Annotated in this window: 32 protein-coding genes and 1 tRNA gene; 21 read left to right on the plus strand and 12 right to left on the minus strand. The window is 67.9% G+C overall.

The window, feature by feature from the left end:
• Positions 1–218 precede the first annotated feature (218 nt).
• Positions 219–8,363, plus strand: coding sequence for a hypothetical protein (locus M3B11_RS07970; RefSeq protein WP_259876801.1), 8,145 nt, complete (start codon positions 219–221; stop codon positions 8,361–8,363).
• Positions 8,364–8,602: 239 nt separating this feature from the next.
• Here M3B11_RS07970 and M3B11_RS07975 read toward each other — a convergent pair whose 3' ends face one another.
• Positions 8,603–9,556, minus strand: a complete 954-nt coding sequence (locus M3B11_RS07975; protein ID WP_259876803.1) for a hypothetical protein — start codon at positions 9,554–9,556, stop codon at positions 8,603–8,605.
• A 354-nt stretch (positions 9,557–9,910) separates the two neighbouring features.
• Positions 9,911–11,572, minus strand: a complete 1,662-nt coding sequence (locus tag M3B11_RS07980) for a hypothetical protein (protein WP_259876806.1) — start codon at positions 11,570–11,572, stop codon at positions 9,911–9,913.
• Between the two features lie 202 nt (positions 11,573–11,774).
• On the opposite strand from M3B11_RS07980, the gene M3B11_RS07985 reads away from it, so the two are divergent.
• Positions 11,775–11,850: transfer RNA gene (locus M3B11_RS07985), tRNA-His, on the plus strand.
• 86 nt (positions 11,851–11,936) lie between these two features.
• On the opposite strand, the gene M3B11_RS07990 is transcribed toward M3B11_RS07985, so the two are convergent.
• Positions 11,937–12,974 (minus strand): dihydrodipicolinate synthase family protein, encoded by a 1,038-nt coding sequence (locus M3B11_RS07990; protein ID WP_259876808.1) that lies wholly within the window; start codon positions 12,972–12,974, stop codon positions 11,937–11,939.
• A 265-nt stretch (positions 12,975–13,239) separates the two neighbouring features.
• Between M3B11_RS07990 and M3B11_RS07995 the strand changes: the two genes are divergently transcribed.
• Entirely contained in the window at positions 13,240–14,148 is a 909-nt protein-coding gene (locus M3B11_RS07995; protein ID WP_259876814.1) for a CPBP family intramembrane glutamic endopeptidase, read from the plus strand.
• Here the strand turns inward: M3B11_RS07995 and M3B11_RS08000 are convergent.
• The 3 genes from M3B11_RS08000 to M3B11_RS08010 are packed head-to-tail and all read right to left on the minus strand — an operon-like array spanning position 14,133 to position 17,367.
• The gene (locus M3B11_RS08000) at positions 14,133–15,701 is read right to left on the minus strand and encodes a tripartite tricarboxylate transporter permease (RefSeq protein WP_259876818.1); all 1,569 of its coding nucleotides are present in this window, start codon (positions 15,699–15,701) and stop codon (positions 14,133–14,135) included. The genes M3B11_RS07995 and M3B11_RS08000 overlap by 16 nt on opposite strands.
• Positions 15,701–16,336, minus strand: coding sequence for a tripartite tricarboxylate transporter TctB family protein (locus M3B11_RS08005; protein ID WP_243743480.1), 636 nt, complete (start codon positions 16,334–16,336; stop codon positions 15,701–15,703). Before M3B11_RS08005 ends, M3B11_RS08000 begins: the two co-directional genes overlap by 1 nt.
• On the minus strand, positions 16,333–17,367 hold the full coding sequence (locus M3B11_RS08010) for a tripartite tricarboxylate transporter substrate binding protein (RefSeq protein ID WP_259876837.1): 1,035 nt from the start codon (positions 17,365–17,367) through the stop codon (positions 16,333–16,335). The genes M3B11_RS08005 and M3B11_RS08010 overlap by 4 nt, the downstream gene beginning before the upstream one ends.
• Positions 17,368–17,595: 228 nt before the next feature.
• Here M3B11_RS08010 and M3B11_RS08015 point away from each other — a divergent pair, with 228 nt between their 5' ends.
• Positions 17,596–18,912: an MFS transporter gene (locus M3B11_RS08015; protein WP_254221210.1), complete on the plus strand. Its 1,317-nt coding sequence runs from the start codon at positions 17,596–17,598 to the stop codon at positions 18,910–18,912.
• A gap of 57 nt (positions 18,913–18,969) precedes the next feature.
• Here the strand turns inward: M3B11_RS08015 and mgtE are convergent, their stop codons facing one another.
• On the minus strand, positions 18,970–20,322 hold the full coding sequence (gene mgtE, locus M3B11_RS08020; RefSeq protein WP_259876840.1) for a magnesium transporter: 1,353 nt from the start codon (positions 20,320–20,322) through the stop codon (positions 18,970–18,972).
• Between the two features lie 77 nt (positions 20,323–20,399).
• Between mgtE and M3B11_RS08025 the strand changes: the two genes are divergently transcribed.
• A complete protein-coding gene (locus M3B11_RS08025; RefSeq protein ID WP_259876842.1) occupies positions 20,400–21,377 on the plus strand; it encodes an SCO6745 family protein in 978 nt (325 codons plus the stop codon).
• 28 nt (positions 21,378–21,405) lie between these two features.
• Here M3B11_RS08025 and orn read toward each other — a convergent pair whose 3' ends face one another.
• Complete coding sequence (orn, locus tag M3B11_RS08030; RefSeq protein ID WP_259876854.1) at positions 21,406–22,038, minus strand: oligoribonuclease; 633 nt, start codon at positions 22,036–22,038, stop codon at positions 21,406–21,408.
• Positions 22,039–22,298: 260 nt separating this feature from the next.
• Between orn and M3B11_RS08035 the strand changes: the two genes are divergently transcribed.
• The 3 genes from M3B11_RS08035 to M3B11_RS08045 all read left to right on the plus strand — a co-directional run bounded on the left by M3B11_RS08035 (position 22,299) and on the right by M3B11_RS08045 (position 26,769).
• On the plus strand, positions 22,299–23,933 hold the full coding sequence (locus M3B11_RS08035; RefSeq protein ID WP_259876860.1) for a hypothetical protein: 1,635 nt from the start codon (positions 22,299–22,301) through the stop codon (positions 23,931–23,933).
• Positions 23,934–23,970: 37 nt separating this feature from the next.
• On the plus strand, positions 23,971–24,927 hold the full coding sequence (locus tag M3B11_RS08040; protein WP_259876862.1) for a tetratricopeptide repeat protein: 957 nt from the start codon (positions 23,971–23,973) through the stop codon (positions 24,925–24,927).
• A gap of 84 nt (positions 24,928–25,011) precedes the next feature.
• The gene (locus M3B11_RS08045; RefSeq protein ID WP_259876863.1) at positions 25,012–26,769 is read left to right on the plus strand and encodes a hypothetical protein; all 1,758 of its coding nucleotides are present in this window, start codon (positions 25,012–25,014) and stop codon (positions 26,767–26,769) included.
• Positions 26,770–26,857: 88 nt separating this feature from the next.
• On the opposite strand, the gene M3B11_RS08050 is transcribed toward M3B11_RS08045, so the two are convergent.
• Together M3B11_RS08050 and M3B11_RS08055 are read right to left on the minus strand one after the other, a co-directional pair.
• Positions 26,858–27,271 (minus strand): hypothetical protein, encoded by a 414-nt coding sequence (locus tag M3B11_RS08050; RefSeq protein ID WP_311197745.1) that lies wholly within the window; start codon positions 27,269–27,271, stop codon positions 26,858–26,860.
• Positions 27,268–27,618, minus strand: a complete 351-nt coding sequence (locus M3B11_RS08055; protein WP_396121552.1) for a hypothetical protein — start codon at positions 27,616–27,618, stop codon at positions 27,268–27,270. Before M3B11_RS08055 ends, M3B11_RS08050 begins: the two co-directional genes overlap by 4 nt.
• A gap of 47 nt (positions 27,619–27,665) precedes the next feature.
• Between M3B11_RS08055 and M3B11_RS08060 the strand changes: the two genes are divergently transcribed.
• From M3B11_RS08060 to M3B11_RS08085, 6 genes are all read left to right on the plus strand, one after another.
• On the plus strand, positions 27,666–28,925 hold the full coding sequence (locus M3B11_RS08060) for a cysteine desulfurase family protein (protein ID WP_259876867.1): 1,260 nt from the start codon (positions 27,666–27,668) through the stop codon (positions 28,923–28,925).
• A complete protein-coding gene (gene mnmA, locus M3B11_RS08065; RefSeq protein WP_259876870.1) occupies positions 28,922–30,100 on the plus strand; it encodes a tRNA 2-thiouridine(34) synthase MnmA in 1,179 nt (392 codons plus the stop codon). Before M3B11_RS08060 ends, mnmA begins: the two co-directional genes overlap by 4 nt.
• Positions 30,101–30,177: 77 nt before the next feature.
• Positions 30,178–32,232: a S9 family peptidase gene (locus M3B11_RS08070; RefSeq protein WP_259876877.1), complete on the plus strand. Its 2,055-nt coding sequence runs from the start codon at positions 30,178–30,180 to the stop codon at positions 32,230–32,232.
• Positions 32,229–33,389: a hypothetical protein gene (locus M3B11_RS08075; protein ID WP_259876879.1), complete on the plus strand. Its 1,161-nt coding sequence runs from the start codon at positions 32,229–32,231 to the stop codon at positions 33,387–33,389. The genes M3B11_RS08070 and M3B11_RS08075 overlap by 4 nt, the downstream gene beginning before the upstream one ends.
• A 53-nt stretch (positions 33,390–33,442) precedes the next feature.
• On the plus strand, positions 33,443–35,692 hold the full coding sequence (gene ligA / locus M3B11_RS08080) for an NAD-dependent DNA ligase LigA (RefSeq protein ID WP_259876885.1): 2,250 nt from the start codon (positions 33,443–33,445) through the stop codon (positions 35,690–35,692).
• A 68-nt stretch (positions 35,693–35,760) separates the two neighbouring features.
• Positions 35,761–36,177, plus strand: a complete 417-nt coding sequence (locus M3B11_RS08085; RefSeq protein ID WP_259876886.1) for a hypothetical protein — start codon at positions 35,761–35,763, stop codon at positions 36,175–36,177.
• Here M3B11_RS08085 and M3B11_RS08090 read toward each other — a convergent pair.
• Positions 36,174–36,410 carry a hypothetical protein gene (locus M3B11_RS08090; RefSeq protein WP_259876888.1) on the minus strand — a complete coding sequence of 79 codons (237 nt, stop codon included), beginning with the start codon at positions 36,408–36,410 and terminating at the stop codon, positions 36,174–36,176. The genes M3B11_RS08085 and M3B11_RS08090 overlap by 4 nt on opposite strands.
• Positions 36,411–36,572: 162 nt before the next feature.
• Between M3B11_RS08090 and M3B11_RS08095 the strand changes: the two genes are divergently transcribed.
• The 6 genes from M3B11_RS08095 (at position 36,573) to M3B11_RS08120 (ending at position 42,354) form a co-directional block, all read left to right on the plus strand.
• Positions 36,573–37,031 carry a hypothetical protein gene (locus M3B11_RS08095; protein WP_259876890.1) on the plus strand — a complete coding sequence of 153 codons (459 nt, stop codon included), beginning with the start codon at positions 36,573–36,575 and terminating at the stop codon, positions 37,029–37,031.
• Between the two features lie 85 nt (positions 37,032–37,116).
• A complete protein-coding gene (gene gatC, locus M3B11_RS08100; RefSeq protein ID WP_259876897.1) occupies positions 37,117–37,422 on the plus strand; it encodes an Asp-tRNA(Asn)/Glu-tRNA(Gln) amidotransferase subunit GatC in 306 nt (101 codons plus the stop codon).
• Complete coding sequence (gene gatA / locus M3B11_RS08105; RefSeq protein WP_259876901.1) at positions 37,422–38,927, plus strand: Asp-tRNA(Asn)/Glu-tRNA(Gln) amidotransferase subunit GatA; 1,506 nt, start codon at positions 37,422–37,424, stop codon at positions 38,925–38,927. The genes gatC and gatA overlap by 1 nt, the downstream gene beginning before the upstream one ends.
• Positions 38,928–38,936: 9 nt before the next feature.
• The gene (gene gatB, locus M3B11_RS08110) at positions 38,937–40,415 is read left to right on the plus strand and encodes an Asp-tRNA(Asn)/Glu-tRNA(Gln) amidotransferase subunit GatB (protein ID WP_259876904.1); all 1,479 of its coding nucleotides are present in this window, start codon (positions 38,937–38,939) and stop codon (positions 40,413–40,415) included.
• A 358-nt stretch (positions 40,416–40,773) separates the two neighbouring features.
• Positions 40,774–41,157 (plus strand): hypothetical protein, encoded by a 384-nt coding sequence (locus tag M3B11_RS08115; RefSeq protein WP_259876906.1) that lies wholly within the window; start codon positions 40,774–40,776, stop codon positions 41,155–41,157.
• Positions 41,158–41,220: 63 nt separating this feature from the next.
• Positions 41,221–42,354, plus strand: coding sequence for a hypothetical protein (locus M3B11_RS08120; RefSeq protein WP_259876908.1), 1,134 nt, complete (start codon positions 41,221–41,223; stop codon positions 42,352–42,354).
• Between the two features lie 149 nt (positions 42,355–42,503).
• Here the strand turns inward: M3B11_RS08120 and def are convergent, their stop codons facing one another.
• Positions 42,504–43,079 (minus strand): peptide deformylase, encoded by a 576-nt coding sequence (gene def, locus M3B11_RS08125; protein WP_259876915.1) that lies wholly within the window; start codon positions 43,077–43,079, stop codon positions 42,504–42,506.
• Positions 43,080–43,371: 292 nt separating this feature from the next.
• Here def and cysK point away from each other — a divergent pair, with 292 nt between their 5' ends.
• On the plus strand, positions 43,372–44,301 hold the full coding sequence (gene cysK / locus M3B11_RS08130; protein ID WP_259876917.1) for a cysteine synthase A: 930 nt from the start codon (positions 43,372–43,374) through the stop codon (positions 44,299–44,301).
• Positions 44,302–44,337 lie beyond the last annotated feature (36 nt).

Below are 44,337 nucleotides of genomic sequence, written 5' to 3' on the forward strand. Positions count from 1 at the left end.
CAGGGGTCGGGGCGACATCTTGTCAGCTGCCGGGCGGCGCTGATTGCTCCGGTCCGGGCGAGTTTGATAACGATCAGGTAACGCACATGGGGAACTCAGGAGATTGACATTATAATGAAGTCAACTTCATCCGTATATATGTCGATATCAGCTCCACCCCGATGCGCTCGCGTGACGTTCGGCCGAGGCATCCCTGACTGATCAGAATCAGGTGACTCATGCCCTCTCTGCACACCTCCCGGCGACCCTACTGGCGCGTCAGTCTCCGCGAGATGTGGCGGCAGGCTGCTCATACTCCCATCTTCAAGACCGTGGCCGGGGCGCTGGCTCTGGCGCTCGCGGTCGGGCTCGGCGTCGTTGCCGGCGTCATCGTGCCGGCAGGTGAGGCTGAGGCCAAGCCCATCACGCCGATGTCGCAGCGCTACAACGCCACTGTCAACGGCGACTTCCTCATGGTGGGCAATGGTGCCCTCGAGTGCGATAAGACGAAACCGACATGGCGCACCGATGCCAACTGCACCGGCCTGCACGGCGGCTCCGCGAGCGACTCTCCGAATGACTTCCTGTGGATGAAGAACAGCGTCAACGGTGCTGCCGGCATGGGTGCGAACTCCTCCTCAGCGAGCGTCACCGTGCCGGCCGGAGCGAAAGTCGTCAAAGCGCAGCTGTACTGGTCGGGCAACACCGGCTACGTCAACGGGGTCGCCGGTGTGCGCTGCACGGCAAACGCGCGCGGCACCCTGCCGAACTGGGTGGCCAGTGAGGGCAGCCCGCAGTCGACGCGGCCGCGCATCTCCGTCGCCGGCAGCGCACCGGTGTCGGTCGATGTCGGGCGCTACACGCAGGAGAGCAACGCTGACCTGGGCAGCAACGGCATTCAGTACTACTCCGCCTCAGCCGACGTCACCGCACAGTTCGCCAATGTGCCCACCGGTTCAGCACAGACCGTGACGGTCGGTAACCTGTGGTCGGTCCAGGGATACGGCTGCTACACCGGCTGGTCGCTGGCGGTCGTGTACGACTTCGGCACATTCGTGCCCGGCAACGCCGCCGCCGCGGCCCGCACTGTCATTCTCTACGACGGTCACGTCCGCAAACAGCCGGGCGAGCAGTCGGAGAACGTCACGTTCGACGGCTTCACCGCCCAAGGCCCGGGAGCGCGCGCCGGGTTCAGCCTGTATGAAGGTGACCGCTCGATCAGCGGCGATACCGCCCGCTACCGGACATCGAGCAGCCCGACGCTGCGCGAGATCCCCAACCCCTACGGGGAGACCGGCAACATCGGTGTGTCCCGGGCTGAAGGCTCTCAGAACTACCGGTCGTACCCGAACTCGAATCCCTTCGTCAACGCCAGCGTCGACGTGCTCACCGCATCGCCGCCCAACGTCAGGGAGGGCGACACGAGCGCCACGCTCAGCCTGTCGACGACCGGTGACTCGTACCTGCTGCAGAACTCGATCTTCTCCGTGCCCACTGGTGCGGTGCGCATCAAAAAGAGCTTCAATGGCACCGACGATACGCAAACCGTCAAGCAGGGGGAGCGGCCGAGCTACACGATCACCGTCACCAACAGCGGATCCACGGAACTGAGAAACGTCCGGGTCGAAGACCCTGCAGCCCCGGAGTGCGCCCGCACGATCGGAAGTATGCCGGCACCGCCTGCTGACGGATATGAGCAGACCTACACCTGTGAGGGCCCGGAGACAACGCAACCGCTGACGAACACCGCCTCAGTGAAGGCGACCACGCCGAACGGCGCTGACCTGGCATCCAGTGATACGAGCCAGGTCGAGACAGCTGGCATCGACGTCTCGAAGAACGCCGATCCCACCGTGGTCCCGGCAGGCGAGGACGTCACCTGGACGATCTCGGTGACCAACAGCGGATCCGTGCCGCTGGAGAACGTCACCATCGAAGACAGCGTGCTGGACTCCTGTGACCAGTCAGGCCTGTCGCTGGCACCGTACGAGTCTCGCGAGTTCACCTGCAGCGGCCCGGTCACCGGTGTCACGACCAACAAGGTCACCGCCACCGGTGAGGCCGGATCGCTCACCGTCTCCGACGAAGCGACCGCCAGCGCCTCGGCGATCGCCCTGCAGCTGCAGAAGCAGGCCGGTGCGTTCACCGACGTCGACAACTCCGGCACCCAGAACGCCGGCGACACCATCGAATACACCTTCAAGCTGACGAACTCGGGCTCGGCACCGCTGACGAACCTGTCAGTCTCCGACCCGAAGATCGGTGACATCACCTGCCCATCGGACACCACCCTCGGCGTGGGTGAGAGCGTCGACTGCACGGCAGCGACCTACACCCTCACGCAGGCGGACGTCGATGCCGGCAAGGTCGACAACACCGCCACAGCCGAAGCGACCGACCCGAACGGAATCGCCACAGCGAAAGCCGAGAGCTCAGCGACCGCAGAGATCTCCTCGATCTCCTCGATCAACCTGCAGAAGTCCGCTTCGCAGATCACCTCTCCCGACGGCACTCCGCGCGAACCCGAAGACGTGGTTCCCGGCGACACGATCACCTACTCCTTCAGCGTGACGAACACCGGCACCTCGACCCTGCGCGACGTCCGGCTCACCGATGAGCTGCTCGGCATCGACAATGTCGCCTGCCCGATTCCCGGCGGAGCGCTGGCCCCGGGTGAGACCGTCGAATGCCCGTCGGAAACCCACACGATCACGCAGGCTGACCTCGACGATGAAAAGCTGGAGAACACCGCCACCGCAACGGCCCAGCCGCCGCTGGGCGACCGGATCTCCAACGACTCCAGCATCACCGTGCCGGTCGGCAGCGACGCCGGTGCACTGCAGCTGATCAAATCGATCACCGGCGGCAGCGATGCCGACGGCAACGGCCGCGTCAGCGCCGGTGACACCGCTGAATACAGCTTCACTGTCACCAACACCGGCAACGTCACACTGCGAGATCTGGCCATCAGCGACCCGCAGGCACAAGGCGACATCACCTGTGAGGCGACGTCACTCGCCCCGCGCGAATCGACCACCTGCACCGGCGCGTTCCACGTCCTCACCCAGGGCGACCTCGACTCCGGATCGTTCACCAACACCGCCACAGCCACCGGCATGACTCCGCTGAACCAGGAGGTCAGCGCCGAGGACAGCGTCACCGGCATGGTGACCCCGGCCTCGGGCAACAAGCTGACGAAGACCGTCGCCGACATCCCCGAGGGAGCAGGCGCAGGAACCGACGTGGAGTACACCTTCACCATCGAGAACACCGGCGAGACCACGCTGCGCAACGTCACACTCGAGGACAACCGCCTCGACGCCCCGGCCACCTGCGACCCGGACACGACGACACTCGCCCCGGGAGAGACGCTGACGTGCACCGGCACGCACGCGCTGACCCAGGACGAAGTCGACGCCGGAGTGGTGAGCAACGACGCGCTCGCCACCGGCACCCCGGACAAGGGCGACTCGGTCACCTCCGATGACCACACCGCAGCAGTCATCCCGACGGAACCGAGCATGTCGGCGATGAAGTCCTCCGGTGAGATCGTCGACGCCAACAACAACGGCCACGTCGATGCCGGGGACACCGTCGACTTCAGCATCACGGTGAAGAACACCTCGACCGTGACGCTGACCGACCTGCGCGTCGAAGACCCGCTCATCTCCGATGAGCCGCTGGAATGCGGCACGACGACGATCGCTCCGCTCGATGAAGTCGTCTGCGGGCCGTTCACCTACACGCTCACGCAGGCTGACATCGACGCCGGCATCGTCCTCAACACTGCCGATGTCGAGGTCACGGCGCCCGGCGGCGATAACCTCACCGAGGACCCGGCTAAGGCCGTGCCAGTCGAACGGAAGCCGGACCTGACGGTGGACAAGACCGCCTCAGATCTGCGCGATCTCGACGGCAACGGACCAGACCCCGGCGACGCGCTCGACTACAGCTTCACGGTCACCAACACCGGCAACACGACTATCACCGACATCGAACTCACTGACCATATGCTCGGTGGAAAGCTGAGCTGTGGAACGGAGTTCCCGGCCTCCCTGACGCCAGGGGCGTCGGCGACATGCGGGCCATTCGAGTACTTCCTCAGCCAGGACGACGTCGACGGCGAAGGCGTGCGCAACACGGTGACCGTCACCGGTGACGGACAGGGGACTCCGGTCGAGGATGACGACGAGGTGCTCACGCCGATCACCGGCGCGAAGACGGCCTTGTCACTGGAGAAGACCGGCGAGCACACCGATGTCAACGGCAACGGCCTCATCGACGCCGGTGACACGGTTGCCTACACGTTTGAGGTGCGCAACACCGGCGCTATCACGATCACTGACCTCGCGCTCAACGACCCCCGCCTCGGCGGCGCGATCGACTGTCCCGAGGAGGTGCTCGCCTCCGGTTCCCGGATGGCCTGCACAGGCACGAGTCTGACGATCACGCAGGAGGACATCGACTCCGGTTCGGTCGACAATACCGCGACGGTCACCGGTAACCCGAGCAACGGCGCCGACGAGGTCAGCGCCGAGGACAGCTTCACGCTGCCGGTCTCAGGCCAGCCGTCGTTCACCCTGGAGAAGACCGCAGCCGATGGTGAGGATCGGGACGGCTCCGGCACTGCGAGTGCCGGCGACACCATCGACTACTCGTTCACCGTGACTAACACCGGCACCGTCACGATCTCGGATCTCACCATCGACGATCCGCTTCTCGACGTGGTCACCTGCGACCCGTCTGCTGTGGCTCCCGGGGAGTCCGTCACCTGCACGGCAGCGCCGTATGTGCTGACCCAGGCCGACGTCGACGCCGGAGAGGTGACGAACACCGCGACCCTGACCGGGAACGGGCCGCAGGATTCCGATCCGGAGCCGGTCACGGATTCGGTCACAGTCCCGCTGCTGGGCGCACCGGACATCAGCCTGGTCAAGTCCGGCGGCCGGCCGATCGACGAGAACGGCAGCGAAGTTGGCCAGGACACGAGCAACCCGGCACAGGAGGGCGACCGGATTCCGTACACCTTCGAGGTGACGAACACCGGCAATGTCACTCTGACCGATCTCGTGCTCACCGATGACACCATCAGTTCTGACCCGATCAGCTGTGAGGCCGACAGCCTCGCACCCGGTGCGTCGACGACCTGCGGGCCAGTGCACTACACGCTGACGCAGGACGATGTGAATGCCCGGCACGTCGTCAACTCCGCGACCGTGGTCGGATCCGCCCCCGATGGAGAGAAGCCCGGGGCCACCGACTCGGTGGACACCTCGTTCTCCGGACGTGCAGCCCTGACTCTGGTCAAGGGCAACAACGGGGTCAACGACCTCGACGGCAACAACTTCGATGCCGGCGACACGATCGACTGGACGTTCACCGTCCAAAACACCGGCACTCAGACCGTCAGCGACATCCGGATCGACGACGAGCTGCTGGCCGGCAGCACGATCACGTGTGCGTCGACCGAGCTGGATCCCGGCGAGCAGACGGAGTGCGCCGTCGATCCGGCCTATGAGCTCACGCAGGCCGACATCGACGCGGGCATCGTCGTGAACACGGCTGTCGCCCGTGGCACTTTCGACGGGTCCGACATCGTCTCCCCGGAGACCGAATCGACGGTCCGGTTCACCGGATACGGCGGCTTCGACTTCGCCAAGACCGCCGGCGAGGTCGTCGACGCCAACGGCAGCGGCCGCACCGATGCCGGCGACACCATCACCTATGGCTTCCGCCTGACGAACACCGGCAACACGACCCTGACCTCAGCGGTGCTGACCGATGCGCTCATCGGGCCTGAGTCATGGGCCTGCCCGCTGCCGGACGGCGGGCTGGCACCCGGTGCCGGCGTGGACTGCCCGGAGCAGACGTATACGCTCACGCAGGCCGACATCGACGCCGGTGAGGTGACGAACCGGGCAACACTTTCCGTCGACGGGCCTGGCAGGGTGCCTGCCGATGAGACTGACGAGATCACCACGGAGCTTGAGACCGCAACGGAGATCTCGCTTGAGAAGTCGGTGACCGAACCGGTGGACACCAACGGCGACGGCCGGGTGAGTGCCGGCGACCAGGTCGAGTACTCGTTCGAACTGACCAACACCGGTGTCACGACGCTCACGCGGGCAACCCTGACCGACGAGAAGCTCGGCCTCGACGGGGTTGAGTGCGCGCTGCCCGACGCGGGGCTGGCGCCAGGGGCGAAGGCCTCCTGTGACAGCGTGACCTACACGCTCACCCAGGCAGACATCGACGCCGGAAAGGTGACCAACACGGCCACCGTCACCGGCACCGACACCTCGGGCACCACCACCTCGGGCGAGGACGACGCCGAGCGCACGTTCACCGCCGAGACCGCCCTGAACCTGGAGAAGCGGGCCGGCGCCGTCACCGACGCCAACGACAACGGCCGCATCGACGCCGGTGACACGATCGACTACACGTTCACCATCACCAACACCGGTGCGACGACGCTCGATGCGATCAGCCTCGACGACCCGCTGCTCGGCGGCGACGTCAGCTGCCCGGCCCTGCCCGATGAGGGATTGGCGCCAGGCGAGTCGCTCGAGTGCGGACCGCACACGTACACGATCACGCAGGACGACGTCGATGCCGGTGAGGTGACGAACACCGCGACCGCCGGCGGTGAGCGCGAGGCCGGGGACAACCCGCCGGACGCCACCGACGAGACGCGCACGCCGATCGACGGCAGCGCGAGCCTGGCGGTGACCAAGACCGCCGGCGACATCGTCGACGCCAACGGCAGCGGCAAGGTCGATGCCGGCGACACGATCGAGTACACGGTCGCCGTCGAGAACACCGGCATCCTCACCGTCCGCGACGTCACCGTCACCGACCCGCTGCTCGGCGGGGAGATGACCGACTGCAGCCCAGCCGCCCCGGCCACGCTGCAGCCCGGTGACGACCCACTGACCTGCACCGGCACCTACACGCTCACGGCTGCCGACCTCGACCGCGGATCGGTGGAGAACACCGCCAAGGCGACCGGCACCTCAGGACCGGACGACGCACCGGTCGAGGACGAGAACACGATCACGACCCCGGTCGACGGCAGCGCTGCAGTCGCGCTGTCGAAGACCGCAGGCGCGGTCGAGGACACCAACGGCAGCGGCCGCATCGACGCCGGCGACCAGGTGAGCTACACGTTCACCATCACCAACACCGGTGACGTCGGCCTGCGCAGCGCCACCCTGACCGACCCGAAGCTCGGCCTCGACGGGCACGACTGCCAGCTGGCAGACACCCTCGAGCCAGGCGAATCGGCAGAGTGCCAGGCGCCGGCCTACACGCTCACGCAGGAGGACATCGACGCCGGAACGGTGGAGAACACCGCGACGGTCGATGCCGTCGACACCCGCGACCGCACGGTCAGCGCCGACGATTCGGCAGACTTGACCTTCGATCGGGAAGGCGGCGTCGAGCTGAAGAAGGAAGCCGGCGAGGTCACCGACGTCGACGGCGACGGCATCGGAGCCGGGGACACGATCTCCTACACCTTCACCGTCACCAACACCGGCACGACGACTCTGACCGACATCGCGGTCACCGACCCGCTGCTCGAGGGCACTGAGGTCACCTGCGCGCAGACGACCCTGGCACCAGGGGAGTCGACGCAGTGCGGCCCGGTCGACTACGAGCTCACGCAGGCTGACGCTGATGTCGGCGAGGTGACCAACTCCGCGAACGTCACCGGCAAGCGGCCGGACGGTGAGACCGAGACCGACGAGGACTCGATCACGACACCGGTTCCGGCGGAGAAGTCGGTCAAGCTGGAGAAGCACGCCGAGGGTCCGAAGGACACCAACGGCAGCGGCAAGGCCGACGCCGGCGACACAATCGAGTACAGCTTCACCGTCACCAACGACGGCCATGTCACGCTGACCGAGATCGTCATCGACGATCCGCTGCTCGGCGGCGAGATGGCCTGCGACATCGGCACGCTGGCACCTGGCGAATCAGCCGAGTGCGGACCGTACCCGTACACCATCACCGCCGAGGACGTCGAGCGCGGCGAGGTCACCAACGACGCCACGGTCATCGGCATCCCGGACGACGGCGACGATGACGACGGCGGCCGCGATGATGATGACGATGACGGTGGCCGTGACGACGACGATGACGGTGGTCGTGACGATGATGACGACGATGGCAAGGGCGACGACGATGGCCGCGATGACGACAAGCGCGACGATCACGACAAGCCCGAGCCGCCGCCGACCGAGGACGACGACTCGAAGAAGATCGAGACGGACAAGCTGCCGCGCACCGGCACGGAGATCGCCGCGATGGCGCTCCTGGCCGCCCTGCTCATCGGAGCCGGCGTGAGCGCCGTGCTCGTGATCCGCAGGCGCGGGCGCAGCTGACCGGCCGCAGGGAGGGGCAACCGCGCCCGAGGCGGTGGTTGCCTCTCCAGCACCGGTCAGGTCGGCGAAGTGGGCTGGTGCCGTAGGGGCGGGGCGCAGTCTGACAGCACACACGGGCGGTGAGTCGTGAAGACTCACCGCCCGTGGCGTGTGTGCGCAGAGATGTCAGGGGCTGTCAGTGTCAGAGATCAACCGGGCCCTGCCGACAACTTCAGTCCACAGCGATCAGATGCTGCTGGTCAGTGTGCGCGGCGTCGGCGGCTGCGGCCGAGGATGAAGACGACGAGGCCGATGGCCACGGCGGCGATGCCAACGAGTCCGCCGATCGCCCAGGCTGAACCGGTCGCGCTGGCCATATCGGTGGCATCGTCATCGGCGCTGTCAGCGCTCGTCTCGGCCGGCCCACCGGTTTCCCCGCCGCCGGGGTCCTTGGCACTGATGGCATCGTCAGCGGCGGACTCATCACCACCGGGAGCTCGCGGGACCGGGTCGGCGTAATTGTAGTGCGGGTTCTGGCCGCTGCCGTCACCTGTGGGAGCCCAGTCGTCACCCGCCTGTCCGGGCACGCGCACGGACCGGCGGCCGTTGCCGCTGTTCGGGTCCTCCGGACTGCTCGGTGGTGCCGTCGATTCTGGGCTGTCGTCCTCGCGCGGCTCAGAGTCCCGTCGCGGGTCGTCATCACCCGGGGAATCGTCCTCTGGTGGACCGTTGGTCGGCTCCGGCGAGGGCTCAGTCGTCGGCTCATCTGTGGGCTCGTCCGATGGGCCCTGCGTCGGGTCGTCAGTCGGTGACGGCGAGGGATCCTCGAACGGCGAGGTGGACACCTTGGCAGTCTGGTCGATCTTCGTGATCTCCGGCTTGCCATCGGCGATCGTCATCTCGATGTCGGGGTCTTTGCTGAAGTAATACCGCTCAGCTTTTCCGGTTGCTGGCAGCGGGATATTCGAACCGAATGCCGGAGCGAGGGCCCCACCCTCAACGATCTTGCACGAGTGTTCTTCTCCGCCGAGGGTGCAGTCAAACGGCTCGGACTTGTCCACAGCTTTCGAACCCGGGCGGTCCGCGTGGACAATGCGAACCCAGCCGCCTTCTTCCCCGCGGTAGTGGGACTTCGCCTTAACGACCTTGTCCTCGTCCGGATCCGCTTCCTTCGTCTTCTCATCCGGAGCCGGATCCTCCGTCCGCGTCGACACCCCACTGGGAGAAACTCCGTCAGAAACGGTCGGGGCACCGGTCGCAGTTTCAGCAGGCTCGGACGCGCCGGGCACGGCGCCGGTGAGCGGGACGATCAGGGCGGCACCGACGGCAGCCGCAGCGGCAGCGCGTGCTGGGGCGGTGTGGTGTCCTGAACGTCGGATATGCATCTGTCCTATTGAGCTCGTCTGCAGAATTCTTCGCCGGTCACGTCTCTGAGCGCGAGAACGCATCGTCGGCTAACAGTATGGTAACGGTCGGCCAGGGGCCGAACCAAAGTGAAACATGCGAGGCGGGGCCTCATTCCCGTGGCCCGGAGGCATCCGGAGAGGCCCCGGTACGCTACTGACCGGTCACTGCTCACTGCGGTATCCCACCACTCGATCGGCGCCCTCCCGGGTGATGGCGTAGCCGTCGGCGGCGGTGACGGCCAGCAGATTCGTGCGCACCTTCCAGGCAGTGTCGGCACTGACGAGAACCGGGGTATTGTCGATGACGGCCGGTACCACATGGCCGCGCGGTTCAGAGAAGCGGGCGTTGGACTCCGAACCGTCGCGCACGAGCAGTCCGTCCTCCATCGAGAACAGGTACGGGCCGATGACGGCAAATTGGTAGCCCTGCCCGCGCACCCAGTCGGCCTCGCCGACGGTGTCCGTCGTCGTCGACACGGTCGAGGCGATCGTGCCATCGGACAGCGAATGGACGACGAGCTGGATCCGGTGCCCGGAGTTCGTGCTTGCCCCCGGCTGACCCCACAGTGTCACAACCTTGCCGTGTCCGGCGGTGACCCAGCGGATGATCTGCAGATCATCGCGCGGGGCCTCCAGGTCGAGCGTGCGCTCCTCACCGGACTCGACATCGGTGACTGTGAGCGGGCCGCCGAATGTCGCACTGACGAGATCTCCGCCGTCAAGGGCCATCGGCGTGGAGCCGGCAGCCGGCGTCGGCAGACGGGTGAGCCCGCCCCGGGCGAAGGTCGAGAGCTCATCACCGTTCTTGATGAGCACATTCGTCCCCGCCGACGAGATCCTTGCACCACTCGGCAGCTCGTACTCATACGGCTCATGGCTGCCGTCGACCAGCGCGTAGGCGCGATCGCCGATCCGCCACACAAGCGAAGGCCGGCCGTCGATGACGGTGTCGACAGCAAAGCTCGGCGGCTCGTCGATGTCGGTCTCAAATCGCTGCTGGCCGGTGCGTGCGTCGAGCACCTGCAGCTGGGAGTTCGTGACGACGACGACCCCGCGCGAAGTGGCCGTGACCGAGGCGTGGAGCGGGATCGTCTCCTCCCACGCCGGGACGGCCTCGAAGCCGGGCACCGCACTGCTGCCGGTGGCCATCGAGAGGCTCCGCTGCGTCGCCGCTCTATGCGCGGCGGGAATGCTCTCGGGTGCCTGGCTCTCCGGGGTGCCGATGATGCGCGGCATGATGTAGGCGGCCAAGGCGATGATGAGGAGGATCGCGAGCACCAGCGTGGGAACGGTGAACCCGCTCATCTGCAGCCTGCTGCGTGCCCGCTTGGCCCGGCGCCGAGGTGCGCCGGCCCGAGCCTGGCGCCTGCCCGCCTGCTGTCGGCTGGGGCCGCGACGGGACTTCTGCTCGGGGATCGAGCCGGTCGGCGGGCCGGTCGGGTCGGCCGGACCGGAGAACCGGTCGCGCACCGGATAGTCGGCCTGTGCCTCGGGGCCGGTGAGCGGTGGCTGCGGAGCGTGAGCACCGCTGCCGCTGCCCTCAGGATCCTCGCCGTCGTCACCCTGCCCTGTCTCTGCGGTGCCATCAGCCGCGGAGGCGACCTCCGCCTCGGGCACGGTGCGCAGCCGGCCGGAGGCGTCGATGTTCAGAGTCCGCTCGGCCCCGTGGTCGTCGAGCTTCACGGTGAGCTCGCTGCCCTGCTCGCGCGCCAGCGCCGTCAGGTGCGCGATCGCAGCCCCGACATCGGGGTGCTGCGACGTCGTGCCGGCGGCCGTGACCTGCACGGTCCGGTCGGCGGCGACGCGCACGTGCGCAATGGGCATGGACAGTTACCTCGGAGGATGCGTGGGGAAGGGGTCGATCCCAGTGTAGGGACACGATTCGCTGAAAGCCCTGGCCGAGTCCGAATAGTTATCTGGCAGCGATCCGATCGTGTCCTGCGCACCGGAGAGCGGACCGGCAGCCCGGTTTGCTCTTCGCCGGGTGAGGACCTAAGATGGTCGATGCTGTCTGAAGGCAGTGATGGTGGCTATAGCTCAGTTGGTAGAGCACCGCGTTGTGGTCGCGGGGGTCGCGGGTTCAAGCCCCGTTAGCCACCCCAGTTGCGAAGCCCTGCAGATCCGGACGCCCTCCGGGACTGCAGGGCTTTGCCTGTGCCCGGGTCGGTCGGAAGCCCGCTGGCTGTGCTCAGCTGATGCCGATCTCGTCGAGGACTCCGCAGAGGGCGCGGCGCTGAGCTGCTGAAAGACCGCGGATCGGCAGCGGCAGGCAACCAGGCTGCACAAGACCGAGATGTTCGGCGATCGCGGCTGTGACCCGCAGGCTGCCGTGCTCGGCGAAGAGGTGCCACAGCGGCGTGAGCCGCGCGGACTCGGCATCTGCGCCGCTGTCATCGCCGGCCTGGATTGCGCGGATGATTGGCCAGGCGAGCTGCGGCAGAGTGCCGGCGATGACCGAATACCAGGCGTCACAGCCGGCAGACAGGGCTGTGGCGGCGGACGCATCGCCGGAGATGCCGATGGTGACGTCAGCCGGCACCGCCGCACGGATCGCTGCAAGTTGCGCGGAGGCGGCTGTCGACTCAGCCGGCAGCGGAGGGATCTTAATCGAGACGACCTGCGGCATCGCGGCGATGCGCGCATACAGCCTGAGGCTGAAGTCGGCACGGGTGGTTCCGGGATTGTCGTACACGATGACCGGCAGTCCACTGCGCTCGCACACCTCGGCGAAGAGACCCGCGACCTCGTCTTCGGTCAGCGGCTGATACGTCATCGGCGCCAGCAGTACGGCCGCGGCGCCGGCCGCCTCGGCAGCGGCGAGGTTCTCCAGCACCTGCGAGGTCCGCAACGCGCCGATGCCGATGATCACCGGAGTCGAACCGGCGTGCCGGCAGGCCAGCTGAGCGACACGGGCCCGCTCGCCGGCGGTGAGGTAGGCGTAGGATCCGGTCGACCCGAGCACCGCGATCGAGTCGACGTCCGCGTCGGCCAGCCGTTCGACAAGAGCGCTGAACGCGGTCTCATCGAGCCGATCGTCATGCAGCGGCGTGAGCGGGAACGCGCTCAGTCCGCACACGGGTGGGGCGGCCGCCTCAGGCCGGGTGCCGGACACCAGTGCTGAACTCAGCGCCCGCTCAGCACCTGACGCCGGTGCTGAGCCGTGCGGTGGCGGGCCGGCCGGCTTCGGCGACGTCTGCGGAGTGTATGAATCGAGGCCGTTGTCCATGACCTCACTCTACGGCCGGGCAGCGACGCGTACGTGGCATATCTCACGACTCTTCTCATTCTCTGCACACGAGAGACTCAGCACTGCCCAGGCCAGCAACGGCATCCCACGTGCTCTACCGCCGACACCGGACAACACTCAGCTGCCGGACAACGGCTGAGGATCGGGGGGATTTCCCCACCTGAAGCGGCGGTCAGCTTCATTCTGGACCGGCGCGGCAGCGGCGAGAGTGGAAGCACAGCTTCGACTACGAGGAGTCGCCGCCATGAGCATTCCGGCCGCCGCCACCGCACCGACCCCCAGCCCGAACGAGCCTGCCGGCGACCGCCTGGAGGCTGCTGCGAGCATCCCCGCTGACGTCACCGCCATCGGCGCGGTCCTGCTGGCGATCAGCACCGCGGCGGTAGTGCCGTTCTGGTTCGGCGCCGATCCGCGGCTCCTGCCGCTCGTCATCCTCGCTGTCGCCTGGACTCCGGCGCTCGTATGCTTCATCGCACATCGCATCACTCGTCGCCGCGCCGCGCCCGAGGCGGTGGTGGGCTTCCGTCAGCAGGCTGCGCTGACGACCGGGCATCCGTGGCGCGGCAGCCTCGCAGCGGTCTTAGTGCTGCTGTCAGTTGCGGCGGTGTCGACTGGCATCGGGGCGCTGGCCGGCTGGCAGCCGCTGGACATCGGCGCAGACGCGCTCGCGGTGCTGACGCTGCTGCCGCTGGCAGCAGGGCTGATGGTCGCCCAGGTCACAGGCGAGGAGATCGCCTGGCGCGGCTACCTGCACACCCGGCTGGCTGGCCTCGGCGCCGCCACGGCGGCCGGGGCGATCGCGGTGTTCTGGGTGATCTGGCACGCCCCGCTCCTGTTGACGTACCTGCACCTGGGGGAGATGAGCGAACGGGCTGTCATCGTCACGCTCATGAATCTCGGGGTCGCGTCGCTGACACTGTCCGCGACGCGAGGGCTGAGCGGTTCGGTGATCCCGGCGATCATCGCCCACACGGTGCTCAACACCGTCTTCGTCTTCATCGCCTCGAACGTCGCGGTTGCGCAGACGAGCCTGTCAGCAACCGCGTTCTGGCTCACCGCCGCCACCGGCTGGGCGTGCTGGGCGACCGCAGCACTCGGTCTGGCGATCGCCCAGCAGCGCTGCTCGCGCCGGCAGGCTCAGCTCAGCTTCTGATCCTCCGTGTGCTCGGCCTCAGCATCGGCCGAGGCCGAGGCTTCGCCAACGTCGCCGACCCGTCGACCGCGCAGCCGGCCGATCATCGTGTAGACGAGAGCGGCGGCGAGCACGACGTAGAGGATGATCGACAGCGGCGAGGAGAAGAAGGTGGTGTAGCTGCCGCCCGAGCTCAGCAGTGCATCGCGGAAGTTCGTCTCCGCCAGCGGGCCGAGCACCATCCCGATCATGAGCGGGGCCAGCGGTACGCCGTAGCGGCGAAGCACGAGACCGAGGACGGCGATGATGAGCAGCAGCGCCAGGTCGAACACCGACGAGGAGGTGGCATAGACGCCCAGGCCGCAGAACACGGCGATGCCGGCGTACAGGTGCGGGGCCGGGATCTTCATGAGGCTCGCCCACACGCTGGCCAGCGGCAGGTTGAGGATGAGCAGCACGATCATCGCGATGAAGAACGACGCCAGCAGGGCCCATACGAGCTCTGGCGCTCGGTCGAACAGCAGCGGGCCCGGCTGCAGACCGAACTGGCGCAGTGCTGCGAGCATGATCGCCGCGGTCGCTGAGATCGGCAGGCCGAGAGCCAGCAGCGCACCGATGGCCATCGCCGTCGTCGCGTTTCCTGCCGCCTCGGGGCCGGCGATGCCGCGGATGGCACCGCGGCCGAACTGCGGGTCCTTGCGGTTCTTGTCCAGCCGCTTTTCCAGCCCGTAGGACAGGAAGGTCGGCACATCGGCACCGCCGACGGGGATGACGCCGAACGGCAGGCCGATCGCGGTGCCGCGCAGCCAGGCCGGCATCGACTCGCGGAACTCCGTTCGCGACAGGAACGGCCGGCCGGTCTCAGGGGTCTGCGTCAGGTGCTCGGTGCGCCGGATCCGGGAGGCGATGTGGAACACCTCACCGAGGGCGAGGATCGCGACGGTGACGGTGACGAGTGAGATGCCGTCGAACAGTCCGGGCAGACCGAAGGTCATCCTCTCGGTGCCGGAGACCGAGTCGATGCCCACCAGTGAAATGCCCACGCCGAGCACGAGGGCCGAAAGCCCCTTGAGCACCGAATCGGCCACGACCGAGGATGTCGCGACGAACGCGAAGAGGGCCAGGGCGGTGTATTCGGCTGGACCGAAGTTCGTAGCGAAGTCCGCCAGCGCCGGAGCGAAGAACACGACGACGACCGAGGAGACGATGCCGCCGATGAACGCGCCGATCGCCGCGGCCGCCAGCGCCTGCGGGGCGCGGCCTGCTTTGGCCATCCGGTGCCCTTCGATCGAGGTGGCGATCGCAGAAGGCTGGCCGGGGGTGCCAGCGAGGATGCCCATCGTCGAGTCGCCGAACAGCCCGCCGAAGTACACCCCGGACATGAGGATGAGCGCACCGGCCGGATCGAGGGCGAAGGTCATCGGCAGCAGCAGCGCGACCGCCATCGACGAGCCCAGGCCGGGCAGCACGCCGACAGCGGTGCCGAGCAGGCAGCCGACGAACACCCACAGGAGGTTCATCGGGGTGACGGCTTCGGCGAAGCCGCCGAAGAGGGACATGAGACTGTCAAGCATCACAGACCTCCGAGGATGCCCGAGGGCAGGTTGAGACCGAGCGAGACGCCGAGGGCCAGGTAGATGATCGAGGACACGGTGAGCGCGACCGTTGCATCGAACAGCGGCTTCGTCGAGCCCATCGCGCGCGTGACGCACCAGTACAGGCCCGCGGCGGCGAGGATCCAGCCGAGCGGTTCGAGAAGGAGCACGAAGCCGGCGAACCCGCCGATCGCCCACGCTAAGGACGCGTAGTCGCTGAAGGTGCGGTAGCGGCCCCGGGCCGCGGCGATGTCATCCGGATCGGCTGAGGCGCCGCCGGCGACCGCCCCGCCGGCCTCGACCGGGGCCTCGGGCGTGCGGATATAGGCGATGGTCAGCAGCGCGGCGAGCAGATAGCTGGCGATTGCGATGACCATCGGCACGAACTGCGGGCCGGGCTTGTCGGCATCCTCGGCGACCTGCATCGTCAGCACGCCGTAGAGCATGTACGTTCCGAAGGCGGCCATGATGAGCGCGAGGACGAGCCCGGAGCGGCCGGTCCACCAGGACCTGCCGCCGGCTGCGCCCGCGCTGGCTCCCGCGCCCCCGCCCGCGGCAGCGGTGCGGTGCGCGCCCGAGGTGTGGGCTCCGGTGTGTGCAGGGGTCTCGTTCACAGTCCCAGCTCCTCAAGCAGCTCGGCAGTGTTCTTCTGGTCCTCGGCGAGGAAGTCCTCGAACTCCTCACCGGTCATCCACGCATCAGTCCAGGAGTTGCGCTGGAGCGCGTCCTTCCATTCCTCGCTGTTGCGGGTTTCCTCGAGCATTGCGATGAGTTCGGATTTCTCCTCATCAGTGATGCCGGGGGCGGCGAGCATGCCGCGCCAGTTGCCCATGACGACGTCAACGCCCTGGTCGACCATCGGCTCGACGTCGACGCCATCGAGCGGTCCCGGCGAGGTCAGCCCGAGTGCTTTGATGCGGCCGGCCTCGATCTGGTCGGAGACCTCGTTGTAGCCGGTCGAGGCGACATCGGTGGTGTCGGAGAGCAGCGTCTGGATCGCCTCACCGCCACCGGACTTCGGGATGTAGGTGATGTCCCTGCCGTCGATTCCGGCTTCCTGCGCCAGGCGGGCGATAACCTGGTGATCGAGCGAGCCGGCCGAACCGCCGGTCCAGCGGAAGCCGCTCGGATTGTCCTTCCATGCCTCGAGCAGACCGGGGATGTCGTCATACGGAGCATCGACCGGGGCGATGACGACGTCGTAGTCCTCCGCCATCCGGGCCAGCAGGGTGACGTCGTCGAAGCCGACCGGGGAGTCGTTGAGCTCGATGCCGCCGGTCATCGCCGAGCCGGTCGCCATGATCGTCGAAGCCTCACCGTGCATGGTGGAGAAGCGGCCCAGGCCGATCGTGCCGCCGGCACCGGGGATGTTGACGACTTGGGCGTTGCGGGCGACGCCGGACAGGCGCATCGCCTGCTGCTGCTCGCGCACGAAGGAATCCCAGCCGCCCCCGGCTCCGGCCGGGGCGATCATCGTCAGCCCGGCGCGCAGGTCACCGGCCTGGCTGGAGGAGGAGAACGAGAAGAAGGTCGCGGTGGCGATCGAGATGACGGCGACGAACGCATAGACCGTCAGCGCGATCTTCTTTGCGCGCGGGGAGGGACCGCGCGTCTGCGTGCTGCCTGAGGTTGGTGGACTTCCCACGAGCGGCTGTGTCCTTTCGAGGTCGGCGGCGTCGGCGATGCGGCATCGTCTGCGCCATGGGCACTGACCGATAAATTCTAGGCACTTGCTCAGACTGTGTCGAGGATCATCTCAGCTCGTGCAACAGAGCTCCCTGAGCGGGTCGGACTCACCGGGCCCGAGGCGGTGGGGCGGGTATACGATGACAGCACAACCGGCAGCACACGAAAGGCGCAGGCAGACAGGCAGATGAACAGGGCACAGCAGTCCTCGCACATGTGGCTGTGGCTGCTCGTGGCAGCCGCCGTGTGCACGCAGACCGGTGTGTACCTGCTGCGGCCGGTGACGACGTACAAGCTCATCGACCTCGGCGCCGGGGCGACGTCTGTCGGGCTCGTCACCGCGATCTACGCCCTCGTTCCGCTCGTGGCGGCACTCGCCCTCGGACGGCTGTCGGATCGCACCACCCGGCTGCGGCTCATGGTCCTTGTCGGTGCGCTCATCCTCGTCGCCGGCGGCGTGCTGCTCGCGCTCGCCCAGTCACTCGTACTCGTGGCAGTGGCCAATGCGATCCTGGGCATCGGCCACCTCGTCTTCACGATCGCCGGACAGTCCTCGATCGCCCGCTATGCGCGGGCCGATCAGCTCGACTTCGGCTTCGGCTGGTTCACTGCCGCATACTCCGCCGGGCAGATGATTGGCCCGCTCGGTGTCACCCTGCTGCTCGGCAGTCAGGCTGCCACCCGGACTGGCGAGGTGTCGGTGGCGCTGTGGCTCGGTGCGATCATCACCGCTGGTGCGGTGCCGCTCATGCTCTTCAGCTCCCGGGCATTCCAGCCCCGCCAGCAGGGATCGACCGGTCCCGAGGCGGGGGCTGAGCCCGAGGCAGAGGCTGCGTCCGGGGCACCGGCCGGTCCCGAGGCGGGGGAGCGGACTGCAGACCCGCAGCCGGAGACGGACGCACCGGACACGACGGAGCCGGAGAAGGCGCGCGTGCGTTCGATCCTGTCCAACGGCGACATCCGGGCGGCGATGCTGTCGTCGCTGGCGCTGCTGGCCGTCCTCGACATCCTCGTCGCCTTCCTCCCGCTCGTCGGCGAGGAGCATGGTGTCGCCCCGGCCTGGATCGGCGTGCTGCTGGCCGTCCGCGGTGTCTCCTCGATCATCTCGCGCGTGTTCCTGCCGTACTTCTCCCACCGCTTCGACCGCAGCCTGCTCGTCTTCGTCAGCGTGCTCGGTGCCGGAGTGTCACTGATCTTCCCGCCGATCGTGCTCGACTGGATGTGGCTGGCGGCGCTGTTCATGCTCATCAGCGGGTTCTTCCTGGGGTTGGGTCAGCCGCTGACGATGGCGCTCATCACCTCAACAGTGCCTGCGGCCTGGCGCGGTTCAGCGCTGGCGCTGCGCCTGATGGGCAACCGGATCGGGCAGGTCGCGATGCCGCTCATCGCCGGTGTCGTCGCCGCTCCGGTCGGGCCTGCGGCAGCGATCTGGTGCGGGTCAGGTCTGCTCATCGCTGCGGCGGCGAATCAGTATCACCGCAACCGGGCCGGCGGTCAGGAGTGAGGACCGGCGTCTGGTTGAGGGACAGACGCGAAGCCCAGGCGCCACAGCGCCCGCCTCTCAGATCTCGAGCACCAGTTTGGCGATGCCGAAGTAGATGAGCAGACCCGAGGCGTCGACGAAGGTGGTGATGAACGGGTTGGAGAACACGGCAGGGTCAGCACGCAGCGCCTGCGCTGCCATCGGCATGACTCCACCGACGGTGGCGGCCATCGTGCACACGCAGATGAGGGTGAGCCCGATGACGAGTCCGATGTGGAAGTCATACACGGCAGTCGTGAGCAGGAATCCGAGCGTACCGAGCGAGAGGCCGAGCATGAGACCGACGAGGAACTCCCGGCCGATGACCTTGAACGAGTCCCGCGGCGACACATCGCCCAGCGCCAGAGCACGCGTGACCGTCGTCGCCGCCTGATTGCCGGTGTTGCCGCCGGTGCCGATGAGCAGCGGGACGAACACCGAGAGCACGAGCATCTGGCTCAGTGTGGCTTCGAAGACCTCCAGCACCTGCACTGTCAGCGTCGCCCCGATGGCGAGCACGAGCAGCCAGATGATGCGCGAGCGCATGAGTGTGATGACCGAGGTCGACATGTACGGCCGGCGCAGCGGCTCCGAACCGGACATGCGCGCCAGGTCCTCGGACTCCTCGTCCTCGAGCACCGTGAGCGCATCGTCGATGGTGAAGATGCCGACGAGCCGCTGCTCGGAGTCGACGACCGGCATTGCGAGCACCTTCGCCTCCGCACACCGGCGGGCAGCGGTCTCGATTGGGGTGCGGGCGTGGACCATCTCGGGCTTGACCATGAAGTCGCGCACGAGCGTGTCCGGCGCGGCTTCGATGACATCGCGCAGGCTCACCACACCGGTGACGATCCGGTCAGCGGTGAGCACCGGGATCGTGTACAGCGTCTCCGAGTCCTTCGACCGCGCCCGCACATGCTCCATCACCTCGGCAGCGCTGGCGGTCTCGAGCACGTGGATGAGCTGCGGGCTCATTCGGCGTCCGACCGAACCGCGCGGATAGCCGAGCACGATCGCCGTCAGCTCCCGCTGCGACCGATCAAGGGTGCGCAGCATCTTCGAGGCGACCCCGGCCGGCAGCTCATCGAGCAGTTCGACGGCGTCATCGGGATCGAGTTCATCGAGGACCGCGGTGACCTCTTTGTCCGTCAGTCCGTTGACGAGCTCGCCGCGCAGCTCCGCGTCGAGGGCGTCGAAGACCTGGGCGGCGCGGTCCTTCGACAGCAGCCGGTAGACCACCGCCCGATCGCGCGGGTTCATCCGCTCGATGACCGCGGTGACATCGCTGACGGTCATCTCATCGAGGGTGTGGGTCATCGCATAGACGTCGTTGCGGTCGACTGCCTCCTGCAGCGACTGCTCATAACTGGCGCGCAGCTCCTCAATCCGCATGTTCCAACACCCTCCTTCTGTCTCATCGGCGCTCAGCGGCAGGCGCTGAGTTCATCCGCATCTCCTATGCTGGGCCCATGTATGACGCGCAGCACATCGAACGCATCCGCACGACGACGAAGCGGCTCGATGCACTTCACTCCGCCAGCTACTTCTCCCCGGCGGTCGCCCGCGCGTTGGCCGAGATCGGGCTGACGCACCCCTCTGGCGGGTACTTCGCTGCGCGTTCGGCTGCGCTCGGCCGGGTGCCGGCCTCGGTCGTCGCTGCGACGTTCTACAGTTTCAACGCTGACTTTATCAGCGAGTTCGTCCCGGCCTGCTGGGATCTCGCCGCGCCCGAGGCGGTGCTTGCCGCCCGGCATCGCGGGGTCGAGAACATGATGGCTGAGATCTTCACTGCCGAGGGGGTCGAAACCGATGCGCTCGCCGATGCCGCCGCCGAGGTGCTGACGCTGCTGCAGCCGGTGCTCGAAGTGATGCTGCCCGACGGCCGGACGCTGTTCGCCGCCCATGCCGAGGCGCTGTCGGAGGGGATCGCCACCAGTGACGGCGTGCTCGCGCCGCTGACCCAGCTGTGGGCAGCGGTGACGCTGCTGCGCGAATACCGCGGTGACGGGCATATCGCTGCGCTGCTGGCTCATGATCTCACCGGTTTGGAATCGGTCATCCTGCATGTGGCCAGCGGTACGAGCTTCACCGCGCGGGCCGCGCGCCGCTCGCGCGGCTGGTCGCACGAGATCTGGGAGACCTACGTCGAGGGGCTGATCGACAACGGCCTGCTGCAGCGCGCCGGCCGGCATGCCGATGGCGAGGCGGCCGATCCGGAGCAGGTGGCCACCGGCGGGCTGGCACTGACCGATGAGGCGATCGTGCTGCGTGAGGCGATCGAGGACGCCACCGACGACACCGTCGCTCACGCGTGGAGCATGCTCGATGAGCATGAGTATGCCCGGCTGGCGGAGCTGGCGGCGCCGCTGGCGCGCACCGTGGTGAAGTCCGGGGTGTTCCCGGCGAAGGTGTTCGCGCCGGGGTCGGGAATGGTCAGGCGCCGCTGAGGCAGCACCCGGCAGGCGGGGCAGCGGCTCAGGACTCGGGTTCCGCTGGCGCGGATGCTGCTGTTGCGGATTTGCTGACCGCTTGGGCGGCTGCGGTCGCCTCATCCCCGGTCGGCTCTTCGGTGCGGAAGAGCAGTGTGCGGTAGTACTGCAGTTCGCGGATCGAATCCCGGATGTCGCCCAGCGCCCGGTGCCCGCCGGTCTTGGCCGGGGCGCAGTAGTAGGCGCGCGGGTACCAGCGCTTGGCCAGCTCCTTGATCGAGGAGACGTCGATGATCCGGTAGTGCAGCACCTCGACGAGGTGCGGCATCTGCGCCTGCAGGAACTGTTTGTCGGTGCCGACTGAGTTGCCCCCGAGCGGGGCGCGCACCGATGCGGGCACATGCTGGCGGATGTAGTCGATGACCTGCCGTTCGGCAGAGGCGACATCCGTGCCGGAGTCGAGCTCGTCGATGAGCCCGGAGGCGGTGTGCATGTTCGTGACGAACTCACCCATCTGCGCCCGTGCCGCATCCGAGGGCCGGATGATGATGTCGATGCCCTCGTCGACGGGGCTGAGGTCGAAGTCGGTGACGATGCACGCGATCTCCACCAGCTCGTCGGTGCCGACCTGCAGGCCGGTCATCTCACAGTCGATCCATACAATCTTGTCGGTAGCCACAGGAGCAATCCTAGGACATGGCCACCGTCTCGGGACCGGAACCCGCCGCCTCGGGACAGGTGCCCGCCGCCTCGGGACAGGTGCCGACCGCCTCAGTGCCGGAGCCCAGCGCCTGCGGACTGAGCGAACACTCAGACTGGGCCGGTAACCTGATCGGCTGTCCTCCGCCGCGCCGGGTCGCCCCGAGATCCCGCGGCTGGTCAACTACACTTGAAACACGCGTGCGCACCCGCGCCTGAGCCGTTGAACGAAGGGACTCCATGCGCTATTTCCTTGCCGGACTGCTGGTGATCGCCGGCCTCATCCTCGGCGGAATCGGGATACTGCAGAAGACCGCCTGGGCGCCGGACACCCAGATCACCAACTCGGCGACCTTCGACGATCCCGGCTCGGTCATCGTCGTCGAACCCGGCGTGCTCAACCTCTACCAGACCCCGGCCGAACTGACGGTTGAGGGCGAAGGCGAGATCACGATCGCGCAGGCCAGCAAGGAGAACGTCGACGCGTGGGTCGGCACCAGCACCCACACCACCGTCACCGGCGTCGACGGCGAAGGAGGGCTCGTGACCGAGAAGGTCGACGGTGAGGAGAGCACCACCCCGCCGGTCGCCGGCGCGGACCTGTGGAACGCAGAAACCACCGCCGCCTCCCCGGCGACGCTCGAATGGGACCAGGACGCCGGACGCACGAGCTTCGTCATCGGCACCGACGGTGAGGCCCCGGCGGCGTCGAAGGTGACGCTGGCCTGGCCGAACGACACCGCCACCCCGTGGGCGATCCCGCTCATGGTCATCGGTGCGATCCTCATCGGCCTCGGCATCCTCGCCGGCTGGTTCAACCGCAAGAAGGCCATCCGCGAGGCCCAGCGCCGGCAGGCGCGCCAGGAGCGGCGCAAGAAGCTCGCCCAGACCGGTGCGGCGTTTGCGATCGTGCCGGTCATCGCGCTCGCCGGCTGCGGTTCCGAAGAGGTGCCCAAGGCAAAGCCGTCCGATCCGCCGGAGACCCCGGTGGCCGTCATCGACGACGGGCAGGCGGAGAAGATCCTCAGTCAGGTCGCCGAGACCGTCGCTGCTGCGGACAAGGACACCAACGCCGAGGCGCTCAAGGCCCGTGCCGACGGACCGGCCCTTGAGCAGCGCGAAGCCGCCTACAAGGTCAAGGCGAAGGCCAAAGACGCCAAGCTGCCCCCGGCGCTCGCCGCTGATGAGATCGCCCTGAACTTCACCGCCGCGACCGACCAATGGCCGCGCGTGACCGAACTGGTGACGAAGGACGCTGAGGACGGCAGCCTGCAGCTGCTCGTGCTCTCCCAGGCCGACCCGCGGGCTGATTACAAGCTGTGGGCGCAGACCGTCATCCTCGGCGGCGCCCAGATCCCCGAGGTCGCCGACGCCCGGCAGGGTGCAGAACTGCTGCCGGCAGACGCCGAAGGTCTGCGCGAAACCCCGGCGGAGACCCTGAAGAAGTACGCCCAGGTGCTGGCTGAGGGCAAGGATGCCGAAGACGCCGGCGCCTACACCGAGGACGCGCTGCGCAAGCACATCGCCGATGCGCAGAAGAAGCAGAAGGACGCCCTGTCAGAAGGCAAGGCGAAGGTCGAGTTCAAGTACGAAGGCGGCCCCGAGGTCGTCGCTCAGCGCACCGCCGACGGCGGTGCGCTGGTGACCGGCTCGATCCGCGGCACCTCGACGATCACCCCGGACAAGCAGGACGACCGCACCGGAGAGATCACTCTGCCCAAGACCCAGGCAAAGGTCACCGGCGAGAAGACGACGAAGAAGAAGCTGGAGACTGAGTTCCAGTACATGGTCACCTTCGTCGTCCCGCCCGGTGAGGACGACCAGATCACCCTTGTCGGATTCAGCGAAGCACTCACCGGAGCCAAGCTGCTCTGAGCGGCAGCGGCCCCACGCGAAAGGAGCCTACACGAGCATGACCGAACACCCCGCACATCCCAACCCTGCCGGCAGCCAGGGACTCGACCTGTCCGCCGTGCGCAGCCGCAGCCAGGCCGAAACCGCGCCGGCGACTCCAGCCGGCGGCACCCCGGCCGGCGCCGCGGCCGGCGCTGACACCGTCAGTGTGCCGACGCTGGTCTTCGACGTCACCGAGGAGACCTTCAACGACGTCGTCGAACTGTCGATGAGCGTCCCGGTCGTCGTCGACCTGTGGGCCGACTGGTGCGGGCCGTGCAAGCAGCTCTCCCCGGTGCTGGACAAGGTCGTCGGCGACTTCGGCGGCAAGGTCGTGCTCGCCAAGGTCGACGTGGATGCCAACCCGCGGCTGCAGCAGGTCTTCCAGGTTCAGTCGATCCCGACAGTCGTCGCGATCCTCAAGGGCCAGCCGGTGCCGCTGTTCCAGGGCGCACAGCCTGAACCGCAGGTCCGCCAGGTCTTCGAACAGCTCGTCGCCGCAGCCGCGCAGAACGGCGTGACGAAGACGGCCGTTCCCGCCGGTGAGCAGACCCCGGCAGCCGCCGGCCCAGCCCACCCCGAAGCGATCGAGGCACTCGAACGTGACGACCTCGACACAGCCGAGCAGATCTACCGCACGGCTCTCGCTGAGGCCCCAGCCGATGAGGAAGCCCGTCTCGGGCTCGCCCGGGTCGGCCTGCTCAAGCGCGTCAAGGACGCCGACCCCGAGGCCGTCCGCCAGGCAGCGGCATCCGACTCCACCGACGTCGACGCCGCCTTGGCCTGTGCCGACCTCGACACCGCCGGCGGGCACGTCGAGGACGCCTTCAACCGGCTGCTGACGATCCTGCCGAGCCTGGCCGGAGACGACAGGGAACGCGTGCGCACCCGGCTCGTCGAGCTCTTCGACGTCGTCGGTGCCGAGGATCCGCGAGTGACGAAGGCCCGCTCACGCCTCATGCGCGCCCTGTTCTGATCCGGCTCACCGGCCGTCTGCCGGCCGGTGGCCAGCTGACAGTTTTCGCAGTCCACCTGTTCCCGCACGAGAAAGGACCGCCGCGTGGTTCGCCTCATCCTCGCTGCCTTCTCCGCCGTCGTCGGGCTCGTCTGCGCCGCGCTGTCGCTGTCAGCACTGTCGGTCGTCGGCGCCGATGACGTCGCAGAAACCGCACCCTCTCAGGTGCGCGACGGCGCCTACGCCTTCGTGCTCAACCCGCAGCTGGTGCCGTTCCAGAACACCGAGGCGACCCTGCAGGTCAGCGGGGATGCGGATCTGTTCATGGGGACTGCCAGTGGAGTCGACGTCGACAGCTATCTCACCGGCGTCGCCCATGAGGAAGTCACAGAGGTCGATATCCCGCAGGCCCTGCAGACCCGGTTCATCGACGGGGAACCGGCGCCGCTGAATGACGCGGCCGGCCGTGACTGGTGGACTGCCTCCCAGACAGGCCGCCAGCTGTCGCACACCTTCGACCTCGACGCCGAATCCGGTGAGGTCCTCGTCGTCGCCCCAGCTGAGCCGGAGGGCAACCTCGACGGAGTCGATGTGCAGCTGAAGATGGACGCCGGGGCAGTCTTCCCCGTCAGCCTCATCGGCCTGGCCATCGCGATCCTCGCCTTCGGTGCGGCCGGCTACTTCCTGCTGCGCTGGCTCGACGCCCGCCCAGGACGCCGGCGCCGGCTGCGTCGCGAATACGGCCGCGGTGGGTCCGGCCGCGGCGGCTCATCAGGTTCCGGTATGTCCGACCTCGGAGCTCGCGCAAAGGATCTGGTCGGCCGGACAGCCGCCTCTGCCACACGCGCCACCACGCGGAAGAACCGAAGTCAGCGCCTCGCCCAGCAGATGCGGGCGGCGGCGGCCGTCGGCTCCGTCGTCACCCTCGGGGTGCTGGCCGGCTGCGCACCCCTGCCGATGGCCCAGCCGTCGAGTCCGAACCTCACCGAGTTCGAGCGCCCCGCCCTGCGCGCAGGGGAGGCCGGTGCGTTCCTCACCTCATACACCGAGCGTCTCGATGAAAGCCTCAAGGGTGATGAGGATCGGCTTGACAAGATCCAGGCGCCGCCGCTTCTCGACCGCACCCGCGCTGAGGTCCTCATCGCCGAGGCCGGCAAGACAGAGCTCTCCGCGGTGAACTTCGAGCAGATCGTCGCAGGCGGCCCGTCCTTCGGCGAGTACCCGATGTGGTTCATCGCCTTCGGCAAGCCGGCTGGCAGCGATGAGACCGTCCAGGCGATGCTCGTCACCCGCGAATCAGCTGGCGAGGACTGGCAGGTCACCCAGAGTCTGTTCGTCCCGCAGGAGAACGTGCCCACCCTCATGGCTGACGGCACCGGCGCAGTCGAGCAGTCGGGCACGGAGTTCACCGAGCTGGGCGCCACCGCCAACGAAACCCTCCAGCAGTACCTGGAGACCGGGGAGATCTCAGAGAACGACCAGAACATCGAATACGCCTCAGACGCCTTCACGGGGTTCCGCGACTATGTCGATGAGATGGCCGGCAACGACGAGGCCTTCGAGGACATCACGGTCACCTGCGATCCCTACGATGAGGCGACCGTGCCGCTGGCCGAACACGGGCTCAAGACCGAAACCGGGGACGTGTCCTTCGGCGAAGTGCGCTGCGCAATCGAACTCAAGGTCCGCTCCGGCGGGTCGATCGACGTCGGCGAAGAGCTCGAAGCGGTTATGACGGGCGACCTCGATGGCGGCAGACTGATCATCAGCACCTCGATCCCCTACATGCTTCTCGGTTCAGAGCAGACGAACCTCATCGTGGGTTCCGACTGGTTCCTGCTCGAAGCCCAGACCACCGACTGACGAACCGTCAGCCAGGCTGCCTGACGCCTCAGGTGCGGTCACGTCAGCCGCGGCATGCCCAGTTGCGGAATGTCCAGCCGCACCACACTCAGGCGCGGTCGGCTGCCACCCGCCTGCCGACCCGGCGCAGCCACAGCAGCCCGACGACCGGCAGCACCAGCGGGATGAAACCGTAGCCGATCCCGAACAGTGACCATACGCTCGGCTTCTGGAACAGCTCCGGGTGGGTGAGGCTGAGGAACCCGACGAGGATCACGCCGGCGAGCTCGAAAGTGGTCGCCGCCAGCGCGATCCGGTGCGAAGTCCGCGAGCCGATGACGAGGCAGACGGTGGCGATGATGTAGACGACGGCTGCGACAGCGGACAGCGAGTACGCCAGAGGCGCCTCGTGATAGTCGCGGATGAGCTGCACACCGGCGCGCGCGGTAGCTGCCAGGGCGAAGATCCCGTACACCGCGGTCAGGCCACGGCCGGGACCGGTGTGCATGGCCGAATAGCTCACAGCCAAATCTGATCCATCCTCTCAACCATGATGCCCACGGTCGCAGCAGCGGCGGCCAGCACTCCGGGGCCCCAGCGGCTGAGTTCGGCGAACGCCCAGAAACCGGCCAGCGGCAGCAGCACGATCGCGGTGAACAGGTAGCCGAAGAACAGCACACCGTCGGTGTCGCCGGACTGTCCCCACATGACGATGGAGACGACGAGCTGAACGAGCAGCAGGACCAGCAGCACGCCGGCCCCGCCGAGCATGAGGATGCCGGCTGGCCGATTCCGGATCGTCTGCACGAGCGCCCACAGGCACAAGCCGGCCGAGGCGGCGAAGAGGGTGTAGGTCAGTACGGTGAGCACGCCCAACATTTTAGACCCACGTGAGGCGGGCGCGTAGAATGGGGTTCGTGCGCGTCTATCTCGATCACGCCGCCACCTCGCCGATGCCCGCTGAGGTGCTGACGGCTTTCACCGAAGAACTCCACCGCGTCGGCAATCCCTCCTCGCTGCACGCGGACGGTCAGGCTGCCCGAATGCGCGTCGAAGCCGCCCGCGAAACACTCGCCCAGTGCCTCGGGGCAACGACCCCGTCCGAGGTGATCTTCACCTCCGGCGGCACCGAAGCCGACAACCTCGCTCTCAAGGGCATCTTCTGGGCCCGCAACGCCGGCCGCACTGCCGGGCCCTTCGAGCGCCCGCGGGTGCTCGTCTCCGCGATCGAACATCACGCGATCCTCGAGACCGCCGAATGGCTCGAATCCTGCGGGGCAGAGCTTGTGATCCTTCCGGTCGATGAGACCGGGCGGCTCGATCTGGCCGCCGCCGAGGCGGAGATCGCCGCGGCACCGCAGCGCAGCGCTCTCGTGTCGGTCATGCTGGCCAACAACGAGATCGGCACTCTGCAGCCGGTGGCCGAGCTTGCCCGAATCGCCGAACCGTACGGCATCCCGGTCCACACAGACGCGGTGCAGGCCTTCGGGCAGGTGCCGGTGAGCTTCGCGGAACTCGGCGTTGCTGCGATGACGGTGACCGCCCACAAGCTCGGCGGGCCGGTGGGCATCGGCGCGCTCGTGCTCTCCCGAGATCTGACCCCGGTGCCGGTGGCCCATGGCGGGGGACAGGAGCGCAAGGTCCGCTCCGGCACCCTCGACGTCGCCGGGGCGGCCGCCTTCGCGGCAGCCGCCGAACGCGCCTGCCGCACACTCGGCTCCGCTGAGACCGCCCGGCTGCGCGACCGGCTCATCGCCGGCATCGAAGAGCGCATCCCAGCAGCCCGCCTGTCCGGACGGCGGGGGGACGAACGCCTGCCGAACAATGTCCACATCGTCTTCCCCGGCTGCGAGGGCGACGCGCTGCTGTTCCTGCTCGATGCCGCCGGCTTCGCCACGAGCACCGGCTCGGCCTGCCAGGCCGGGGTGTCCCGGCCCTCCCATGTGCTCATGGCCTGCGGGGCCGATGAGGACACCGCCCGCTCTGTGCAGCGCTTCACCCTTGGCCCGGAGACCACCGAGGCCGACATCGAGGCACTGCTTGACGTGCTGCCGGGAATCGTCGAACGCGCCGCCCGGGCCGGCATGGTCTCGGCTGCCCCGTCGTGGCAGGTGACCGCCTCGGGCGCGGCAACCACCGCGGGCGCGTCCGGCCCAGCTGCAGGAGGTCGGCCATGAGGATCCTTGCCGCCATGTCCGGCGGTGTCGACTCCGCTGTCGCCGCCGCACGGGCCGTCGACGCCGGCCACGAGGTGGTCGGCGTGCACCTGGCGCTGTCCCGCATGCCCGGAACGTTGCGCACCGGTTCGCGCGGCTGCTGCACGATCGAAGACTCCCGTGACGCCCACCGGGTCGCCGGGATGCTCGGCATCCCGTTCTACGTGTGGGACTTCTCCGAACGGTTCAAGGAGGACATCGTCGATGACTTCATCGCCGAGTACTCCGCCGGCCGGACCCCGAACCCGTGTATGCGCTGCAATGAGCGCATCAAGTTCGCAGCCCTGCTCGACCGGGCGCTGGCGCTGGGCTTCGACGCGGTGGCGACCGGCCATTACGCCGAGATCATCTCGGCTGCCGACGGCACCCCGGAGCTGCACCGCGGGCTGGATCTGAACAAGGACCAGTCCTATGTGCTCGGCGTGCTCACAAGCGAACAGCTCGCGCACTGTTATTTCCCCATCGGGGCCTCCGCCTCGAAGGCCGAGGTGCGTGCGGAGGCCGCCGAGCGCGGCTTCCCGGTGGCGAACAAGCCGGACTCCTACGACATCTGCTTCATTCCCGACGGCAACACCAAGGCGTGGCTGGCCGACAAGATCCCGATGCGCCCGGGTCTCATCAAGGACGAGTCCGGTGAGGTGCTCGGCGAGCACGACGGCGCGATGACGTACACCATCGGCCAGAGGAAGGGACTCGGAATCGAGAAGCCGGCCGCTGACGGCAGGCCGCGCTACGTCGTCGGCATCGATGTCGCCGACAACTCGGTGACCGTCGGGCCCAAGCAGGCGCTGCGCGTCGACCGACTCGAAGGCATCCGCACCACCTGGTGCGGGCTGCCACCATCGGACATCGGGAAGAGCGAGACGACCGCGATCGACTGTGAGATCCAGATCCGGGCGCACTCGGATCCGATGCCGGCTCGCGCATGGCTCGGCGAAGTCGACGAAACTGCCCCAGTACACGAGGAAAACCTGCCGGCCCCGCGTCCGCGCGGGCAGATCATGCACGTGGCCGTCGACGAGCCGCTGTCCGGAGTGGCCGCCGGCCAGACGATGGTCGTCTACCGCGGCACCCGGGTGCTCGGCCAGGCGACGATCGACCAGACCGCCCGCAGCGCCGAACTGCTCGACGCGTGAGCCCGCGCGCGGCTGCAGCGGCGATGCACGATCAGGGTTGTGCAGGCGACGCCCGTGCGGTTCGGTAATCTGTGGCCATGACCACCGCGCCATACGGTTCCTGGCCGTCTCCGATCTCCGCCGCCGATGTCGCTGCCGGCTCCGAGCCGATCAGCGACGCACGCTTCATCGGCGATGCCATCATCTACGCCGCCCGCGTCAGCTCCGAAGGCGGGCGCACCAGCATCGTCGTCAACCGATCCGGTCACCTCGGCGATGAGATCCAGCTGCTGCCCCCGAACTTCAGCGCCCGCTCCCGCGTCCACGAATACGGCGGCTGCGCCTGGGCCGCAGACCCAGCAATCGGCACGCTGCTCTTCGTCAACGCCGACGACCAGCGCATCTACCGCCTCGACATCTCCGCCGTGCTCAACGGCTCGGCACCAGCACCCGCCTCACCGCCGGTGCCGATCACCCCGGATACCGACATGGCGACCCGCTACGGGGACCTGACCTACTCCGGCGGGCGGATCCTCGCCGTCGAAGAAACCCACGAACACCTGCTGCCCGGCGCCTCGGGAACGGAGATCGCCGACGCAGCCAGCACACGGGCCTCCGAGCAGCCGATCACCCGCAGGATCGTCGCCATTGACGACTCCGGTGTCACGCGCCTGGCAGGCGGGGCGCGGTTCCTCGCCTGGCCGCGTATCAGCCCGTGCGGGACACTGCTGTCGTTCATCGGCTGGGAACACCCGCACATGCCGTGGGACGAGACCGCCGTGTTCCTCCAGCCGCTCGACGAATCCGGCGCACCCGAGGGCCCAGTCGAGAAGATCTTCCACCGGCCGGGCGTCTCCGTCTTGCAGCCGGAGTGGCTCTCGCGCACGAAGCTCGCCGTCACCGCCGACCCGTCCGGCAGCTGGCAGCTCACCGGCCTCAACGTGCCGGCCTTCCGCGCCCAGGCGCGCGGAGACAAAGGCGTGATGCCCGCCGAAGAGGAACCACTGCTCACCGTCGAAGGCGAGATCGGCGGGCCGCTGTGGATGCTGGGAGAGAAGCACTACCTGCCCGTCGACGGCGGCAGCCGAGTGCTCGCCGCCGCCCGCTTCGGCACCAGCCGGCTCATCTGGGCGAGCCCGCGCTCACACGAACACCAGACCCTCGACTGCCCGCTGACCGACATCGAACTCCAGGACTACCGCAACGGCACCGCCCTCATCATCGGCGGATCGTCTGAGCGGATCCGCGGCCTGTACGCCTACACCCTGGCCACCGGCGAACTCGAACCCGTCGCACTCTCAGCAGCCGCCCCGGACCGCACCCGGGCGGCCTACTATCCGCGAGCCGAGCTGCGCGAATTCGACGGCATCCACGCGATCGTCTATCCGCCGCGCCACCCGCACTATACGGCGCCTGAGGGCGAGAAGCCGCCGTATGTCGCCTTCGTCCACGGAGGCCCGACCGGCCAAGCGGTGCCGAAGGTCTCCGCCCACCACGCCTTCTTCACCTCCCGCGGCATCGGGGTCATCGACGTCAACTACCGCGGCTCAACCGGCTACGGACGCGCCTACCGGGATGCGCTCAAAGACCAGTGGGGCATCGTCGATGTCGCCGACACCATCACCGCCGTCACCGGGCTCGTCGACGCCGGGCTTGCGGATGCCGACCGGCTGGCGATCTCCGGCGGCTCGGCCGGCGGCTGGACGGTGCTGCGCGCACTGACCACCACCTCGGTGTTCGCCGCCGGCGCCAGCTACTACGGCGTCGGCGACCTGCGAGCCCTGGCTGAGGAGACCCACGACTTCGAATCCCGCTACCTCGACGGACTCGTCGGCGTCTACCCCGAAGAAGCCGAACGCTACATCTCCCTCGCGCCGGTCAACCTGCTCGATGAGCTCGCCGTGCCGGTGGCGATCTTCCAGGGCGAAGAGGACCCGATCGTCCCGCCGAGTCAGGCTCGTCTGCTCATCGACGCACTCGAAGCCCGCGGCCTGCCCTACACCGCGACCTTCTACCCCGGTGAGTCCCACGGCTTCGTCCAGGCCGCCAACGTCACCGACTCCCTTGAACAGGAGCTGTCGTTTTACGGACGCGTCATGGGATTCGACACTCCCGGCCTGCCGGCAGCCCGGATGAAGGGCCGCGGCCGGTGAGCCGGTACGCCCACAGCGCCGACCGGGTGTTCGCCTCCGGCCGCGGCGGCTGGCCGATCACGACCGCCGCCTGGACCGGCACCGGACGCCCGGCAGACGGCGAGTCCCGCACCGAGTCCGATGTCCGCGAGGCTGCCCGCATCACCGCAGGGATGCTCGCCGAGGAGGCGATCCCGTTCCTGCCGGCGGTCACCACCGGTCCCGGCAGCGAAGGCGTCGCCCGGGCTGCCGCACTGTGCACGGACCTGACCGTCGAAGCCACCGCAGCAGGCTGGCGGCTGACCCGCCTGCCCGGCCGGGATGCCCGCCGGGCAGCCTCACGGCTCGGGGAGGATGCCGACGCCGCCGCCGAGGTGTTCGCTGAGTACGCAGGCCCGGTCAAGATCAGCCTGCCGGGGCCGGTGAGCCTGGCTGCCCTGCTGTTCGAACCCCGCGGCGAATCGACGCTGGCCGATCCCGGTGCGCGCCGCGACGTCATGGCCGGTTACGCCCACGGACTCAGCGAGCACGTCACGCACCTGCGACGGCTCATGCCAGGCGCCGAGGTCATCATCCAGCTCGACGAGCCGCATGCCGCTGCCGCACTGTCCGGGCAGCTGGCCACCACAGCCGGGCGCACGCGGCTGCCGGCCCTGCCCGAGACCGAGGCGGCCACCGTCTGGCGAGACGTCCGCGAGGCCATCGCTTCGGCCGGTGGACAGATGCTGGCGTTCCTGCCCGGGGCCCGACCGCTGACCTGGTACAGCCACGGCCAGGCCCGCAGCCTCACCGAGGTGCTCACAGGCGCCGGCATCAGCGGCATCGGCATCAACGTCGATGCGCGCACAGACGCACGGCTCTTCGAGCAGGTCTTCGCCTGGTGGGACGGCCACCAGGCTGCCGGCACGGGTCACGCAGTGCCGGCGCTGACGCTGGGAGTCGGGACCGCCTCGGGAACGGAAATCGACATCACCGCCTGGCGGCGCCGGCTCACCAGTGTCGCCGAGACCCTCGGACTGCCCGATACGGCATTGGCCGAACTCGGCATCCTCACCGGCCCGCCGGCCCCGCTCACCCGGTCCGACGCACAGGCAGCCGTCGAGACAGACCCTGGGCACCCGCGCACGTGGCTGGCAGCAGCGAGCCAGCTGGCACAGGAGTGCGCTGCGCTGGCCTGAACCGCAGCTTGTCGTGACTCGGATGACCGTCGGTCGATGGGATAATGAATCCCATGACCACAGGTGCCGACACTTCTGCAGACGTCTCCTCTGACTCCGGCGACGACATCGTCGACAGCCCCGATTCAGCCGACATCGCCCAGGCGGCCGCCCACGGACGCGCATTCGACACCGCTCGAGCGCGTGCCAAGGAACTGGCCCTGGAGATCGAAGAGCATCGCGAGCGCTACTACGTCAAGGACGCCCCGACCGTCTCCGACGCCGAATTCGACGCGCTCATGCGCGAACTCGAAGACATCGAAGACCGGTTCCCCGAACTCAGGGATCCCGACTCACCGACCCAGCACGTCGGCGGCGGCGTCGACACCGAGCTGTTCGCCGAGGTTGTGCACACCGAGCGCATGTACAGTCTCGACAACGCCTTCTCCCGTGAAGAGCTCGACGACTGGGCCGCCCGCGTCGACCGCGGACTCGGCCGCAGACCGGCCCGCTACCTGTGCGAGCTCAAGATCGACGGGCTGGCGGTCAACCTCACCTATGAGCACGGCCGCCTCGTCCGCGCCGCCACCCGCGGCGACGGGCACACCGGCGAGGACATCACCGCCAATGTGCGCACTATCGCCGATATCCCCGCCCGGCTCGCCGGCACCGGACACCCGGCACGGGTCGACATCCGCGGCGAGGTGTTCATCCCCGTCGAGGCGTTCAGGCAGCTCAACGAGTCCCTCGTCGAGGCCGGTAAGAGCCCGTTCGCAAACCCGCGCAATTCGGCGGCCGGTTCGCTGCGGCAGAAGGACCCGCAGGTCACCGCGCAGCGTCCGCTGCATATGCTCGTCCACGGCATCGCCGCCTGGCAGCCCGAAGACGGCGGTGAGGGCACCGAGGCCCCGAGCCAGTCGGAGGTCTACACGCAGCTGAAGACGTGGGGTCTGCCGACCAGCGAGTACTTCCGGGTCGTGGAGACGATGGATGAGGTGCACGACTACATCGACTACTACGGTGAGCACCGCCACGACGTGCTGCACGAGATCGACGGTGTGGTCGTCAAGATCGACGAGCTCGACGAGCAGTACGAACTCGGCTTCACCTCCCGCGCCCCGCGCTGGGCGATGGCCTTCAAGTACCCGCCTGAGGAGGTCACGACCACGCTGCTCGACATCCGGGTCAACGTCGGCCGCACCGGACGGGTCACCCCGTATGCGGTGATGGAGCCGGTGCTCGTCGCCGGCTCAACGGTCGAGAAGGCCACTCTGCACAACGCCCACGAGGTCAAGCGCAAGGGCGTGCTCATCGGCGACACCGTCGTGCTGCGCAAGGCCGGCGACGTCATCCCCGAGATCCTCGGACCGGTCACCGCCGCCCGCACCGGCGACGAGCATGCCTTCGTCATGCCCACACACTGCCCGGACTGCGGCACCGAACTGTATGAGCAGAAGGAAGGCGACAAGGACCTGCGCTGCCCCAACAGCCGCACCTGCCCAGCTCAGGTCGCCAACCGCGTCGAATACCTCGCCTCCCGGGCGGCGCTTGACATCGAGGCCCTCGGCGAGGAGGCCGCCAATGCCCTGACCCGCCCGCCGGAGGGCCAGCCGCCGCTGGCCAACGAGGCCGGCCTGTTCGACCTCAGCGCCGAGGATCTCGCCGCGGTCAAGGTCTGGCAGGACAAGCGCGGAAAGGATGCTGCCGACGGCGAGAGGGAGCTCGTCCCGTACTTCTACACCAAGGACGGCAGCAAGCCGCGGGCGAACACCGACCGGATGCTGCAGCAGATCGTTGCGGCCAAGGACCGCCCGCTGTGGCGGGTGCTCGTAGCGCTGTCGATCCGCCACGTCGGCCCCGTCGCCGCCCGCGCCCTGGCGGCTCACTTCCGCTCGATGGACAGGATCCGCGCAGCCTCGGTCGAGGAGCTCTCTGCGATCGACGGCGTGGGACCGGTCATCGCCGAATCCCTGCACGACTGGTTCACCGTCGACTGGCATTCAGCGATCGTCGATCAGTGGGCAGCTGCCGGAGTGCGGATGGAGGACGAGGCGCCGGTGGACTCCGGACGCCCGCAGACCCTGGCCGGGCTCACGATCGTCGCGACCGGCTCGCTGAACAACTACACCCGCGACTCGATCAAGGAGACGATCATCGCCGCCGGCGGCAAGGCGGCCGGCTCGGTGTCGAAGAAGACCGACTACGTCATCGCCGGAGAGAACGCCGGTTCGAAGCTGACGAAGGCCGAGGACCTCGGCGTGCCGGTGCTCGACGAGGAGGCGTTCGAGAAGCTGCTGGCCAGCGGGCCCGAGGCGGCCAGCTGACCTGCTTGCCGTTCCTGCCGGATGGAATCCGAACTCCTCCACCCGCCCGGCACCCGCAGGCTTCGGCGATGAGCGCCTCGCCTTCGGTCACCAGCTGGTCCTCGCCGAACCGGACGACCGCCGATCAGGCCGCCGTGTCACTGCCCTCAGCCGGTGGAGAGTGTTCATGCTTCTCGGTCATGCTCGCCCGTCCCCACCGCCAGGGTTCCACGCTGCATCTGATCGATGCAGGCCTTGAGCTCGTCGACGGCCGCTCGCAGCTGGAGCCGCCATCGGAGGAGGCCGTCCTGATGCCTGTCACCAGGCTAGCGGTCTGCACCGCGCCTTGCTGCCTTGACGGGCAGGAGGCAGATGATGCGTCGCTGCTGGCAGCGGTCGCTGAGCTGCGCGGGGATGAGGAGCGCCTGAGCGCGTCACTGCTGGCCAGCGGCGACGGCGAGGACTCCGACGCCGACGGGTTCGGCGAAGGCGACCTCGACTGCTAACCGCTCCGGTTCTCGCGGCCTCGGCGCTGTCGGCTGCTCACGCTGGACTCGTCGCGCCGTACGGTGCGCCAGCGGCGGAAGGCGATGACGAGTGCGGCGATGAGGGACACGAGAGCCAGGCCCCAGAACACCGCTGCCAGATCGTGCAGCTCCGGTGCGAAGGCAAGCGCCAGGCAGCCGATCGCCTGAAACATCAGTGCGATGATCCATCGGGCTGCCAGCGGGATTCTCATCAGTCCTCCGTTTGGTCGACAGCATCTCGACACTGCAGACTCTACAGAGTCGTGCCAGGCTTGTGGCAACCCGTCCGCTATCACCGCCCGTCCTGGCACTGGTTCAGCAGAGACCCAGCAGAGACGAAGCCGGCCACCAACTGCAGGTGCCAGACTGCACGCATGAAGACTCTCGCACGCCTGGTCGCCGGCTCTGCACTCGTCTCCGGCATCGTCTTCGGTGCCGGCCACGTCATCCGGCTGGCCGACACGCAGCCACCTCCCGACACCGCTGCCATCGCCGTCCAGGAAGCGACCGCCGAACTCGACGAGAACAGCGACACCCTGCGGGCTGCCGTAGCCGAGGTGGGGCGCACCGCGGCACCGGAAGCCGCCTACCTGCCCACCGCCTCGGGCCCGGAGACCCGGCCCACCCGCAAGCACGACGACGCTGACGACGACACCCCCACCTCGGATTCGGACACCACGGGCGCACAGCCCGAAGCGAGCACTGAGGCGCGGGTGAGCGCACTGGCTGCCGACCTGAAGCGGGCGGTGGCCAACGGGCACGCCAGCGAGGCAGGCGCTCAGCGGTTCCTCACCGAGGTCGCAGGTTACATCCGCCACGAATCGGCGGCCTGACCGAGACAGAGCGCTGGCACCCGCGGGTGGCCGGGCGCCGGTTAGACTCGTCTGTGACACGAACGCGAACAATGAAGGGGTGACGATGTCGCAGACATCCGCGATCACCGCCGCTGAGGTCAGCCACCTGGCCGACCTCGCCCGGATCGCCCTGACCGATGAGGAGCAGGCCGCACTCACCGGCGACCTCAACGCCATTCTCTCCAGCGTGGCCGCCGTCCAGGAGGTCGCCACCGACGACGTGCCGGCCACCAGCCACCCGATTGCGCTGAGCAACGTCATGCGCCCGGACAGCGTCGGTGAGACGCTCACCGCCGACGAGGCGCTCTCCGGCGCCCCGGCCAGCGAAGACGGCAAGTTCCTCGTCCCGCAGATCCTCGGGGAGGACTAATGGCAGATCTCACGCGCCTGAGCGCGCTCGACCTCGCCGCCGGCATGCGGGCCGGCGACTACTCCTCGACCGAGATCACCCAGGCCCACCTCGACCGGATCAGTGCCGTCGATGAGACCACCGGTGCTTTCATCACCGTCACCGCCGATGCCGCCCTGGCCACCGCCGCCGACGTCGACCGGCGCCGGGCTGCAGGTGAGACCCTGCACCCGCTGGCCGGTGTGCCGGTCGCGCACAAGGACCTCATCGTCACCGAGGGCGTGGCGACGACGGCCGCCTCGAAGATGCTCGAAGGCTGGGTGCCGCCGTACTCGGGCACCGTCTATCGCCACACCCAGGAGGCGGGCATGCCGCTGCTGGGCAAGACGAACCTCGATGAGTTCGCCATGGGTGCGACCACCGAGAACTCCGCCTTCGGTCCGACGGCCAACCCGTGGGATACCACGAAGGTCCCCGGCGGCTCCTCCGGCGGTGCCGCGGCAGCGCTGGCCGCCTATGAGGCGCCGCTGTCCGTCGGCACCGACACGGGTGGTTCGGTCCGCCAGCCGGCCGCCTTCACCGGCACCGTCGGCGTCAAGCCGACCTACGGCTCGGTCTCCCGCTACGGGGTCATTGCGATGGCCTCCAGCCTCGACCAGGTCGGCCCGATGGGCCGCACGGTGGCCGATGCCGCCGCCCTGCACGAGGTGCTCGCCGGTCACGACCCGCACGACTCGACGTCGCTGACCGATCAGGCGACCGGCTTCCTCGCCGCCGCCGAGGCCGGGGCTGCTTCCGGCAGCCTGGCCGGCAAGCGGCTGGGCGTCATCCGCCAGCTCACCGGCGAGGGCGTTGAGCCCGGCGTGCAGGCCGCTTTCGACGAGGCGCTCACGATCGCCGAGGCCGCTGGTGCCGAGATCGTCGACATCGACTGCCCGAGCTTTTCGTACGCCGTTGAGGCCTACTACCTCATCATGCCCTCGGAGGTGTCCTCGAACCTCGCCCGCTACGACGGCATGCGCTACGGCCTGCGCGTTGAGCCCGAAGAGGGTCCGGTGACTGCCGAGACCGTTATGGCCGCCACGCGTGCCGCCGGTTTCGGCGCGGAGGTCAAGCGCCGCATCATCCTCGGCACCTACGCGCTTTCGGCCGGCTACTATGACGCCTACTACGGTTCGGCGCAGAAGGTCCGCACGCTGGTCCAGCGCGACTTGGCCAAGGCCTTCGAGACTGCCGATGTTCTCGTCTCGCCGACTGCCCCGACGACGGCCTTCGACCTGGGCGCCGCCAAGGAGATGGACCCGATGTCGCTGTACCTCGGCGATGTCGCGACCATCCCGGCCAACCTCGCCGGCGTACCGGGCATGAGCGTGCCGGCCGGCGTGGCCGAAGGGCTGCCGGTGGGCTTCCAACTGCTGGCCCCGGCTCGTGAGGATGTGCGCCTGTATGAGATCGGCGCCGGCATCGAGGCTGCCGTCAACGACACTCGCGGGGCTGGCGTGCTCGCCGCCGCGCCGGAACTGTGAGGACGTGAGATGAAGTACGAAGACGCCATCAAGAAGTACGACCCGGTGCTCGGCATCGAGGTCCACGTCGAACTCGGCACCGCCACGAAGATGTTCGACGCCGCCCCCAACAGCTTCGGAGTCGGCGCGAACGAGAACGTCACCCCGGTCTCGCTCGGCCTGCCCGGCGCGCTGCCGGTGGTCAACGAGACCGCGGTCGAGTACGCGATCAAGATCGGCCTGGCGCTTGGCTGCGACATCGCCGAATCCTGCCGGTTCGCCCGGAAGAACTACTTCTATCCGGACCTGGCGAAGAACTTCCAGACCTCCCAGTACGACGAGCCGATCGCCTTCGACGGCTCCCTGGAGGTCGAGCTCGAAGACGGCGAGCTCATCACCGTCGAGATCGAGCGCGCCCACATGGAGGAGGACGCCGGCAAGAACACCCACGTCGGCGGTTCCGGCCGCATCCACGGCGCGGAGTACTCGCTGGTCGACTACAACCGCGCCGGCGTGCCGCTCGTCGAGATCGTCACCCGCCCCATCACCGGCACCGGGGAGCGCGCTCCCGAGGTGGCGGCCGCCTATGTGCGCACCCTGCGCGACGTCTTCCGCGCCCTCGGCGTCTCCGAGGCCCGGATGGAGCAGGGCAATGTGCGTGCCGACATCAACGTCTCGCTGCGCGAATCGCCCGATGCACCGCTGGGCACCCGCACGGAGACGAAGAACGTCAACTCCTTCCGCTCGATCGAGCGCGCGGTCCGCTACGAGATCGCCCGCCAGGCCACTGTGCTCGAAGCCGGTGAGCAGGTGCTGCAGGAGACCCGCCACTTCCATGAGGAGACCGGCGAGACATCCTCGGGACGTGTGAAGTCCGATTCGGATGACTACCGCTACTTCCCGGAACCGGACCTCGTGCCCGTCGAGCCCTCACGCGACTGGGTCGAGCAGCTGCGCGCCGACCTGCCGGAGCTGCCGGCAGCCAAGCGCCGCCGCCTGCTTGAGGCGTGGGGCTTTTCCGAACTGGAGATGCGCGATGTCATCAATGCAGGTCTCCTCGACGTCATCGAACAGACGGTCGCTGCCGGTGCTGAGCCGGCTGCCGCCCGCAAGTGGTGGACCGGTGAGATCGCCCGGGTGGCCAAGCAGGAGGATGCCGAGGTCACGACTCTCGTCACTGCAGCCCATGTCGCCGAGCTGGCAGGCCTGGTCAAGGCCGGCAAGCTCAACGACAAGCTCGCCCGCAAGGTCCTCGCCGGTGTCATCGACGGCAAGGGCAGCCCGACCGAGGTGATGGAGGCCGAGGGGCTGGAGATCGTCCAGGACGACGGCGCGCTCGAAGCCGCCGTCGATGACGCGATCGCTGCGAACCCGGATGTCGTCGAGAAGATCAAGGGAGGCAAGATGCAGGCGATCGGCGCTCTCATGGGCCCGATCATGAAGGCCACCCGCGGTCAGGCCGATGCCGGCAAGGCCCGCGAGATGATCCTGGCCAAGATCAACAGCTGACTGGCCCAGCTCTCAGGCTGATGCGACAGGCGCGCCCGCAGTGGACTTCAGTTCGCTGCGGGCGCAGTCGCACGCGGCTGGAACGCCTCGGGAACGCTGCTCGAAGGCATCGAAGTGTAGAGCGAGCGCAAGCAGTCGCTGACCGCTGAGGACGTCAAGCAGCGTGTCAACGCCGCTGTGCGGCAGCAAGCGGGGTTCGGAATCCAGTATGTGCGCACACACGTCGACATCACCGACCCCGAGCTCACCGCGCTGCACGCACTGCTGAAGCTGCGCGATGAACTCAAGGACAGCGTCACACTGCAGATCGTGGCATTTCCGCAGGGGCATCCAGTCCTTCCCCGACCGCAAGGGACTCATGCGCCGGACAGCCGAACTCGGAGTCGACGCAATCGTCGCGATTCCGCACTTCGAATCCACCCGCGAGTGCTCCGTTGAATTCCTCGATTTCGCGTACCGACTTGCAGATGAGTTCGGACTTCTCGTCGATGTGCACTGCGATGAGATCGACGATGAGGCATCCCGCGGCCTCGAAACCCTCGCGACACGAGCCCTGGAGACGGGTCTGAAAGACCGAGTCACCGCAAGCCACACAACAGCGATGCACTCGTACGACAACGCCTACTTCGTCCGGTTCCTGCGCCTGCTGAAGATGAGCGGCATCAACGTCAGCGTCGGACAGGACGACATCGTCGATGCGTGGAATCCCCTTGGGACAGACAACCTGCGCGACGTTCAGTGAAGCCTCAGGCCGGAGGCGTACACTGGCCGCAACCTCGCCCGCCTGCTCACCGGAGGAGTGCAGATGGCCACGATCTCGTGGAAGTCCCTGTGGGAGCGCAGCTGTGCCGGAACGCTGCCGACCTACCGGATCCTCGTGCCCGATTCCGTTTCCGAAGACGTCCGGAACGTCTGGCGCGCTCGCAGCTACCGCGTCGACGCGACCGAGCCGGGCTCCCAGCTCGTCACCGGCGGGATGTCACGCAACCTCATCCGCTCGCGGGTGAAATTCGCAGCTGCCACCACGGCCGGGGCGATCGGGACGGGGATCGCTGCACTGCCGACCGTGCTCATCAGCGTCTTCGACTCCGTGCCTGAAAGCGGTGTCATCACCACCGGCATCATCGGCACGATCTCGGCTGCCGGTGCCGGCTACACCGGCTGGACGTACCGCAAGGACCCGCGCCGTCTCGACCGCAAAGCCAAGGAATCCGCCAGCGCCGCCGAGTGGATCACTCCTGAGCGTCTCGGCTGGGTGCCGGGACTGACGAAGGGCCAGGACACCGACGAGCAGCGGCTGTTTCACCTGACCGTCGCCACAGCGCAGAAGATCGCCCGGACGCGTGCCTGGACGCACCCGATCATGCAGGACCACGTCTCCCGCGTCGACCTCGACCATGCGGTCGCCTCGATCGGGCGGCGCCTCGTCGAGCTCGTCGAGATCCGCGCTGAGCTGGAGCAGATGCGCCAGACCAACATCAACGCCGGCGGAGGCACGCCCGCCGACTCATCAACCGACAAGCAGATCGTCGCCTACCTGCGACAGCTCACGCGTGCGTTCTCATCCATGGTCGACCGGGTGCTGGCACTCAACGCCTACTACGAGCGGCTGCGCAAACTCGATCAGCAGCTGCTCATGCTCGACCAGACCGAACGCTCACGCGAGATCGGCTCGCGCGTGCTCGACGTCATCGCGCGCACTGCTGATGACGAGAATGCCGACTGGCGTCTGCAGGAGCTCAACATCGAAGCCGAAGCACACGCCGAGTCGATCAACGAGCTGCTGCGCGAGCTGACAGTCACCGCCGAGGGCTTCGACGACCTCGACGAGCTGGACTCGAAGATCGCCCGTGCGCAGAAGCAGGTCGACGATCAGCTCGGCCAGAACCGGGTAGGGGAGCAGCTCGGCCAGAACCGAGAGCAGCGCCACCTGACCTGATCAGTGACCTGATCGGCGGCTGTGCTGTTCGGCTCGGCTCGACGAACGTCGATTCCCCGCGACACGCACTGTGCGCCAGCGCGGGATTCCGCGCGGGGAAATCGCAGCGTCAGACAAGCAGCGGCCCGGACCGGCATCCGCAGCTCAGCTCAGTGCCCGAACGGATCCTCATCGGTGCCGGGCAGCCAGGACAGGCCCGGTTCGTTGTAGCCGAACTCGCGCTGCGCTCGCTTCCACTTCTTCGACCACTTCCGATCGAGCCGGTCGACGTACAGGGTGCCCTGCAGGTGGTCGTACTCATGCTGCATGATCCTGGCGAACCAGCCCTCGACCGTCAGTGACACCGGATCACCAGACCCGTCGACTCCGTTGACTGTGACCTTGTGGGCGCGCTTGAGCGGGAAGTCCAGGGCCGGCACCGACAGGCAGCCTTCCGATTCGTCCTCGATGCTCGGACGCCCGTCGGGGATCTTCGAGGAGACGAGGATCGGGTTGACGAAAACGCCGCGCCGGCGCATACCGGCGACCTCATCATCGGCGTCGTAGACGAAGAGCTGCTTGCCCACGCCGATCTGCGGAGCGGCCAGGCCCACCCCATTCGAGGCGGCCAGGGTCTCGAACATGTCATCGATGAGCTCGGCGAGCTCAGCATCGAAGGACTCGATCTTCTCGGCTTTGCGGTGCAGCACCGGCTCACCGTAGACGACGATGGGATGAATGGTCATGACACCTGAGTCTAGCGCCGGCCCGGCTCGGACGGCCCCAGCGCAGACGTGATGTGCGTCCGCGACCCCGGGCAGGATTACCAGATGATCTGCTGCCGGAATAAGCTGAGGCCGAACGCGGTTGAGTGCAGTAGAACTGCCTCCCGCAGTCATCAGCAGCTGAAGCCATTGGCTGGTGTGTGAGCGAAGAGCTCAGCGTTTGCAGCTGTCCTGCTCTTCGCTGTCGACGTAATCCTCTCTGCTGAGTCGAGCCACGGCTCAGCCCAGACGTGCGAATCGAAAGGACACGCCCGTGAACATCTATTCCAATATTTCTGAGCTGGTCGGACGGACACCGCTCGTACGACTCAACAAGGCCAGCGAGCGCAGCGGCGCGGAAATCGTTGGAAAGCTGGAATTCTACAATCCGGCGAGCTCGGTCAAGGATCGCATCGGCGTCGCAATGATCGATGCGGCTGAGAAGTCCGGCGAGCTGCGCCCCGGTGGCACGATCGTCGAAGGCACCAGCGGCAACACCGGCATCGCGCTGGCCATGGTCGGCGCAGCGCGCGGATACAAGGTCATCCTCACGATGCCCGAATCGATGTCGAAGGAACGCCGCGCTCTGCTGCGCGCTTTCGGTGCCGAACTCGTCCTCACTCCGAAGGAGGAGGGCATGAAGGGCGCCGTCGCCAAGGCTGAGGAGATCGGCAAGCAGGACAACACTGTGCTGGCCCGCCAGTTCGACAACCCGGCCAATCCGCAGATCCACCGTGAAACCACCGCCGAGGAGATCCTCGCCGACACAGACGGCCAGGTCGATGCCTTCGTCGCCGGTATCGGCACCGGCGGCACCATCACCGGTGTGGGCGAGGTGCTGCGCAAGCACAATCCGGATGTCACGATCGCTGCCGTCGAGCCGGCCGCCTCGCCGCTCCTGAGCGAGGGCACCGCCGGACCGCACAAGATCCAGGGCATCGGCGCGAACTTCGTGCCGACCGTGCTCGACACCGAGATCTACGACGAGGTCTTCGCCATCGACGATGACGAGGCTATGGCGAAGGCCCGCCAGATCGCCCGCGAAGAGGGCGTCCTCGTCGGCATCTCCTCCGGTGCCGCCGTCGCTGCTGCTGAGAAGCTCGGCTCGCGTCCGGAGTTCGCCGGCAAGCGCATCGTCGTCATTATCCCCAGCTTCGGTGAGCGCTACCTGTCGACTCCGCTCTATGCGGACTACATGGACTGATCTGAGCATGTCAGCACTGCAACGACTCGCGATCGG

This window comes from Brevibacterium sp. p3-SID960 (assembly GCF_025144725.1).
Classification (GTDB): domain Bacteria; phylum Actinomycetota; class Actinomycetes; order Actinomycetales; family Brevibacteriaceae; genus Brevibacterium.

Coding starts and splice junctions, on each gene's coding strand:
- gatA (WP_259876901.1), top strand. CDS start 37,422: ATGGCAGATCTCACGCGCCTGAGCGCGCTCGACCTCGCCGCCGGCATG.
- ligA (WP_259876885.1), top strand. CDS start 33,443: ATGACCACAGGTGCCGACACTTCTGCAGACGTCTCCTCTGACTCCGGC.
- mnmA (WP_259876870.1), top strand. CDS start 28,922: ATGAGGATCCTTGCCGCCATGTCCGGCGGTGTCGACTCCGCTGTCGCC.
- def (WP_259876915.1), bottom strand. CDS start 43,079: ATGACCATTCATCCCATCGTCGTCTACGGTGAGCCGGTGCTGCACCGC.
- M3B11_RS07990 (WP_259876808.1), bottom strand. CDS start 12,974: ATGGACAACGGCCTCGATTCATACACTCCGCAGACGTCGCCGAAGCCG.
- M3B11_RS08095 (WP_259876890.1), top strand. CDS start 36,573: ATGAAGACTCTCGCACGCCTGGTCGCCGGCTCTGCACTCGTCTCCGGC.
- M3B11_RS08120 (WP_259876908.1), top strand. CDS start 41,221: ATGGCCACGATCTCGTGGAAGTCCCTGTGGGAGCGCAGCTGTGCCGGA.
- M3B11_RS07995 (WP_259876814.1), top strand. CDS start 13,240: ATGAGCATTCCGGCCGCCGCCACCGCACCGACCCCCAGCCCGAACGAG.
- M3B11_RS08000 (WP_259876818.1), bottom strand. CDS start 15,701: ATGCTTGACAGTCTCATGTCCCTCTTCGGCGGCTTCGCCGAAGCCGTC.
- M3B11_RS07970 (WP_259876801.1), top strand. CDS start 219: ATGCCCTCTCTGCACACCTCCCGGCGACCCTACTGGCGCGTCAGTCTC.
- gatC (WP_259876897.1), top strand. CDS start 37,117: ATGTCGCAGACATCCGCGATCACCGCCGCTGAGGTCAGCCACCTGGCC.
- gatB (WP_259876904.1), top strand. CDS start 38,937: ATGAAGTACGAAGACGCCATCAAGAAGTACGACCCGGTGCTCGGCATC.
- M3B11_RS08085 (WP_259876886.1), top strand. CDS start 35,761: ATGAGCGCCTCGCCTTCGGTCACCAGCTGGTCCTCGCCGAACCGGACG.
- M3B11_RS08040 (WP_259876862.1), top strand. CDS start 23,971: ATGACCGAACACCCCGCACATCCCAACCCTGCCGGCAGCCAGGGACTC.
- M3B11_RS08035 (WP_259876860.1), top strand. CDS start 22,299: ATGCGCTATTTCCTTGCCGGACTGCTGGTGATCGCCGGCCTCATCCTC.
- M3B11_RS08025 (WP_259876842.1), top strand. CDS start 20,400: ATGTATGACGCGCAGCACATCGAACGCATCCGCACGACGACGAAGCGG.
- M3B11_RS08015 (WP_254221210.1), top strand. CDS start 17,596: ATGAACAGGGCACAGCAGTCCTCGCACATGTGGCTGTGGCTGCTCGTG.
- mgtE (WP_259876840.1), bottom strand. CDS start 20,322: ATGCGGATTGAGGAGCTGCGCGCCAGTTATGAGCAGTCGCTGCAGGAG.
- M3B11_RS07980 (WP_259876806.1), bottom strand. CDS start 11,572: ATGCCCATTGCGCACGTGCGCGTCGCCGCCGACCGGACCGTGCAGGTC.
- M3B11_RS08090 (WP_259876888.1), bottom strand. CDS start 36,410: ATGAGAATCCCGCTGGCAGCCCGATGGATCATCGCACTGATGTTTCAG.
- M3B11_RS08115 (WP_259876906.1), top strand. CDS start 40,774: ATGCGCCGGACAGCCGAACTCGGAGTCGACGCAATCGTCGCGATTCCG.
- M3B11_RS08070 (WP_259876877.1), top strand. CDS start 30,178: ATGACCACCGCGCCATACGGTTCCTGGCCGTCTCCGATCTCCGCCGCC.